Here is a 54,818-nt window from a genome sequence, read left to right as displayed (position 1 = left end):
CCGGAGCCCGGGCCCCCGGTGTCCCCGGAGGCACCGGCGGCGGCCGGCCCTCCGGTGCCGCAGCCGGCGACCAGCAGGGTCCCGGCCAGCAGCAGGGCGGCGCGACGAAGGGCACGGGCGGGGTGTGCGAGGGGCACGCGGAAATCCTCTGCGTCCACGGCTCATACGCGGAGCCTGTCGTACGGTTCTCCCCGGACGGCGTCGGTCGCGCGCCGGGGCCGCCAGCAGGTCTTCGGACTCGGGGTCACCCGGACGGGACGCCTTCCCGGGGCGCACGCCGGCGCTCCCGCCGCACGCGCCCCAGTGGCCGATGCCCCGCCCGTCACCCTCACCGCTGCGCGTCAGCTCCGGATTCGCACCGGATTCCCTGACCCGTGCGCGCGACGTCCGCTCACGCGGCGCCCGCACAGAGGTACGACTGGCCCGGGCAAACTACCACAGGCCGATCATGCTCCTGGGGGGGCGCCGGGGCCGGCGCGTGATCCTCTACGAGCGCCGGTCCGGGCCGCGCTGATCCGTGCCGGCGGGCCGCTGCCCGGCCGGCCGGAACATTCCGGTGACCGCTTCCGCCGTACGGCAGACGGGGCGGCCGGCGGCGCGCTACCGTGGTGGTGGGCCCGGCCTCGCACCTCCCCCGTGTGCGACGGCCGGGTCCGCCTTGCATGGTGCGGCGGTTCGGCCGGCCGCCGGGAGGACCGTCCGGGGAGGCGGCGGGAGCGGAGGGTGCGGTGTGACGGGAATGACGGTCGTGACGTTCGTCCTGGCGGGCCTGCTCCTGCTGATGGCCTGTGTCCCGGCGGACCGCGTCCGCGCCTGGCGCACCGCCCGCCACCCCGGTGCGCCCGAGGTCTCCGGCGCCGCCTTCGCCGTGGGCCGGCTGCTGCTCGTCACGATGGCGGTCCTGGGCATCGTCACCGGCTTCCGGGGCCTCTCCGTGCAGGACGACGCCGAGTGGAGCGACGAGGAGCTGACCTCGGCCGTCGAGGGCGCGACCGGCTCGCTCGACGGGAGCTCCGCGACCGGCCTCCCGGGCCAGGGGCCCGAGACCGCGGGGGACTTCGACGGGTTCGCCCTCCGCGTCGAGGAGGAGATCGCGGCGCACGGCGCCGGTGACGCCCCGCGGTTCGGCGTCGACGCCGAACCGGCGGACGACCCGACGGCGAACCGCGCGCGATACGCCATCTCCGCCCGCGGCGCCACGGTCTCCTTCTGCATGCACGTCACCCGCCGCCACTCCGGCTACACCGAGACCGTCGCCCCCGGCGGCCTCGGCGAGTCCTCCAAGGTGCGGCTGCCCACCTTCTCCTACGCGGTGCGCACCAGCCCCGGGACCTGCTAGGCCCTGTCCGGAAGGTTTCGCCTGGCTCGCGGTGTCTGGCACGCCGTCCCCCGTGGCCCTGCGGGCACGGGCGGTGCCCCCACGCCGTGTTGTCGTCGGTCGCCATGGCACGCCTCGTCTCCGCCCCCTCGGCCTGGCGGCCGGGGAGGTGCCCCCACCTCCGCCGTGCGGTCGCACGCACCGGACACCGCGAGCCCTGCCCGGCGGGCAGACGACGCCACTTTCCGGACAGGACCTGGCGCCGCTGTCGGTGGCGGGAGTTAGGGTCGCGGGCATGGTCGACGACGCCGCCCTCCGTGCCACCCGCGAGGCCTACGACACCGCCGCACCCCTGTACGCGGAGCTGTTCAGCGACTCGCTGCGCGACAGCCCGCTGGACCGGGCGATGCTGGGCGCCTTCGCCGAGGCCGTCCTCGGCACGGCGGCTCCCGGCGGCCCCGGCGGGCGGGTCGCGGACCTGGGGTGCGGGCCCGGTTACGTCACCGCGCATCTGGCCGCCTCGGGGCTCGACGCCTTCGGCGTGGACGCCTCGCCCGCGATGATCGGCCTGGCCCGGAAGGCCTTTCCCGGGCTGCGCTTCGAGGTGGGTGCGATGGAGGCCCTGGACCTCCCGGACGGCGCCCTGGCCGGCATCCTCTCCCGGTGGTCGCTCATCCACACCCCGCCGGCCGAAGTCCCGGCCGTCCTGGCGGAGTTCCACCGCGTCCTCGCACCGGGCGGCCACCTGCTGCTGGGCTTCTGGGCCACCGACGGCGCCAGCCCCGCCACGGAGGTCTTCGACCACGCGGTCGCCCCGGCCCACCGCTGGTGGCCCGACCGGCTCGCGGAGCTGCTCCGCGAGACCGGCATCACGGAGGTGGCCCGTCTGATCCGCGCCCCGCAGCCCACCGACCGCCGCCGGTTCCCGGAGGTCCACCTGCTGGCCCGCAGGGCGTAGCCCCTGGCGGTTCTAGGCCCCGGCATCGGCCCCGTCCGCAGCGCCACCCTCGGTGCCGTCCGCGAGGACCCATGCCTCGCCGGGGCGCCGGGGGCGGCGGTGGACCAGGCGGAGGCGCGGGACCGCCTGCTCGTCCTCCGCCTCGACGAGGACGTGGCCGTGCGCGTGCAGCCGGTGGGCGCGGGCCCGGACGGCGCTCTCGCCCGGGCCCAGCTCCGCGTCCAGGCGTACGTCGAGGCGCACGGCGGCCTCGGGGACCGCGCCGCCGTACACCGGGCCGAGACGGCGCACGCGCTCGAGCGATGCGGCGGCCACGCCGTCGAGGCCCACCGGGACCACGTCCGTGTCGAGTGGGGGGATGAACCAGGTCTCGTACGCCACACCCGGCGGGTCCAGCTCCTTCAGACGGTACTCCCGACCGCATCCGCCCGGTTCCTGACGCCCCATCGGCCCCTCGCTCTCCATGTCCTGGTGCCAAGGACAACCACGACGACGGCGCTCCTCTGCCCGCGAACGAGTCCCTGGTGGGGGCGCACGGGCGCACGGCGAGGCGCCCGCCGCCCGCACCGTGACCCCTCACTCCCCGTCACCACCCCCGACCGCCCTTGCCTCCGCCCCTTCCCATTGCAACGCGGTTGTTGCGTTTGGCGTCAGCGTCATTGCATCATTTTCCGCTCTCTGACCTGCCGTTAAGAGATTTGTAGCGTTGACGCATCTGTGAACGCAACGTAGCTTTCTCGATGTCCGAACACGTCATGTCGCGAGTTGAGGAACGGTCATGAGTGCACCCCAGCAGTCCCCTGAGTCCCCTCAGTCCCCTGCGTCCCCGCAGCCCCTCACGACGCCCACGACGCGTCGGCCCGGCTGCCCCTTCGACCCGCCGGCCGAGTTCACCGAGGCCCGCCGGCAGGGCCCCATCAGCCCCTTCACCCACATCGGCGGCAAGCCCGGCTGGCTGGTCACCGGTCACGACCTGGTGCGCTCGGTCCTCGCCGACCCGCGCTTCAGCTCCCGCAAGGACCTGCTGAACGTGGTCGACTTCGAGGTCCCGCCCGCCCCGCCCGGCGAGTTCCTGCTCATGGACGACCCGGACCACAGCCGCTACCGCAAGCCGCTCGTCAGCCGGTTCACCGCCCGCCGGATGCGGCTGCTCGGCGAGCGCATCGAGCAGATCACCGCCGACTGCCTGGACGCGATGGAGGCGGCCGGGCCGACCGCGGACCTGGTCACCGCGTTCGGCAAGCCCATCCCCACCATCGTCATCTGCGAGATCCTCGGCGTTCCCTACGCGGACCGCGCGTCCTTCCAGGAGCAGATCGACACCTTCATGAGCGGCGAGACCAGCGACGAGGACCTCGTCGCCGCCTACACGGCGACCCAGGAGTACCTCGCCGGGCTCGTCGCGGCGAAGCGCGCGCACCCCACCGACGACGTGCTCAGCGAGCTCACCGAGACCGACCTCACCGACGAGGAGCTCAAGGGCATCGCGCTGATCCTGCTCGCCGCGGGCTTCGACACCACCGCCAACATGCTCTCGCTCGGCACCTTCGCCCTGCTCCAGCACCCCGAGCAGCTCGCCGCGCTGCGCGCCGAACCCGCCCTGATCGACCAGGCGGTCGAGGAGCTGCTGCGCTACCTCAGCGTCGCCAAGTCCTTCATGCGGACGGCACTGGAGGACGTCGAGCTCGGCGGCGTGACCGTCACGGCCGGCACCACCGTGCTCCTCTCGTACAACACCGCCAACCGCGACCCCGAGCGCTTCGACGACCCGCACGTCCTCGACATCCGGCGCAAGCCCGTCCCCGGCGGCCACCTCGCCTTCGGCCACGGTGTCCACCTCTGCCTGGGCGCGCAGCTCGCCCGGATCGAGATGCGGGTCGCCCTCACCGCGCTGCTCGACCGCTTCCCGACGCTGCGCCTCGCCGTCCCGGCCGAGGAGGTCGCGCTGCGCCCGGAGACGGCCGACATCTACGGCGTGAAGAGCCTCCCCGTCACCTGGGACGCGTGACCGTACGGCACCGGGGTCAGGTCTCCTCGCGGGTGCCCCGGGCGGCACCCGCCGAGGCGGCCACCACGCACAGCACCGCGAGCCACTGCGTCCAGCGCAGCGCCTCCCCCAGCACGAGCAGCCCGATGAGGGCCGCCATCGCCGGTTCGAGGCTCATCAGGATGCCGAACACCCGGGGCGGCATCCGGCGCAGCGCCTCCAGGTCCAGCGAGTACGGCACCACCGAGGACAGCAGCGCCACCCCGAGCCCCGCGAGCAGCACCCACGGCTGCAGCAGCGCGGTGCCGCTGTCGGCCACCCCGACCGGCACCGCCACCAGGGCCGCCACGCCCATGCCGAGGGCGAGCCCGTCGCCCTCCGTCGTCCGCCGGCCGAGCGCCGCGCCGACCAGGATGTACAGCCCCCAGAACAGGCCCGCGCCGAGCGCGAACACCAGGCCGAGCACGTCCAGTTCGCCGTGTCCCTCGGTCAGCAGCACCACCCCGGCTCCGGCCAGCAGCGCCCAGAACGCGTCCAGCCACCGCCGCGACCCGGCGAGCGCCACCCCGAGCGGCCCGAGGAACTCCACCGTCACCGCGATGCCCAGCGGAATCCGGGACAGCGACAGATAGAAGCACAGGTTCATCAGACCGAGCGTCACCCCGTAGCCCAGCACCACGGCCCAGGTCCGGCGGTCCAGCCGCACCGAGGGACGCCACACCGCCAGCAGCACCGCCGCCGCGAAGACCAGCCGCAGCGCGACCGTCCCGAAGCTCCCGACGGCGTCGAAGAGCTGCTTCGCCACCGCCGATCCCAGCTGCACGCTGACGATCCCCAGCAGCACCAGCGCGGTCGGCGGCACCGCCCCCAGCGCCCGCCCCGCCGCACCGGGGGCCCGCGTGGTCGTCCTGCCGTCGTCGGTCGAGGTCATGCGCGGATTGTCGGCGACGCACCCCGGCCGGGCATCCGAATATCCGCCGCATGGTCCACATCCGGCCACGGCACGCGCGCGGGTCTCGCGGCACCCGCACCGCCGCCGTACGGCCCCGGTCCCGCCCGCCACTTCCGCCCCACCGCACCCGCCGCCGTGGCACAGTGGCCCCATGTGCGGCCGATACGCCTCCACCCGGAGCCCCCAGGACCTGACACGTCTCTTCGACGTGACCGAGTGGCGCCCCGAGGAGACCCTCGAACCCAGCTGGAACGTCGCGCCCACCGACCCCGTGTACGCCGTCCTCGAACGGCCCGCCCGCCACGGCCACGGCGCCCGCGGAGCGGACGCGGACGGGGACGGGGGAGAGGGCGAGGTGCGCCGCGAGCTGCGGGCGCTGCGCTGGGGACTCGTACCCTCCTGGGCGAAGGACGCCAAGGGCGGCGCGCGGATGATCAACGCGCGGGTCGAGACCGTCCACGAGAAGCCCGCCTACCGCAAGGCCTTCGCCAGGCGCCGCTGTCTGCTGCCCGCCGACGGCTTCTACGAGTGGGACCCGGTCACCGACGCCACCGGCAAGGTCCGCAAGCAGCCGTACTTCATCCACCCCGCCGACGACGGCGTGATGGCGCTCGCCGGGCTCTACGAGTACTGGCGCGACCCCGACGTCGCGGACCCCGACGACCCCGGCGCCTGGCTCATGACCTGCACCATCATCACCACCGAGGCCACCGACGCGGCCGGCCGGGTGCACCCCCGGATGCCGCTGGCCCTCACCCCCGAGCACTACGACACCTGGCTCGATCCGCACCACCAGGACACCCACGACCTGCGCGCCCTGCTCACCAGTCCCGCAGGCGGCCGGCTCGACGCCCGGGCGGTCTCGCCCGCCGTCAACAACGTGCGCAACAACGGCCCGCACCTGCTCGACCCGGCCGGCTGACCGTCGACCCCCGGCGGCGCCCCGGGGGCCCGACGGCCGCCGCCACCCGGGCGGCAGCCGGCCCGATGATCCATGTCACGGCCCGGAGACCTTCAGACCACGGTCCGCCACCCCGTAGCGTGACGCAGACGAACCGGCCGCTCGCCGAGTGCGACGCGGCCGGCGCCCACGGCCGCGAGGTGAAGGGATCAGAGATGTTCCGCAAGGTGCTGGTGGCCAACCGCGGGGAGATCGCGATTCGCGCGTTCCGCGCCGGCTACGAACTGGGGGCGCGCACCGTCGCCGTCTTCCCCCACGAGGACCGCAACTCGCTGCACCGGCTCAAGGCCGACGAGGCGTACGAGATCGGCGAGCCCGGCCATCCGGTCCGGGCCTACCTCTCCGTCGACGAGATCGTCCGGGCCGCCCGGCAGGCCGGCGCCGACGCCGTCTACCCCGGCTACGGCTTCCTCTCGGAGAACCCCGAACTCGCCCGCGCCTGCGAGGAGGCGGGCATCACCTTCGTCGGCCCGGACGCGCGGACCCTGGAACTCACCGGCAACAAGGCCCGCGCCGTCGCCGCCGCCCGCGAGGCCGGCGTCCCCGTGCTCGGCTCCTCCGCGCCGTCCACCGACGTCGACGAACTCGTCGCCGCCGCCGAGGAGATCGGCTTCCCCGTCTTCGTCAAGGCCGTCGCCGGCGGCGGCGGGCGCGGCATGCGCCGGGTCGAGGACCCCGCCACGCTGCGCGAGTCCATCGAGGCGGCCGCCCGCGAGGCCGAGTCCGCCTTCGGCGACGCCACCGTCTTCCTGGAGAAGGCCGTCGTCGACCCCCGCCACATCGAGGTGCAGATCCTCGCCGACGGCGAGGGCGACGTCATCCACCTCTACGAACGCGACTGCTCCGTCCAGCGCCGCCACCAGAAGGTCATCGAGCTCGCGCCCGCCCCGAACCTCGACCCGGCCGTCCGGCAGCGCATCTGCGAGGACGCCGTCCGCTTCGCCCGCACCATCGGCTACCGCAACGCCGGCACCGTCGAGTTCCTCCTCGACCGCGAGGGCAACCACGTCTTCATCGAGATGAACCCGCGCATCCAGGTCGAGCACACGGTGACCGAGGAGGTCACCGACATCGACCTCGTCCAGTCCCAGCTGCGCATCGCCGCCGGCGAGACCCTCGCCGACCTCGGCCTCACCCAGGACTCCGTCGTGCTGCGCGGCGCCGCCCTGCAGTGCCGGATCACCACCGAGGACCCCGCCAACGGCTTCCGCCCCGACACCGGCATGATCAGCGCCTACCGCTCGCCCGGCGGCTCCGGCATCCGCCTCGACGGCGGCACCACCCACGCCGGCACCGAGGTCAGCGCCCACTTCGACTCCATGCTGGTCAAGCTGACCTGCCGGGGCCGCGACTTCCGCGCCGCCGTCGGCCGCGCCCGGCGGGCCGTGGCCGAGTTCCGCATCCGCGGCGTCTCCACCAACATCCCCTTCCTCCAGGCGGTCCTCGACGACCCCGACTTCCAGGCCGGACGGGTCACCACCGCCTTCATCGAGGAGCGCCCCCACCTGCTCACCGCCCGGCACTCCGCCGACCGCGGCACCAAGCTCCTCACCTACCTCGCCGACGTCACCGTCAACAAGCCGCACGGCCCCCGGCCCGAACTGACCGCCCCCACCACCAAGCTGCCCCCGCTGCCCGCCGGCACCCGGCCCGGCAGCGCGCCGCCCGCCGGCTCCCGGCAGCGGCTCGCCGCCCTCGGACCCGAGGGCTTCGCCCGCGCCCTGCGCGACTCGCCCACCCTCGGCGTCACCGACACCACCTTCCGCGACGCCCACCAGTCGCTGCTCGCCACCCGGGTGCGCACCAAGGACCTGCTGGCCGTCGCCCCCACCGTCGCGCACACCCTGCCCCAGCTGCTCTCCCTCGAATGCTGGGGCGGCGCCACCTACGACGTCGCGCTCCGCTTCCTCGCCGAGGACCCCTGGGAACGCCTCGCCGCCCTCCGCGAGGCCGTACCGAACATCTGCCTCCAGATGCTGCTCCGCGGCCGCAACACCGTGGGCTACACCCCGTACCCCACCGAGGTGACCGACGCCTTCGTGCAGGAGGCCGCCGCCACCGGCATCGACATCTTCCGCATCTTCGACGCGCTCAACGACGTCGGGCAGATGCGGCCCGCCATCGACGCCGTGCGCGAGACCGGCACCGCCGTCGCCGAGGTCGCCCTCTGCTACACCGCCGACCTCTCCGACCCGGGGGAGCGGCTCTACACCCTCGACTACTACCTGCGGCTCGCCGAACGGATCGTCGAGGCCGGCGCCCACGTCCTCGCCGTCAAGGACATGGCCGGACTGCTGCGCGCCCCCGCCGCCGCCACCCTGGTGTCCGCGCTGCGGCGGGAGTTCGACCTGCCGGTGCACCTGCACACCCACGACACGGCCGGCGGCCAGCTCGCCACCTACCTCGCCGCCGTCCAGGCCGGGGCGGACGCCGTCGACGGCGCCGTGGCCTCCATGGCCGGCACCACCTCCCAGCCCTCGCTGTCCGCGATCGTCGCCGCCACCGACCACTCCGCGCGCCCCACCGGCCTCGACCTCCAGGCCGTCGGCGACCTGGAGCCGTACTGGGAGAGCGTCCGCCGGATCTACGCGCCCTTCGAGGCCGGCCTCGACGCGCCCACCGGCCGCGTCTACCACCACGAGATCCCCGGCGGCCAGCTCTCCAACCTGCGCACGCAGGCCGTCGCCCTCGGCCTCGGCGACCGCTTCGAGGACGTCGAGACCACCTACGCCGCCGCCGACCGGATGCTCGGCCGGCTCGTCAAGGTCACCCCGTCCTCCAAGGTCGTCGGCGACCTCGCCCTGCACCTCGTCGGCGCCGGCGTCGCCCCCGAGGACTTCGAGGCGGCCCCCGACCGCTACGACATCCCCGACTCCGTCGTCGGCTTCCTGCACGGCGAACTCGGCACCCCGCCCGGCGGATGGCCCGAACCCTTCCGCACCAAGGCGCTGCGCGGCCGCCCCGGACCCAAGCCGCCCCAGGACCTCACCCCGGAGGAGCGCGAGGGCCTCGCCAAGGACCGCCGCCGCACCCTCAACCGGCTGCTCTTCCCCGGCCCGACGAAGGCCTTCGAAGCCCACCGGCAGGCGTACGGCGACACGAGCGTCCTCGACAGCAAGGACTTCTTCTACGGGCTGCGCCCCGGCAAGGAGTACGCCGTCGACTTCGGCCCCGGCGTGCGCCTGCTCATCGAGCTGGAGGCGATCGGCGAGGCCGACGAACGCGGCATGCGCACCGTCATGTCCACCCTGAACGGGCAGCTCCGCCCGATCCAGGTCCGCGACCGGGCCGCCGCGGCCGACCTCCCGGTCACCGAGAAGGCCGACCGCGCCGACCCGGGCCACGTCGCCGCCCCGTTCGCCGGGGTCGTCACCCTGGCCGTCGCCGAGGGCGACGAGGTCGAGGCCGGTGCGACCGTGGCCACCATCGAGGCCATGAAGATGGAGGCCTCCATCACCGCCCCCAGGAGCGGCCGGGTGGCCCGCCTCGCCATCGGCCGCGTCCAGCAGGTGGAGGGCGGTGACCTGCTCGTCGAACTCGCCTGACGGGCGGACCCGGGCACCGTACGGGTGCGGTACGGCGTGCGGTCCGGGTTCGGGTACGGGTACGGGGACGGGCGCGGACCCGGGCGGTCAGCCGGCCGCGCGCAGCGACAGCACGTACGTCGCCGTCAGGGCCACGCCCGGGTCCGCGTCCCCTGCCAGTTCCGCCAGGGCCCGCGAGGTCGTCGCGCCGGGGACGCCCGCGAGCGCCTGGGTCAGCCGGCGGCGCGCCCCCGGGTCCCGGCCGTCGCCGTCCAGGCGTTCGACGAGCGCCGTCGCGATCCGGTCCGCCACGAGCGGATCGGCCGCCAGCGTGCTCAACGCGTCGGCGGCGTCCCCGTCGTTGCGCCCCTCGACGACCAGGTCCACCAGCGTCGGGACCGCCTCGGGCACACCGCGCGCGCCGAGCGCCAGGGCCGCGTACCCGCGCACCACGCCGTCCGCGTGGGAGAGCGCGTCCGCGAGCAGTTCGCCCGCCGCGGCGCCGGGCAGCTCCGCCAGGGAGCGCACGGCCCGCCGCCGCACCTCGCCGGACGGCGAGCCGAGGCCCCGCGCGAGCAGCTCCGCGCCCCGGTCCCCGCCCGACTGGGCCAGGGCCCAGCGCAGCGCCCCGGCCACGCTCGGGTCCGGCTCGCCGAGCACGGCCTCGACCAGCGCCTCCACCGGCACCGGAGCCTCGTCGACCGCCGAGAGCGCGGCCCGCTGCCGGGTCTCCGGACGGGCCGAGCCGAGCGCCTGCAACAGCGCCACCGTCTGCAGCACGTCCTCCCAGCCGGCCGGCTCCGCCGCGTCGATCCGTCGCAGCCGGGTGAGCAGCTCCGTCTCGGCGGCGATCCGCTCCCGGGTCCGCCGGGCCAGGTCCGCCACGAGCTCCGCCGGCGCGAAACCGGGATCGTCCAGGGCCCGCCCCACCTCGCGCAGCGACAGACCGAGCGACCGCAGGCTCTCGATGTGGAAGATCCGCCGGATGTTCTCGTCGGAGTACTCCCGGTAGCCCGTGCCGCTGCGGCCCGTCGGCCGCACCAGACCCAGCGACTCGTAGTGCCGCAGCATCCGCGCGCTGACCCCGGAACGCCGCGCCACCTCGCCGATCCGCACCGCCTACCGTCCTTCCCGGGCCGCCCCGCCGAGCGCCACGACCCGCTTCGCCTCCTCGACGGCGGACGCGAAGGCGGCGTCCGGGTCCCGCCACAGGCGCTCCGTCGCCAGCGCGTGCTCCCGCACCGGCGGGTCGCCGTGCGCCGCCGCCCGGCCCAGCACCGGAAGCATCACCTCGCCGAGCGCGATCAGCGCCCGGCTCAGACTCAGCCGCGTCTCCAGCGGGCCGCGCCCGAGCTGCCCCGCCAACCCTACGGCCAGGTCCCGCTCGCCACCCGCCGGCACGAGCACCACCGCCGCCCGCCAGGCGCTGCGCGCCACCTCGTCGTCGGCGTCGGCGAGCAGCGCCGGCGTGATCACCGGCCACGCCCGCCGGTCGCCGATCTTGGACAGCGTGTGCAGCGCCTGGCCGCGCGCCCGCGCACCGCCCGCGCGCACCTCGGCCATGAGCAGCGGCACGGTCACCGGGGCCGGGTGCCGGGTGAGCGCCCAGGTCAGCATCTCCCGCACCTGGAAGTCCGGTTCCACCGCGCACCGCTCGACGAGCGGACCGACCTGGGCCGGGTCCGGGGCCGAGCCGATCGTCAGCGCCGCCCGCAGGCGCACCGACGCGCCGGGGTGCTCCAGTGCCCGCAGCGCCGGGTTCGCGGGGCCGGGTTCGTTCGTGGTCATCGGGGCCACCTCCTGCCCCGCAGTCAAGAGCTTGTCACCGTGTCAAGGTCAAGCCGGACCGGGAACCGCCGGGGCCCGGACGGACTCTGATGTCGTAGACCCCGCGAGCACGCGGACGGGTGGGCGGGGCGGACGGCACGAGTGGGACGGGGGCGGGCGCGGTGAGCGGGGTGCGGTACGGCGAGCAGTCGTGGAATCCGCTGGCGCGGACGGTCGAACTGACCGAGGACGGGCTGCGCAGGGGCGGCCGCACCACGCCGCTGGCCGAGCTGAACCTCGCGGCCATGGCCGAGGCGTACCAGCGCGGCCACTGGCTCGGCGGCGGGGGCGCCGAACGGCCCCTGGACCGGCTGCCCCACGGCGCCGGCATCGTGCCGGTGACCCGGGTGACCGGCACCAGCACCCCGGTGAAGGTCCGCCGGGCGGCCGAGTTCGCCCGCGCGCTCGGCGAACTGGCCCTGTGGCACAGCGGCGGCCCGGAGGGCGTGGGCGCCCTGGCCGGCCGCGCCTGGGCCGAGGGCGTACCGCTGTGGATCGCCCGCCGGCGGACGGAGGGTCCGGCCGGTCCGATCACCGTCGCCGTGGACCGGCGCCTGGTCCGCGTCGACGTCTGGGGGCCGCGGGCGCCCGTCGTCCGTCTCCGGGCGCCGCACGGTTTCCACCGCGACGACACCGAACCGGCCCGCGGCCTGCGGCTCTCCGTCGGCGACCGCACCGCGGCCCTCGCCCTGCGCAAGAAGCTCCGCAAGTCCCGCAGTTCGGTGGAGGCCGTGCTGCCCGGCGGCCCGCACTGGACGCTGCGCCGCGCGACGCGAGCAGCTCGTGGCTGCTGCGCGGCGAGCGGCGCGTCGCCCTCCTCACCCGGCCCCCGCGCCGGCCCGCCCTCGCGCCGGGCACGGTGCTGCTGCCGCTCGCGCCCGTACGGTACGAGAGCGCCGACCCGCTGGACGCGGTGATCGCCCAGGTCTTCGCCGCCGCCTTCGGCCTCGGCGACACCACCGGCCTGGCCCGCTTCCCCTCCGTGCGGCGCAGCGTGGACGGCGGCGAGCCCCTCGCCACGGACGCCGACTGGGGCCGCTCCTGGTTCAGCAACCTGGGCAGCGGCAGCGACGACAACGAGCCCGGCGGCGGCGACGGCTGGGGCTCGGACGGCGGGGACGGCGGAGACGGCGGCGGGGGAGACGGTGGCGGCGACGGCGGGGGCGGCGACGGCGGGGGCGGCGGGGGCGGCGACTGAGACCCGGCACCACGCCCGCCGTCAGGCCAGGTGATCGGCGATCAGCGCCGCGAACTCCCGGGTCGTCGTCTTCGGCGCCGCGTCCGGCGACGCCGCCCTCACCACACCCACCACCTGGTCTTCGCACCCCGGTCCAGATCAGGGGCCTGCACACCGGCGCCCCGGCGACCCGCGCCCCGGACCGCTACCGCTCGGTGCCCTCGGCCCCTGGAGCCGGTTCGATTCGACCGGCTGGTCCCGGCCGGTCACGGGTGCGGCACCAGTGCCACCGGAGCCGGGCTGTGGTGGAGCAGGGCGTGGGCCGTGCTGCCGAGGTGGGCGGGGGTCAGCGGGGAGCGGTGGCTGCGGCGGCCGAGGACCGCCAGGGCGGCGCGGGAGGCGGCGTGGACGAGCTCGGGGCCCGGCGAGCCGGGGACCGCGCGGGCGGTGACCGGCACCTCCGGGTGACGGGCGCGCCACGGGACGAGGAGGTCGTCGAGGGCGCGCTGCGCCTCCGGGGGAGCGGCCGGGGCGTGCCGGCGGTGGGCGTACGTCACGTGCAGGGGGCTGCCGCGCCGGGTGGCCGCAGCGAAGGCGAAGGCCAGTACTTCGTCGGCCGGTTCCCGTACGTCCACCCCCACCGACACCGGCGCGTCGGGCGGCACCGGCGGGTCGGCCGCGCGGACCAGCACCACGGGCCGTTCCACCAGGCCCGCGACGGACAGGCCGACCGAGCCCAGGAAGTAGCCGGCCACGGCGCCCAGCGCGCGCGAGCCGAGGACCAGCAGCTCCGCGTCGTCGGCCGCGCCGACCAGGGCGGCCACCGGGGCGCCGGGCAGCAGCCGGGTGGTCACGGACAGGCCCGGCCGGCGCTCGCGCAGGGCCGCCGCCGTGCGGGCGAGCAGCTCCTCCGCCCAGGGCTCGACCGGCCGCCGCGCCACCATCGGCACCAGGACGTCCGGCGAGGGCACGAGCACGTGCACGAGGCGCACCGCGGTGCCGCCGCGCAGGACCGCCTCGTCCGCCGCCCACGCGGCGGCGGCCTCCGCCTGCTCCGTGCCGTCCAGACCGACCACGATGCCGGGTGCCATGCACGGTCACCTCCTGTGCGTCCGCAGTTCCGCGCCCGCTGCCCGCGTTCCCCCCGACACGTCCATCATTCGTGGCACCGCCGCTCCGGGCCACCGCGCCGTTGCGCCCCTCCGCCCCGCGGGTGCGAGGGTGGCAGAAAGAGGCACCGCACACCGGTCCCCCGCCCGTCTCCGGGGCGCACCGGGAAAGGAGCGCCATGAGCACCGAGGAGAGGGGCGTGGGCAGCGGGAACACGGCCCGGAGCGGGCGGCTCGGCCATGTCGTCGCCGGGGTCGACGGATCGCCGTCGGCCCGCACGGCGGCGCTCTGGGCCGCCGCCGAAGCCGCCCGGCGTGGGCGCGACCTGCACCTGGTGCACGCCGCCGACACCGACCGGCGCGCCCTCTTCACCGACGCCGAGACCGTGCAGGAGGTCCGCGAGGCGGGCCGTGACCTGCTGATCCGCACGGCCGACGCGGTGCGGGAGCGCTTTCCCGGCCTTGTCGTGACCCGGGAGCTGGGCCGTCAGGAACCGGTCGCCGCGCTGCTCGCCGCCGCCGGCCGGAAGGGCACGATCGTCGTCGGCCACCGCGGGCTCGGCGGGTTCGCCACCCTGATGCTCGGCTCCGTGGGCCTGGGCGTGGCGGGCCGCGCCGAGGTGCCGGTGATCGTCGTACGCGGGGACGACGAGCGCCCCACGGACCCCACGGGCCGCGACGGCCCCGCCCACGGTACGGTCGTCGCCGCCGTGCACGACGCCTCCGACCTGGGCTGGTTGCGGCTCGCCGCCGCGGAGGCCGAGGCCCGCGGGGCGGCCCTGCGCCTGGTGCGGGCCGGGAGCCCGTTCGCCCACCCCGGCGGCGCGCAGGCGCCGGACGATCTCGCCGCCCGGATCCGCGCGGCACACCCCGGGCTTGCGGTCACCGCTCACGCGGAGTCCGGCGCGGGCGCCGCGGGGATCCTGATCGAGGCGAGCCGGGGCGCCGACCTCCTGGTGGCGGGCCGGGGCCGCCGTACGCTCGCCCTGGGCCGCGCCCTGGGCCGGGTCGCGCACGCACTGATCCATCACGCCCACTGCCCGGTCGAGATCGTCCCGCACGCCTTCCCGGACACGGGCACGGACCCGGACAGGGCCACGGCCCCGGACACCGACATGGACCCGGACCCGGACACCGGCACGGGTGTCGCGGACGCCTCGGGTACGGACGGCTCGCGGGACGCCGGCTGAGCCGGGCGGGCCGGGTCCGGGCTCAGTCCGGCGCGTCGGCCCCCCGCCGGGCCGCCGCGCCCGTCCGCGCCTCGATCCGGTGCCGTACCACCGTCGTCAGGACCGTCAGCCGGGTCGACGCCGTGGGCACGGGCGGCACCGGGTCCGTGATGCGGCGGGCCTCCTCCGGGAGCGCGGCGAGGTCGGCCTCGCAGCGGGCCCGCGCGTCGGCGAGGGTGTCCGGCGGTCCGGTCCGCAGGCCCGCGCGCATCACCGTGCGCAGCAGCGGCTCGGTGCCCTCGGGCGGCTCCTCGTTCGCCAGGCCGATGACGTCGCGCAGCCCGGGGCCGCGGAAGACCTGCTTGGGGCCGGGCGCCGTGACCTTGCCCGCGGACAGCTTCATCACCGGCCGCCCGTCGTACTCGACGAGCTTGTACGCCGCGTCCAGGTAGGGCGCGTCGGCGGCCGTGCCGACCTTCGAGCCCACCGCGTACGCGTCGATCGGCGCCCCCTCGCGTACGAGCCGGTCCACGGCGTACTCGTCCAGGCCGCCGCTCGCGATGATCCGCACCTCGCCGAGGCCCGCCGCGTCGAGCGCGGCCCGCGCGCGGCGGGCCTGCGCCGCCAGGTCCCCGCTGTCGAGCCGGATCCCGCACCCGGCGCCGAGCCCCAGGTCGGTGAGGACCCGGGCGGCCGTTGCCACCCCGCGGTCCGTGTCGTACGTGTCGACGAGGAAGGTCACCGGCCCCGGGTGGGTGCGGGCGAAGGCCCGGAACGCCGCCTCCTCGGACGGGAAGGCCTGGACGTAGGAGTGGCCCATGGTGCCGGCGGCCGGGACGCCCCAGCGGTGCGCGGCGGCGACGTCACTGGTGCCCGCGAACCCGGCGAGCGCGCACAGCCGGGCCACCCGCAGACCGGCCTCGGGCCCGTGCGTGCGGCGCAGCGAGAAGTCGACCAGCGGTCGTCCGGCGCCGGCCAGCACGCACCGGGCGGCCTTGGACGCGATCGCCGTCTGGTGGGCCACCAGGGACAGCAGGTGCGTCTCGACCAGCTGGGCCTGCGGCAGCGGCGCGGTGACCTCCAGGAGCGGCTCGCCCGCGAACACCAGGCGCCCCTCGGGCACGGCGCGGACCTCCCCGTCGAAGGACAGGCCGCGCAGCGGCTCCAGGTCCGCGACGGGCCGCCGCAGCACCTCGGCGAACTCCTCGACGTCGGCCCGGCCCACCCGGTAGCGGGAGAGGTGGTCGAGGGCCGCGTCGAGTCCGGCGGCGACCAGGAAGCCCCGGCCGGGCGGCAGGTCGCGCACGAAGAGGCTGAACGTGGCCGGCGCCCGCATGTCCTCCCGCAGGTAGGACAGCGCCATGGTGACCTCGTACAGGTCGGTGGACGTCACCTCGGACATGCTTCGAGGATGCGCGGCCGGCCGGCGCCCCGCACGGCGACACCGGCGCCGTCAAGCGGAGGTGGGGGAGGGACCGGGGTCCGGGCTGGCGGCGCCGCGCTGTTCGGCGAGGAGCCAGGCCGCGTGCCCGCCGAGCAGGTCGGAGACGTCCGGGAAGCCGTGGTGGCGCAGCAGGCTGGCCGCGACGGAGGACCGGTGCCCGCCCGCGCAGTGCACGACCAGGGGGTGGTCGGCGGGCAGCTCCGCCGTGCGCCGGGGGAGTTCGCTCAGGGGGATGTGCACCGCGTCCGGGACGACGCCGTTCGCCTCCCGCTCCGCGCAGCTCCGCACGTCCACGACGAACGGGGGCGCGTCACCGGCCAGGGCGGTGCGGAGCCGGGCGGCGGTGATCCGCGAGGCGGGGACCACCTCGTCGGGGTGGGCGCGCAGGACGTCCTCGGCCGGGTCGCCCAGATGGCCGGCGACCCGGTCGAAGCCGACGCGGGCGAGGCGGGTGACGATCTCCTCCGCGCGGTGCTCCGGTGCCAGCACCAGGAGCTCGGCGTCCGGATCGAGCACGGTGCCAGCCTGCTCGGCGAAGCGCCCGTCGGCGGGCACGTTGAGGGCCCCGCGCAGGTGCCCGGCGGCGAACTCCCGCGGGTCGCGGGCGTCGACCACGACCGCCCCGGCCGCGCGCCGCGCGACGAACTCGGCGCCGGTCAGCGGCCGGGGCGCGCTCGTGGCGTCGTAGCGCGGGCGGTCCTTGCGGTTGAGCTCGGCGTCGTACGCGAAGTAGCCGGGCGCCGCGGTCTGGCCGGCGGTGACCAGGGCGACGAAGTCCTCCCGGCTCATGGGCGCGCAGGCGTAGTTGGTGGCGCGCTGCTCGCCGACGGTGGACTGCTTCTCCGTGGAGAGGTTCTTGCCGCAGGCCGAGCCGGCGCCGTGCGCGGGGAAGACGCGGACCTCGTCGGGCAGGCCCATCAGCTTGTTCTGGACGCTGTCGTGCAGCATCGCGCCGAGTTCCTCGGCGGTGACGCCCGCGGAGGCGAGCAGGTCGGGCCGGCCGACGTCGCCGATGAACAGGGCGTCGCCGGTCAGCACGCCGTACGGGACGGGGTCGGCGGCGTGCTCGTACACCAGCACGCTGATCGACTCCGGGGTGTGCCCGGGGGTCTCCATGATCTCCAGGACGACCTCGCCGAGCGCGATGCGCTCGCCCTCGGCGAGGGTCCGGATCGGGTACTCCGTCCGCGCGCGCCGGCCGTAGCCGATCCAGGCTCCGGACGCGTCCGCCAGCTCCAGGTGCCCCGCGACGAAGTCGGCGTGGAAGTGGGTGTTGACGACGCCGACGACGGTGAGGCCGTGCGCGCGGGCGTCGGCGAGGTACTCGGAGACGTCCCGGCGCGGGTCGACTACCACGGCCCGGCCGGTGGTCTCGTCGCCGACCATGTAGGAGGCCTGGGAGAGGCAGTCGAGGTAGTACTGGCGGAAGAACACGACGTTCCTTTCGGGCCACGCGAGCGGGTCGAATACCCCAGGGGGTATTCATGCGAACGACCGTAGGCGTGGCCCGTGCGGGCTGTCAAATACCCCACTGGGTATGCGGGCGCGGGGTGGCGGCCCGTGGCCGGAGCACCGCATCGGCTCGGTCGCGGTCAGAGGACCGCGCGGAAGTGCGTGGTGAGGCGCCCGTCCTCGTCCAGGACGTGGAAGGCGAGGGCCGGCGGCTGCTCGCGGTCGGCGGGCCGGTCGCCCTCCCACGGCATCCGCAGGGTCCAGGTGACGGCCGGTCCGACGATCAGCGGGCGGCCCGCGAAGGTGGACGCGGCGGCGGTGTGCGCGTGCCCGGTCAGCACCGCGACGACCCGCGGGTGGGCGTCGAGGAGGGCCGCGAGCCCGTCCGTCTCCTGGAGCGTGCCGGCGTCGGGCAGCGGGTGGTGGAGCGCGACCGGCGGCTGGTGGAAGGCGAGCAGGGCCGGGGTGGCCGGCGGCAGGCCGGCGAGGGTGGTGTCGATCCAGTCGAGGGTCCGCTGCTCCAGGAGCCCCTCGTCCCGGCCCGGGATGGTCGCGTCGCACATCAGCACCGCCGCCCCGTCGACCAGGTGGAGCCGGTTGACCGGCAGGTCGGAGGGGGTCTCGCCGAGCAGGGCCTTGCGGTAGGCCGCGCGCACGTCGTGGTTGCCGGGGCAGGTCAGGACGGGGAACGGCGCGGACAGCAGGCGGGCGGCCTCCTCGTACTCGCTCTCCGCGCCGTGGTCGGCGATGTCCCCGGTGACCAGGAGCGCGTCGACCGGGCGCGGCAGTCCGCGCAGATGGTTCATGACCCGCTCGGCCCGCTCCGTCGAGCGTGGGCTGCCGTCGAGGTGCAGATCGCTGATCTGGGCGAGCAGGACCGTCATCGACGTGTCTCCTTCGTTCGTGCTGCGGGGTTCGTGCCTGCCGAAAGGCCTTCGGGCGGCACGGACTCGTGGTGAGGTTTCACGGACTAATGATTAGACTTCACTTTGCCGTTAGTGAGCGACAGTAGGGCAGGGAGACGAACGTGATCAAGGGGTGGGGTGGCGGCGTGGAACACGGCCTGGCCATGGAGTTGGTCGGCACCGTCCGGCACGACGGCAACGGCGGCGTCGCCGACGACCTGGCCACCGCGGAGCAGACGGCCGCCTGGCTGACCGCGCTCGGCGCGGGGGAACCGGTCGCCGTGGACGAGCGGCTGCACGACGAGGTCATCGCCCTGCGCCGGGCCGCCCGGGCCCTGTTCGCCCGGGCCGTCAGCCCCGCCCCGCCGAGCCCGGCCGACGCGCACCGCCTCATGCCCGCCGGCGAGGCGCTCGCCCTGCTCAACCGCCTCGCCGCGGCCGAGCCGGTCGTCCCGCGGCTCGACTGGCCCGACGAGGGCGAGCCCACGGCCCGCCTGATCCCCTCCACCGGGGACGGCGCGACCGGCCGGGTCGCGGCGCTGGCCCGGGCCGTCGTCGACTTCCTGTCGGGCCCCGACCGGACCCGGCTCCGCGCCTGCGGGGCGCCCCGCTGCGTGCGCTACTTCCTCAAGTCCCACGGCCGGCAGGAGTGGTGCAAGCCCTCCTGCGGCAACCGCGCCCGGGTCGCCCGCCATTACGACCGCCGCCGGCGCGGCCCCGGCGACGGCCCGCAGGAGACCTCCCGCGACGCCTGACGCACGGGCGCCGGGGGCGGGCGGCCCTGCCCGGCCTCAGACGAGGGAGCGCAGCACGTCGACCTCACAGCCCGGCGCGAACGGGTCGAAGCCGTGCTCGACCAGCCAGCGAACCGCCAGCAGGCTGCGCAGCGACCACCAGGCGCGGATCACGTCGCGGTCGACGCCGGTGCCGTAGCCGGCGATGACGTCGTCGAGGTGCTGCTCGTGCCCGAGCGTGAAGGTGGCGAGGTCGTACAGGGCGTCACCCCGGCCCGCCTCGGACCAGTCGATGACGCCGGTCACCTTCTCGCCCTCGACGAAGACGTGGGCGACCTGCAGGTCGCCGTGGGTGAACGCCGGGGTCCAGGGCCGGAGCGCCGCTCCGGCGATCTCGCGGCTCCGGGTGACCAGGTCGGCGGGCAAGGTGCCGTTCGTCACGAGCAGCGCGCACTCGGCGTCGAGTTCCGCCGCCAGCGCGGCGGTGCTCCGCCCGGCCCGGCCCGGCCATGGAGGCGGCGGCGCCTCGTGCAGCTCCCGCAGGACGGCGCCCGCCGCGGCCCACGCCGCCGGCGTCCCGGCCGACGGCCCGCCGAGGCGCCCGAGCGTCGTCCCCCGGAGCGCGCCGATCGCGAGCACGGACGGCTTGCGCCACAGGACTTCCGGCGTCGGGACCGGTGCCAGGGACATCGCCCGGACCTCGACGTCGAGGCGCGCCGGATCGGTGTCCACCTTCAGGAAGACGTCGCCGACGCGCAGCGTCGCGCGCTCGGAGTGGGCGACGACGACGGTGACCTCATCCATGGACGACGAGTATCCCGGGGCTTCCGGCTGGTGTCGCCGGGTTTTCGCGTGCGAGGGGGACACACCCGCCTCCGAACCCCCGTACCCCGAGCGCCGAACCCGGCGTGCCGAACGGGCCCTCCCGGACGGGCGGTTGCGCCCGGCCGCCGCGCCGCGCCGTACCCGTACTCCGCCCGTCCCCGGACCCCACCCGCCATCGAACTCGCATGCGAATCCCGCTATGATCACCGCAGCAAGGCCGTAGCGCAGAGGTCGTCGCGCCCACGCATCGAGCTGGAGGACGTCGGTTCGAATCCGACCGGCCTTGCGTCTGTACGAGGTCGGCGCCGCGGACGGCGGCGCCGACGAGCTGAAGGTCGAAGCGGAACGCCGGTCCCCGGCGCCAGACCGGTGGAGTGGTGATGGCCCAGCCGACAACGCCCGTACGCTGCCCGGCGATCGAGCACCCCGACCTGCCCCCGGCCGACCCCGCGCGGCTCGCGCCGCTGCTCGACCGCCTCGCCGACGCCCGGGCGGTCACCGCCGACGAGACCTTCCCGCTCGGCACCCTGCGCGCGGACGGGCGCGTCGACCTGTGCAAGCAGGGCCTCGGCCCCGGCGGCGCCGCCCGCCTGGTGCCCGCGGCCCTCGCCTCCCCGCACGCCGCCCATCTCCTCCTCGGCACCAACTCCCTCGGCGACGAGGGCGTCCGCCCCCTGGCCGAGTCCCTCACCGAAGCCCGCCGCACCGCCGTCGGCGCCACCGGTGACACCGGCGCCGGGCACCGGGCGCACACCCTCTACCTCGGCTGCAACCGCATCGGCCCGACCGGAGTGGCCGCCCTCGCCGAAGCGCTCGCCGAGGACACCACGGTGCGCGCCCTGTGGCTCAAGCGGAACCCGGTCGGCCCGGCCGGTGCCCGCACCCTCGCCGGGCTGCTGCGCCGCAACACCGCGCTGCGCACCCTCGACCTGGTCAACTCCGGCATCGGAGCCGAGGGCGTACGGGCCCTGCTCGACGCCCTCCTGGACCGCCCCGCCCCGCTGGAGCGCCTCTTCCTCGGCGGCAACGGCCTGACCGCGGCCGACGCCCCGCTGCTCGCCGCGCTCGTCCGCGACGCCGGCGTGCGCGAGCTGTACGTGCCGGCCAACCACCTCGGCGACGCGGGCACCGCCGTCCTCGCCGCCGCGACCGACGCCGCGCGCCCCGTCCGGCTCGGCATCGGCGGCAACGGCATCGGCCCGGCCGGGGCCCGCGCCCTCGCGGACGCCCTCGCCGGCATCGACACCCTCGACCTCGGCCGCACCCTGTCCGAGCGCAGCCTCGGCGCCCCCGGCAACACCACCGGCGACGAGGGCGTCCACGCGCTCGCCGCCGCCCTGCCCGGCAGCCCGCTGCGCCGCCTCGAACTGCGCCACACCGGCCTCACCGGCCGCGGCGCGAAGACCCTCCTCGGCGCCCTCGACGACGGCCACCGCCTCGAGTACGTGGGCCTCGGCCCCGGCCTGCCCCGCCGCGTGAAGCGCTCCTTCGCCGAGCGGCTCCGCCCGGCCCGCCCCAGCCACCCCGACCTGCGCGCGATCGGCAGCCTCTACCGATGACCCCGTCCGCCTCCCCGCAGATCCGACCGCTGCCCGGAACCCTCTCGCGGGCCGACGCCGCCGCCTGGGCCCGCATCCGCCGCTTCGCCGTGCCCGCCTCGATGATCGAGCGCGCCACCGAGGCCCGCCTCGCGGGGGACTGGCGGGCCGCCTGCGCCGCGGCCGCCGTCGACGTCCCGGACGAGCTCGACCCCGAGCGCGTCGCCGAGCGCCACGGCCCCGCGACCGCCGCCCGACTCGCCGACGACCTGCGGCACTTCGCCCCCGACCTGATGCGCTGGCACCTGCCGCGCACCCTCGGCGGCCACACCACCCTCGCCGGCGGCCACCGGATCGTCCTCGCCTCCTACGGCCCCGGCGGGCCCGTCCTGTCCGTCCTCACCCTGCCCATGCTGGAAGGACCGCAGCGGCCGCGCCTCCACCTCGGCCCCGCCGTGCCCCCGGGAGCGCGCGACAAGCTCCACGGCGTCTGGTACGTCACGGAGGACTGGACCTGCGCCCGGCGTTTCTGGGACGCCCGCCGCACCGCCGAACTGCGCCTCAGTGTCGCTCCCGTCGCCACCGGCCGACTGCCCTTCCTGCACCCGGACGGCACCCCGCTCGACCCGGCCGAACTGCCCGACACGGACCCGGGACCGGACGCCGACCCGGCCACCCGCGCCGAGTGGATCGCCGTGCTGCGCTCCCGCGGCGCGCACGTCGAGGCCTACGCCGCCGCCGGACTCGACCTCGACCTCACGCCCCCGGAGTCCACGGACCGGAGCCGGTACGCCTCCCGGCGGGCCGTGGACGTCCACAACCTCGTCGCCAGTGACACCCTGGACCTCGCCCGGCTCGCCCCCGAGCTGCGGCTCCTCGCGAACGCGGGCCGCGGCAGCCGGTTCCGCGTGCCCGTGCACTGGACCGGCCTGCTCCGGGTCACCCTCGACGCCCCCGCCGACGGCGGCCCCGGCACCGACACGTCGGCCGTCCGGGTCGCGGGCATCGAGCGCCGGCAGGACGAGGACCTGCCCGTACTGCCGCGGTACGCCCGGCAGGTGCTGCCCGACGCCGCGCTGCTGCGCGCCGGACGGATCACACCCGAGCGCCTGCACCCGCTGGTCTCCGCCGCCCTGTTCCCGGACGCCCCGCCCGCCACCGGCCCGGAGGGCCCGCACGCGGCCGCCGAACCGGTACGGGTCCGCTGCGGCGCCGACTGGCACGAGACCGCCGTACGGAGCGGCGCCCTGGACATCCCGCACACCCGGCAGGAACAACAGCGCGAACAGGCGCTGCGGGCCTTCGGCGGCACCGTCGCCGGCTGCTTCGCCGCCCAGCTGGCCTGGACGACCGGCACCGGACGCCTGCCCCGGGCCCTGCGGGCGCAGCGCCGGCGCCTGTTCGAGTACGTCCAGCACGGCGACACCGCCGCGGTCACCGCGCTCCTGGACGCGGGCTGGGACCCGCACGTGCGCGACGCCCGCGGGCGCGGCCTGCTCCACCTCCTGCACCTCGTGGACCACCGGGAGCTGCTGCCGCGGCTGCTCGCCGCCGGGCTCGACCTGGAGGCGCGCGACAAGACGGGGATGACGCCCCTTCAGCTCGCCGTCGCGCAGCAGGGCCCGGTCGCGCTGGTGCGCGACCTGCTGGCCGCCGGGGCCCGCACCGACGTGGTGGACGAGATGGGGCTCTCCCTCGCCCAGGTGATCCGCCGCTACCAGCGCACCGACCTGCTGTTCCTGCGCCGCCGGCTGCTGGCCGAGCATCCGGAGCTCGGCGCCCGGTGGTTCGAGAACTACCTGGACGACCGCAACCGGCACGGCGGGTGGGACGAGGACCCGGGCTGGGACGCCGAACCGGAAGCGGACGAGGACCGGGAACCGGATCCGGGACCCGCACCTGACCCGGGTGCGGACCAGGAGCCCGACCCGGGACCCGGACCGGACCTCGCCCGAGACCGGCGACCCGAGCCGGACGCGGCCCGGAACGACGACCGGCACCAGAACGGGGACACCGCCGAATGACCACCGCCGCCACCCCGCCCCGCGCCGAGGGCGTCCCGGCCGCGCTCGCGGCCGCCGACGGCCTCAACGCCCGGCTGCGGGCCACCCGTACCGAGGCCGCCGGCAACCCGCAACTGGAGGCCCTCGCCCTCGCCGTGACGGCGAACCAGCCCGTCCTGCTGTGGGGCGAGCCCGGCATCGGCAAGTCCGCCGGCATGCAGCAGCTCGCGGACGCCCTCGGCGTGGCCCTGGAGACCGTCGTCGCCAGCGTCCACGAGCCCTCCGACTTCGCCGGCCTGCCGATCGTCGGCGACGACCCGGCCCGCACCGGCGTGCCGATGGCCCCGCCGGACTGGGCCGTCCGGCTCGCCCGCACCGGCCACGGCCTGCTGTTCTTCGACGAGTTGTCCTCGGCCCCGCCCGCCGTGCAGGCCGCCCTGCTCCGGGTCGTGCTCGAACGGCGCGTCGGCAGCCTCACCCTGCCCGAGCCGGTGCGGATCGTCGCCGCCGCCAACCCGCCCTCCAGCGCCGCCGACGGCTGGCACCTCAGCCCGCCGCTCGCCAACCGCTTCGTCCACCTCGACTGGACCCACGACCCGCGCACCGTCGCCCGCGGCATGGCCGGCACCTGGCCCGAGACCGCGCTGCCCCGGGTCGACCCCGGCCGGGTCCCCGGTGCCGTCGCCCGCGCCCGCGGTGTCGTCTCCGGCTTCCTCACCGCCCGCCCCGGCCTCGTCCACCAGCTGCCCAAGGAGGCCGAGGGCCGCGGCCGCGCCTGGCCGTCGCCGCGGTCCTGGGAGGCGGCGCTGCGGCTGCTCGCCACCGGTTACGCCTCGGGCGCCGGGCAGCAGGCCACCGCGGCCGCCGTCGTCGGCGCCGTGGGCGAGGCCGCCGGCCTCGAACTGCTCTCCTACCTGGAGAACCTCGACCTGCCCGACCCCGACAAGGTGCTCGCCGACCCGGCCGCCTTCGCCCTGCCCGAGCGCGGCGACCGCCAACTCGCCTTCCTGGTCGCCGTCGTCGCCGCCGTGCAGAGCGAACCCACCCGCCCGCGCTGGGAGGCCGGCTGGGAGGTCCTCGCCAAGGCCGTCGACGCCGGCGTCCCCGACGTCGCCGCCCGGGCCGCGCGCGACCTCGCCGTCCTGCGCGAGCCGGACTGGCCGATCCCGCCCGGCATCGACGCCTTCCTGGAACTCCTCCAGCTGGCCGGCGCCCTGCCCGGCGCCCGCTGACCGGCGCCGCCGCCATGTCCGCCGCACACACCCCGGACGCCCCGGACGCCTCGCACACCCCGGTCGACGACCCCGGGCGGGCCCTCGACCGGGCCAAGCTGCTCGCCGCGCGCTACACGGCCGCCGAGGCCCGCCCGTACCTCGCCTCCGCGCTCTACGCCCTGACCGTCGTGCCCACCCACCGGGTGCGCACGATGGCCGTCGACCGGCACTGGCGCTGCTACGTCGCCCCCGCCTTCGTCGACTCCACCGGCGTCGAGGAACTGGCCGGCGTGTGGATCCACGAGGCCGCCCACCTGCTGCGCGACCACCACGGGCGGGCCGAGCGGCTGCCCGCTGCCGACCAGCGCGACCCGCTGCGGATCAACATCGCCCAGGACTGCGAGATCAACGACGACCTGCTCGCCGACGGGCTGCGGCTGCCCGAAGGGCGCATGGAACCCCGGCTGTTCGGGCTGCCCACGGGCGGACTCTTCGAGCAGTACGTGCCCGGGGTCCCCGCCACCCCCGCGCTCGCGCTCGACTGCGGTTCCGGTGCGCACGGCGTCCCGGCCCCCTGGGACCTCGGCGCCGACAGTCCCCTCGCCGGCCGGCTCAGCCCGGTCGAGGCGGAGGCGCTGCGCCGGCAGACCGCCGAGGCGATCCGCGCCCACCAGCGCGCCCGCGGCTCCGTGCCGGGCGGCTGGCGCCGCTGGGCGGAGCGGACCCTCGAACCCGTCGTGGACTGGCGCAAGGCGCTGACCGGCGCGGTCCGGGAGGCCGTCGCGTGGGCGGGCGGCGCCGTCGACTACACGTACCGGCGTCCCTCGCGGCGCACCCCCGCGCTCAGCGGCCGGGTCGTGCTGCCCAGCCTGCGCCGTCCGCTGCCGCGGGTGGCCGTCGTCGTCGACACGTCCGGCTCCATGGGCGAGGACGACCTGGCCGCGGCGCTCGCCGAGATCACCGGCGTGCTGCGGGAGGTGGGCATCGGCGGAAACCGGGTCGCCGTGCTGGCCTGCGACGCCGACGTGCGGGCCGTCGCCCGGGTCAGCGCGGTCGACCAGGTCGAACTCGCCGGGGGCGGCGGCACCGACATGACCGTCGGCATCCGCGCGGCCCTCGACGCCCCCGAGACGCCGCAGATCGTCGTCGTCCTCACCGACGGCTACACGCCCTGGCCCGCCGAGCCCGTCACCTGCCGGCTGATCGCCGCCCTCATCGGGCCGGACGCGCCGGAGCCGCCCGCCTGGGCCGAGACCGTACGGATCGTCCCGGACGCCCGGGCCTGAGCGCCCGGGCCCGCCGGAACGGAACCCGGGGCGGGACCGGGGCCGGACCGGGGCTCAGTCGAGGCAGAACTCGTTGCCCTCGGGGTCCTGCATCACGATGCAGGACTCGTTCACACCGTCCGCGTACAGGACGTCGACGCACTTCCCGCCCAGCGCCTCCAGACGCTCGCGCTCCGCCTGGAGCACGGCCAGGCGCTCGTCGCCGACCAGCCCGGTGCCGGCGCGCACGTCGAGGTGCACCCGGTTCTTGACGACCTTGCCCTCCGGCACCCGCTGGAACAGCACCCGCGGACCCGCGCCGGTCGGGTCGGAGCAGGCGAAGTACCGGGTCTCGTCCTCGGACGGCCCCGACGCCTCGAACTCCTCCCAGGAGGCGAAGCCCTCCGGCGGGGCCGGCAGCACGTAGCCGAGGACCTCGCACCAGAAGGCGGCGAGCCGGCGCGGCTCCGCGCAGTCGATGGTGACCTGGATCTTCCTGAGTGTTGCCATGCGCGCACCGTAGCAGCGGGTCAGCCGGGGCTCGATCGTTTTTTCGGGTGCGGACGGGCCGGGCCGTGCCTGATCATGCCCGGATGGACGCCCGCTTCCTCGGCATCGCCGAGCTGACCGAAACCCCCTCGACGGCCGTCGTGGTCGACGTCATGCGCGCCTGCACGGTGGCCGCCTGGGCCTTCGCCCGGGGGGCCGAACGGATCGTGCTCGCCGAGTCCCTGGACGAGGCCCTGGCGCTCACGTCCCGCCACCCGGACTGGATCGCCCTCAAGGACGGCCCACCCGCGCCCGGGTTCGACGCCGTCAACTCCCCGGGCCGGCTGCGCACGCTCGACCTCGCCGGACGGACCGTCGTCCAGAAGACCACGGCGGGCACGGTCGGCGCCCTCGCGGTCAAGGACGCGGAACTGGTGCTGTGCGCCGGCTTCGTGGTCGCGGAGGCCACCGCGCGGCTGCTGCGCTCCCGCGCGCCCGGCGGCGTCACCTACGTCGTCACCGGCGAGGACGGCCGCGCCGAGGAGGACCTCGCCTGCGCCCAGTACATCGCCGCCCGCACCGGCGGCCCCGCCCCCGACCCGGCCCCCTTCCTGCGCCGCGCCGCCGGCTCGCGGGCCGCCGCCGAACTCACCGCAGGCCTGCGCGCCGGCACCCACCCCGACGACGTCGCCCTCTGCCTCGAACTCGACCGCTTCCCCTTCGCCATGGTGGCGACCCGGGAGGACTCCCTGATGGTCGTCCGCCCGCACGCCGTGCCCTCGGAGCCGGCGGCGTCCTGACCGGCCGCCCGGCCCCACGGACGACCACCCGCGGCGACCCCCGGCACCCCCCCGGCATCCGCCTCCCGCACGTTTTCCCTCCGGCGACCCGGGCAGCCGCCGGAGGGAAACACCCGTGACCGTGGACGCGCGTGCGCCGCTGGAGGTGTCATGACCGAGTACGGATACTTCCTCTCCTGTGAGGAATTCGGCCCCGACGAGCTGCTGGACCAGGCACGCATGGCCGAGGACGCGGGGTTCCGGTCCCTGTCGATCTCCGATCACTACCACCCGTGGAACGACGCACAGGGCCACAGCCCCTTCGTCTGGTCGGTGATCGGCGCGCTCTCGCAGGTCTGCCGGCTGCCGGTGGAGACCGCCGTGACCTGCCCGACCGTGCGGCTGCACCCGGCGCTGGTGGCGCAGGCCGCCGCGACCTCGCAGGTCATGCTCGACGGACGCTTCCGGCTCGGACTCGGCAGCGGCGAGGCGCTCAACGAGCACATCCTCGGCGACACCTGGCCGCCCGCCGACGTGCGGCTCGACATGCTGGAGGAGGCCGTCGAGGTGATCCGCGCGCTGTTCACCGGCGAACAGATCACCCACCGCGGCCGCCACTACACCGTCGAGAACGCCCGGCTCTACACCCTGCCCGAGACGCCGCCGCCCATCGACATCTCGGCCTTCGGCCCCAAGGCCGCCGCCCTCGCCGCCCGGATCGGCGACGGCTTCGTCACCACCCTGCCGGACCGCGAGCTGATCGGGACCTTCCGCGACGGCGACGGCGACACCGACGGCGACGGGAAGCGGCCGGACCGGCCGGTCCTCGCCGCCACCAAGGTGTGCTGGTCCCGCTCCCGCGACGAGGCCGTCGCCACGGCGCACCGGCTCTGGGCCAACGAGCACCTGCCCGGTGAGCTCAACCAGATCCTGCCCACGCCCCGCCACTTCGAGCAGGCCAACCAGCTGGTCACCGAGGAGACGGTGGCGGACGCCGTGCCCTGCGGGCCCGACCCCGAGGTGCACGTCCGCCGGCTGCGCGCCTACGCGGACGCCGGCGCCGACCGGGTCCACATCGGGCAGATCGGGCCCGAGCAGCGCGGCTTCTTCGACTTCTACCGCACCCAGGTGCTGCCCCTGCTCGACGACGACGGCGGCGGCGGCGCCCCCGCCCACTCCCAGCCCACCCACCAGCCCACCGGAGGCGAGCGGTCATGACCAAGGCCACCGTCGGCGACCACCTGCTCGACCGGCTCCGCGCCTGGGGCGTCAGCCATGTCTTCGGCTACCCCGGCGACGGCATCAGCGGTCTGCTCGCCGCCTGGTCACGCGCGGACGACGACCCCCGGTTCATCCAGGCCCGGCACGAGGAGATGGCGGCCTTCGAGGCCGTCGGCCACGCCAAGTTCTCCGGCCACGTCGGCGTCTGCGTCGCCACCTCGGGGCCCGGCGCCATCCACCTCCTCAACGGCCTGTACGACGCCAAGCTCGACCACGTCCCCGTCGTCGCCCTCGTCGGCCAGACCGACCGCAGCGCCATGGGCGGCTCCTACCAGCAGGAGGTCGACCTGCACAGCCTGTTCAAGGACGCCGCCGCCTCCTACCTGGAGACCGTCAACGTCCCCGAACAGCTCCCGAACGTGCTCGACCGGGCCGTGCGCACCGCCTACGCCCGGCGCGCCCCGACCGAGGTGATCATCCCCGCGGACGTCCAGGACCTGCCGTACAGCGCACCGGAACACGCCCACAAGATGGTGCCCTCCAGCCTCGACGTGAGCGGCTGGGCACCCGTGCCCGACGACGCCTCGCTGGCCCGCGCCGCCGAGGTCCTGAACGCCGGCCGGCGGGTCGCGATGCTGGTCGGGCAGGGAGCGGCCGGCGCCGCCCGGGAGGTCGAGGAGATCGCCGACCTGCTCGGCGCCGGCGTCGCGAAGGCCCTCCTCGGCAAGGACGCGCTCAGCGACGAACTGCCCTGGGTGACGGGCTCGATCGGCCTGCTCGGCACCCGCCCCTCGTACGAGCTGATGCGCGACTGCGACACCCTGCTCACCGTCGGCTCCAACTTCCCCTACTCCGAGTTCCTGCCGGCGTACGGGCAGGCGCGCGGCGTGCAGATCGACATCGACGCCCACATGGTGGGCCTGCGCTATCCCTACGAGGTCAACCTGGTCGGCGACGCCGCCGCCACCCTGCGCCGGCTGGTGCCGCTGCTCACCCGCAAGGAGGACCGCTCCTGGCAGCACACGGTGACCGAGGGCGTGCGCCGCTGGCGGACCGTGATGGAGCGCCGGGCCGCGCTGTCCGCCGACCCCGTCAACCCGGAGTACGTCGCCCACGTGCTCGACCGGATGCTCCCCGACGACGCCATGATCAGCGCCGACTCCGGCTCGGTCGCCAACTGGTACGCCCGCCACCTCACGCTGCGCCGCGGGATGCGGGCCTCCCTGTCCGGCACCCTCGCCACCATGGGCTCGGCGGTGCCGTACGCGATCGGTGCCAAGTTCGCCCACCCCGACCGGCCCGCGATCGCCCTCGTCGGCGACGGCGCCATGCAGATGAACGGGATGGCGGAGCTGATCACCGCGGCCAAGTACGCGGGCGAGTGGACCGACCCCCGGCTCGTGGTGGCCGTCTGGAACAACCAGGACCTCAACCAGGTCAGCTGGGAACTGCGCGCGATGGCCGGCACGGCGCCCTTCGAGGCCTCCCAGGCCCTGCCCGACGTGCCGTACGCCGCCTTCGCCCGCTCCCTCGGCATGGAGGGCATCCGTGTCGACGCCCCCGAGGACGTCGAGGACGCCTGGCGGCAGGCCCTCGGCGCGGACGGGCCGACCGTGCTCGACTTCCGGACCGACCCGGACGTGCCGCCCATCCCGCCGCACTCCACCTGGGACCAGATCGAGGCCACCCTGTCCTCGCTGGCCCGCGGCGACGGCGACCGCCGCCACCTGGTGGTGCAGGGCCTCAAGGCCAAGGCGCAGGAGCTGCTGCCGCGCCGCTCGGGCGGCGGGCGGTGAGGGCCGTGCGCGGTCCCGCCGAACGCCTCGCCCTGATCCGGGAGGGCCGCCTCCAGCGCGTGCTTTCGCTGGCCACCGGCCTCGGCTCGGCCGTCACCGGCGCCGAGATCTACCTGGAGCACGACCGGGCCTCCTTCGGGAACCGCGTCATGTGGTGGCCGGTCTGGCTCGGCCCGATCGGCCTCGCCGCGGGCGTCGCCGGCTGGGCCGACCGGCGGGCCGCCCGCACCGTGCTGCCCGCCGTGTCCGTCGCGCTCGTCGCCAACGGCCTCCAGGGCGCCTGGCTGCACGTGCGCGGCATCGCCGCCAAGCCGGGCGGCTGGCGGATGGCCCGCTACAACCTGGAGCTCGGGCCGCCGCTCTTCGCCCCGCTCATGGTCAGCGGCGTCGGCGCGCTCGGCCTGCTCGCCGCGGTGACCCGCAGGGAGCCCGGCGGGGCGCCGTCGCGGAGGGGGCGATGACCGGCCGCCCGCCCGAACGGCCCCGGATACTGCGCCAGGCCCGCGCCTGGGACCCGGCGACCAGGGCGGCGGTCCTGGCCCGGCTCGAACCGCCGCCGTGCCGCTTCCTCACCCCGGCCGAACGGGCCGTCGCCGCACCCCTGCTCGACCTGCTCACCGGCCAGGCCCACGGCCCCGGCCGGATCCCCCTCCTGCGCCTGCTCGACCGGCGCCTCGCCGAGGCCGAGCGGACCGGGGAGGGCGGGGGCGGCGAGGGCTGGCGGCACGCGGACCTGCCCGAGGACGGCACCGCCTGGCGCCGCTCGCTCGCGGCCCTCGACGCCGAGGCCCGGCTCCGCCACGCCGGCACCGGCTTCGCCGCGTTGACCGTGGGCGACCGGATCCGGCTGCTGCGGGTCCTCGGCCACCGGGCCGGGCTCCCCGCCGGCCGCTCCCGCCCCTGGCACGGCCTGCCGCTGGCGCACGTGTGGGAGCTGTGGCTGCGGCACGCCTGCGGCGCCTACTACTCCCACCCGGCCGCCTGGGACGAGACCGGCTTCGGCGGGCCCGCCTACCCGCGCGGCTACGTGCGCCTCGGGCGCGGGGTGCGCGAGGTCTGGGAGGACCCGCACCCGGCCCCCGCCCCGCACGCCGACGAACCCCCGCCACCCGCCGACCCGCACCCGCCCTCCACCGGCGAACACCGGGCCGCCGGCCCTGAACCCGGCGCCGCCCCCGGCCCCGGGGGCGCCCACGGACCGGTCACGAGCCCCACCGCGCCCGTCCCCGCCCACCGCCGCCCGCTGTGGCGGGCCGCCGCCGAGACCCTGCACGAGACGCTGCGCCCGCAGGGCGCCGTACGCGCCCGCAACGCCTCCGCCTGGCTGCCCGCCGCACACGAACTGCTGCCCGGGATGCGCCGGTTCGCCGACACCGACGAGGTGGACCTGGTCGTCGTCGGCTGCGGCGCCGGCGGCGCCGTGCTCACCCAGCGGCTCGCCCGGGCCGGCTGGCGGGTGGTGTGCCTGGAGGCCGGACCGTTCTGGAACCCGCGCCGCGACTGGGTCAGCGACGAGGAGGGCTCCCGCGGGCTGCACTGGAACGAGCCCCGGGTGATCGACGGCCCGGACCCGGTGCCGCTCGGCGCCAACAACTCCGGCCGCGGCGTGGGCGGTTCCATGGTCCACTTCGCCGGTTACGCGCCCCGCCTGCACCCCTCCGACCTGCGCACCCGCACCCTCGACGGGGTCGGCGCCGACTGGCCCCTCGACTACGCCGAACTCGCCGGCCCCTACGCCCGCATCGAGCGGGAACTCCCCGTCGCCGGCCAGTACTGGCCCTGGGGCGAACCCCACCCGTACCCGCACGCCCCGCACCCGGTCGGCGGCAACGGGCAGGTCATGCTGGAAGGCTGCGCCGCCCTCGGCATCGAGGCCCGGGTCGGCCCCGTCGCCATCGTCAACGGACGCTTCGGCGCCCGCCCGCACTGCGTCTACCGCGGCTTCTGCCTCCAGGGCTGCACCGTCGGCGCCAAGGCCAGCCCCCTCGTCACCCACGTCCCCGACGCCCTCGCGCACGGCGCCGAGATCCGCGCCGACGCCATGGCCGTCCGGGTCGTCACCGAACACGGCCGGGCCACCGGCGTGCGGTACCTGCGCGACGGCCGCGAACACCTCCAGCGGGCCCGGGCCGTCGCCCTCGCCTGCTACGCGATCGAGACCCCGCGGCTGCTCCTCAACTCCGGCCTGTGCAACGAACACGACCTGGTCGGCCGGTACGTGATGGTGCAGGGCGCGCCCCAGGTCGCGGGCCGCTTCGAGGACGAGATCCGGATGTACAAGGCGCCACCGCCCGAGGTGACCACCGAGGAGTTCTACGAGACCGACCCGGCCCGCCCGTACCGGCGCGGCTTCTCCGTGCAGACCGTCTCCCCGCTGCCCGTGGTCTTCGCCCGGCACCTCGCCGAGGCCGGCCACTGGGGCGCGGACCTGCGCGAGCGGATGCGCGGCTACCCGTACTGGGCCACCCTCGGCGCGCTCTGCGAATACCTGCCGCAGGCCGACAACCGCGTCACCCTCGACACCGAGACCGACGCCCACGGACTGCCCGTCGCCCGCTTCACCCACGGCCGCTGCGCCAACGACCGGCTCGTCACCGCGGCCGCCACCCGCACCATGTCCGACATCCTCACCGCCGCCGGCGCCCGCGAACTCGTCACCGTCAACCGCTACGCCCACCTCGTCGGCGGCTGCCGCATGGCGGCCCGCCCCGAGGACGGAGTCGTCGGCCCGGACCTGCGCACCTTCGCCGTACCCAACCTGCTCGTCACCGACGGCAGCGTCCTGCCCACCCAGGGGGCCGCCAACCCGGCCCTCACCATCATGGCCCTCGCCGACCGCGCCGCCGCCCTCCTGACGGCCCGGCAGCGGGCCGGCCTCCCGCTCGCCCGGAGCCCCCGATGACCGCCACGGACCCCACCCCCGCCCGGGTCCCCGCCGACACCCCGGTCACGGGCGTCGACGCCACCGCCTACACCGTGCCCACCGACCGGCCCGAGGCGGACGGCACCTTCGCCTGGGACGCCACCACCGCGGTCGTCGTCGAGGTCCGTGCCGAGCGTGCCACCGGCACCGGGTGGACCTACGCGCCCGCCGCCACCGCCGCCGTCGTCCGCGAACTGCTCGCCCCCGTCGTCTCCGGCGGCGACGCCCTCGCCGTCCCCGCCCTGCACCGCGCCATGGTCCGCGCCCTGCGCAACGCCGGCCGTCCCGGCATCGCCGCCTGCGCCCTGTCCGCCGTGGACATCGCCCTGTGGGACCTCAAGGCCCGGCTGCTCGGCCTGCCGCTCGTGACCCTCCTCGGCACCGTGCGCACCGACGTCCCGCTCTACGGCAGCGGCGGCTTCGTCACCGACTCCGACGCCCGGCTCACCGCCCGCCTCGACTCCTGGGTGCACGGCTGCCACATCCCCCGCGTCAAGATCAAGACCGGCCAGGACCGGGGCACCGCCACGGGCCGGGACCTCGCCCGGGTACGGCTCGCCCGCGAGGTCATCGGCCCCGACGCCGAGCTGTACGTGGACGCCAACGGCGCCTACACCCGCAAGCAGGCGGTCCGGATCGGCCGCGAGCTCGCCGCCCACGACGTCGTCTGGTTCGAGGAGCCCGTCTCCTCCGACGACCTCACCGGGCTCCGGCTGGTCCGCGACCGGCTCGACTGCGACGTCGCCGCCGGGGAGTACGGCTACGACCCGCCGTACTTCGCCCGCATGCTCACCGCCGGCGCGGTCGACTGCCTCCAGGCCGACGCCACCCGCTGCGGCGGGATCACCGGCTGGCTGCGGGCCGCCGCCCTCGCCGACGCGCACGGCCTCGGCCTCTCGGCGCACTGCGCCCCGCACGTCCACGCCCACCCGGCGGCGAGCGCGCCGGCGCTGCGGCACATCGAGTGGTTCGAGGACCACGCCCGGCTCGAACCCCTGCTGTTCGAGGGCGAGGGGCTGCTCGACCCGGCGGGCGGCACCGTCCGTCCCGCCGCCTCCGGCGCCCCCGGTCTCGGCCTCGCCCTGCGGAAGCAGGCCGCCGCGTCGTACCGCACCGCCTGAGCCCCTTCCGATGCGGTACGGGTCCGGCCCGGGCCGTCCGGTCAGCCCCACAGCGTGAACACGGCCGTCAGCGCCGCCAGTCCGGCCAGCAGCCAGGCCACGTAGTCGCCCACGTGCCCCGAGTGCTGCCGCCGCACCGCGAGCACCAGCGTGCGGTCCACCGCCTCCGTGCCGGCCCGCACCGCGCGCGCGAACCGGCCGCCCAGCACCGGCCCCCACAACGCGCCGGCCGCGCAGCAGGCCGCCACGAGCGTCGACAGGAGCCCGTAGCCGCCGCCCGACACCGTCCACGCCACCTCGGGCGGCGGCCCGGCCGCCGTGCCGCCCGGGCCGCCCGTCACCGCCGCGAGGTAGCCCGCCGGATCGTGGAACCGCGCGGCGGCCGCCGCCACGTACCGCCACAGCGCCGGTACCGTGCCCACCGCAAGGGCGACCGCGAGCAGCGCCGCCGGCACCACGAGCATCGGCCGCGGCACCTCCCGGCGCGGGCCCCGCACCTCCGGCTCCTCCCCGGCACCGGTCGTCTCGCTGCCCGAGTGCCGCTCCCGCGGCCGGGACCCCGCACCGGCGAACACCCGGGCGGCGGCCCGCAGCACCGCGCCCGCCGTGACCGCCGGCACCAGCACGAACAGCGCGAGCAGCCATGGCTCCTCGTGCGCCGCGTGCTCCACCACCGACTTGCCGAGCCCCGTGCCGAACGGCGGCAGCCCGGCCAGCGCGCAGCCGCCCACCGCGAACAGCACGCCCACCAGCGGCATGTCCCGCGCCCGCCCCCACAGGCCGTGCTCGTCGACCGAGGAGTGCCGGTCGAGCAGCACCCCGGTCAGACAGAACAGCGCGCCCTTCGCCCCCGCGTGCCCGGCCACGTACAGCGCCGTGCCGGCCGTCGCCTCCGCGTCGAGCAGCCCCGCGCCGCACAGGAACAGACCCATGTGCCCCACCGTGGAGAAGGCCAGCAGCCGCTTCAGGTGCCGCTGCTGCCAGCACAGCAGCGCACCGGTCAGGGCGGTGACCGCCCCCGTCGCGACCAGGGTGGCCCGCACGACCGTGTCCGGGACGCCGCCGGGCCCGGCGAAGACCGTCAGGTGGAGCCGCAAGAGCCCGTACAGGCCCAGCTCGACCATCACCCCGGACAGCAGCACGCAGACCGGGGTCGGTGCCTCCGCGTGCGCGTCCGGCAGCCAGAAGTGGAACGGGACCGCCGCCGCCTTGACGAGCATCGCGCAGACCAGCAGCGCCGCCGCCGTGGCGACCAGGGCGTCCGCCGGGCGCGCGGCGAGCTCCTGCCCGATCCGCGCGAACGCCAGCTCACCGGTGCGCGCGTACAGCAACCCGACCCCGACCAGGGCCAGATAGCCGGCCAGCGAACCGGTCACGGCGAAGGCGAGCGCGCCCTGCAAGGGGCGCGGCTCCTCCACCCGGTAGCCGGTCAGGGCATAGCCGGCGACGCCCATCAGCTCGAAGAAGACGAAGGCGTTGAACAGGTCGCCGGTCAGCGCGAACCCGGTGGTCCCGGCCTCGAAGAGCAGCAGCAGCGCAGGGAAGCCCCCGCCGTGCCCCCGGGCCCGCTCGGGCTCATCGAAATACCGCCAGGCGTAGCCGAGCGCGGCGAGCACGAGCAGCGCCACGAGCACCGCGAGGCCGAGCCCCAGCCCGTCGGCGACCAGCACGATGCCGACGCTCCGGCCCTCCACCGGGGTCCAGCCGCCCACCCAGCCGACCGTCCGGCCCGATCCGCCGGTCCGTGCGGCCAGCACGCAGACGAGGGCCAGCTGCCCGGTCGCCCACGCCGTGGCGAGCGCGTCGGTGCCGGACCGCGGCAGCCGGCGGCCGAGCAGGGCGAGCAGCACGGCGCCGGCCAGCGGCCAGGCGACGGCGAGCGGCAGCAGGTCGGAGGCGGTCACGCGGCTCCCGGACGGTCAGCCCCGCAGCCCGGTGAGGGCGTCGGGGTCGGTGGTCCCGTGCCGCTTGGCGGTCTGGAGCACCAGCGCGAGCAGCAGGGCGGTGAGGGCGGCGCCGACCACCACGTCGGTCAGGGTGAGCGCCTGGGCGACCGGGTCCACCACGGGGGTGCCGGGCGGCAGGTCCGTGACGTACGGGGCGGTGCCGCCGCGCCGGTAGCCCACGGCGAGCAGCAGCACGTACGTGCCGGACTGCACGACGGTCAGACAGCCCACCGCGTGCACCGCGTTCCGGCTGGTGACCAGGCCGTGCACGCCGACCAGGAGCATCCAGCCGGCGGCCAGGTACGGCAGCACGGCGAGCGGCGAGTCCGGCAGCGGCGGCGCGGGCAGGGCGGCGAGGGCGGCGGCGGGCGGCGGGGTCATGAGGACTCGATCTCCAGGGCCTGGTCGATGAAGCCGGCGAGCACGACCACCAGGGCCGCGGCGACCTCCAGGCCCACGGCGGCGTTGAGCAGCGGGACGAGACCGCCGGAGGTGAGCTCGCCGAGCGTCCCGAGCGGCAGCACGTTCTCCAGATAGGCGCCCGTCCCCAGCAGACCGGCCACACCGAGCAGCGCGAACGCCCCCGCGGCCACCGCCTCGGCGGCCTCCAGGGCGGCGCGCGGCCGCACCCGCCGCAGCACCCGGTAGTCCGCCGCGAGATACGCGAGGTGCAGCCCGGTGGCCAGGACCACCCCGCCCTGGAAGCCGCCGCCCGGGGTCAGCTGCCCGTGGGCGACCACGTACACGCCGGTCACGAGCGCCACCGGCAGCAGCACGGTGCCGGCCAGCCGCACGGTGGGCAGCACCCGGCCGGGGCGCGGCGTGCCGACCTGCTCGTCCCGGGTCCTGCGCAGCAGAAGGACCGCGCCGAGAGCGGCCGTGAACAGCACGAACTCCTCGCCCAGGGTGTCGAAGGCGCGCTGGTCGAAGTTGACCGACGCGACCGCGTTCGCCGTCCGCCGGGCCAGCGCCGCCGGAACCGCCCGCTCGGCGTACGGATGGAACGGGGAGCCCAGCGGCGGCAGTTCCAGACAGGCGACCGCGTACCCGGCGCCGAACAGCACCGCCGCCACCCGGTACAGCCACGCCCGCGCCCGCCGGCTCACCGCCCGCCCTCCCGCCCCGTGCCGTCCGGGCCCGCGTCCGTCCCGGTGTGCGGCCCGGAGGCCGCGTCCCGCTCCGCACGGCGCCGGATCGCCCGCACCGTCAGCAGGATCAGCAGCGGGGTGATCGCGGAGCCCACCGCCAGCTGGCTCAGCGCCACGTCGGGCGCCTGGAGCAGCAGGAAGAGCACCGCGAGCACCAGCCCGAGGGCGCTCAGCACCACCGCCTGCCGCACCGGGTCACGGGTCCGGGCCGCCGCCGTCGCCACCGCCGCCGCGAGCACCACGGCGACCGCGGCGAACAGCTCCGCCGGAGGGGGCACGGCCCCCGTCACGGCGGGTCCTTCCGCGCCACCCGCCCCTCGTGCTGCGCGGTGCACCGGCCGAGCGCCGGCGCCGTCAACGCGCCCCCGACCACCAGGAGCACCGCCACCACGAGCAGCCCGACCGCCCGCCGGCCCGGCCCCTCGGCCACCGCGACCGCGAGCACGACCAGCGGCGCCCCCAGCGAGGAGGCCGGGGCGAGCGCGTGCAGCCGGGCGTACGGGCCGGGCAGCACGTGCAGCGCCAGGACCGCGAGCAGCAGGACGGCCACCCCGGCCGTCAGCAGCACCGCGGCACACACCGGGCGCACCTCCACCTCAGCCCTCCTCCGCCGCGTCCGGCCGGGACCGTCCGGGGGCCGCCGCCCCGCCGAGGAAGCGGGCGAAGACCAGCACGCCGACCGGGCCGAGCACCGCGAGCACCAGGGCGAGGTCCCCGTACGCGGCACGGCCGAAGCCCCGCGAGGCGATCAGCAGCAGCACCGTGACCAGCGTGCCGCTCAGGCTCAGACCGGCCAGCCGGGCCGGGGGAGTGCCCCGGCAGGCCGCGAGCAGCGCCGGCGCGAGACCGCACACCAGGAGCACCCCGAAGGCGATCAGCCAGCCGTTCCACTCCCCGGCGGGCACCCCGGTCACGTGCGCTCCCCGGTGGTCAGCGCCGTCTCCAGGGCCCCGGCCCCGCCCGGCAGCGTGTGCGCGAGCGCCGACCGCCCGGGCCCCTGGTCCACCACGTACACCCCGGGCGTCGCCGAGAGCAGCCCGCCCGCCCAGGCACCGCCCGTGCCCGGCCGCCAGCGGATCGTGACGAAGCGCCCGACCACCCGGTGCCCGCCCAGGGTGCGGACCACCGCCCGGGCCAGCCGCCAGGTGTCGGTGACCAGTGCCGCCGGCCACAGCAGCAGGGCGTGCGCCCACCCGGCGGTGCCGCCGAGCCGGGTACCGGCCGCCACCCGCACCGCGCGCGCCGCGAGCGCGGCCACCAGCGCGCCGCCGGCCGCCACCGCGAGTTCGATGGGGCTCACCGAGCCGATCAGCAGGACCTGGAGCACCAGCAGCAGGGCCCACCAGGACAGCACCTCCGACCCTGCCCGTGCCATCGCGCCTCCCCGTCCACATCGCCACCGGGCCCGCCGCGCCCTCCCGGCGCCGCGAGCGCCCCGCGCCCCGCCCGGGAGCCGCCGGCCGTCGTGTCCGCTCGCCCCGGCCGACAGGTCTACCGCGCACGCCGCCCCCGGCGTCCGCCCCGCGCCGCCGCGCCCGCCCGGGTCACCGGTCCGGAGTAGCGGCGTACCCGCCGCCTTCCCGGGTACCCGCTCCGTCGAGGGCCGGCCCGGAGGTGATGACGTGAACCCGCAGCCGACCGAGCCCGCCGGCCCCGCGCACCGGCCGCGGCCGCTGTGCGAGTACGCCCTGCTCGCCGACGGCGAGCGCGGGGCGCTGCTCGGCCCCGACGGCTCGCTCGTGTGGCTGTGCGTCCCCGGCTGGGACGCGCCCGCCGTGCTCTGCGAACTCATCGGCGGCGCCGGCGCGTTCCAGGTGGCCCCCGAGGACGCGTGGCACGTGCCCGGCGGTTGCTACCGCGACGGTTCCCTGATCTGGACCACCCGCTGGACCCTCGCCCCCGGCGTCGTCGAGTGCCGGGACGCCCTCGCCGTGCCCGCCGACCCGCACCGCGCGGTCGTGCTGCGTCGCGTGCGCGCCGCGTCCGGGCCCGCCCGCGCGGTCGTGCGGCTGCGGGTCCGCGGCGACTACGGAAGCGGCCCGCCGCTCCGCCCGCGCCGCACCGGCCCCGACGTCTGGGAGGCCGCCCACGGCGGACTGCGGATGCGGCTCACCGGCGTCACCACCGCCGAGGTCACCGCCGACGGCGAACTCCGCGCCCGGCTCGCGCTGCCCGAGGGGGAGTCGCACGACCTGGTCCTGGAGCTCTCCGACCGCCCGCTCGGCGCCCCGCCCTCCGCCGCCCGGGCCTGGCGCCGCACCCTGCGGCACTGGGACCGCGCCGTCCCCGACTGCACGGCACTGCCCGCGGCCCGCGACGCCCGCACCGCCTACGCGGTGCTCACCGGACTCACCAGCCCGCGCACCGGCGCCATGGTCGCGGCCGCCACCACCTCCCTGCCCGAGCACGCCGGCGGCGCGCGCGACTACGACTACCGCTACGCCTGGCTCCGCGACCAGTGCTACGCGGGCCTCGCCGTCGCCGCGCACGGCCCCCACCCGCTCACCGACGCCGCCGTCCGGGTGGCCACCGAACGCGTCCTCGCCGACGGCCCGGCACTGCGGCCCGCCTACCGCACCGACGGCGGGCCCGTCCCCGACGAGCGCAGCCTGCCGCTGCGCGCCTACCCCGGCGCCGCCGACCGCGTCGGCAACCGGGCCGGCCGCCAGTTCCAGCTGGACACCTTCGGCGAGGTCCTCGAACTCCTCGCCGCGGCCGCCCGCCAGGACCGCCTCGACGGCGACGGGGTACGGGCGGCCGGGACCGCCGCCGACGCCCTCGCCGCCCACTGGCGGCGCCCCGACGCCGGACTGTGGGAGCTGACCCCCGCCTGGTGGACCCACTCCCGGCTGGCCGCCGTCTGCGGACTGCGGGCCGCCGCCGAGGACATCGAGGTCCCCGCCGCCGACGACTGGCGCCGGCTCGCCGACACGATCCTCGACGAGACCCGGCGGCGCTGCGTCCACCCCTCCGGGCGCTGGCAGCGCGCCGCCGACGACGCCCGCCCCGACGCCGCCCTGCTGCGGCCCCTGGCCTCGGCGTCCTGGCCGCGGCCGGACGGCGCCCCGATGCTCGGAGCCACCCGGCGCGCCGTCGAGCGCGAACTGACCGCCGACGGCTTCGTCCACCGCTTCCGGCGCCCCGGCCGCACCCTCGGCGACCTCGAAGGCGCCTTCCTGCTCTGCGGGTTCCTCATGGCGGCCGCCTGCCGGGTCGAGGGCCGTCCCGTCGCCGCGGCGCGCTGGTTCGAACGGACCCGCTCGGCCGCCGGACCGGCCGGCCTCTTCGCCGAGGAGTACGACGTCTTCCAGCGCCGGCTGCGCGGCAACCTGCCGCAGGCCTTCGTGCACGCCCTGCTCCTGGAGAACGCGGTGCGGCTGCCGCGGGACGCCGGCCCCGACGGCGAGGAGTGACCCGGCTCCGCCGGTACCGTCCCGCTCAGGACGCCGGGGCCGGGTCCCGGCCGGGGTCGGGCGCCGGCTGGTGCACCAGCCGCAACCGGTGCCGCAGGGTCACCAGTTCGCGCCCCGTGCCGTCGGTGAAACGGCTGGTCACCTCGTACTCGCCGCAGTGCGCCCGGCCCACCGGCAGCCGCTCCGCGGGCAGCCGCACCTCGTACGGGCCGCCGGTCCGGAAGCCGCCGAGCACCGTCCGCGCCGTCGACACCACCGTCCCGTCCCTGACCCGGGTCTCCTCCAGGGTCAGCCCGTCGATCTCCCGGCCCAGCCGGAAGGTGAGGCCGACGTTGATCACCGTGCCCTCCGGCAGCGTGACCGGGGCCGAGGCCGTCCCCTCCCGCAGCGGCACCCGGAACCGCCCCAGCTCCTCCGTGTGCAAGGACAGGTCCACCAGTTCGAAAGTGTTCACCGCGGTTCACCGCCTCGTCCCGCGCCACGGGCGCAGGGTCCGGGCCGCCAGCGCCGCCGCGCCCGCGGCCGCCGCTCCGGCGACGGCCGGATGCCGGGCGAGCGAGCTGTACGGCGAGTGCGCGGCGGCCTCGTCGTCGAAGTCCCCGTGGGCCCCGTGGTCCCGGCCGCCCGGCCCGTCCAGCGGCGCCCACAGGTTGTGCGGGTCCTCGCCCCGGGCCGGCTCGCCGGTCTGCTGCGAGTCGTACGCGGTCCGGGCGACGTACCGGTCCACGAGCCCCGGCACCAGGCGCCGCGCCAGCACCGCCACCGCCGTCGACGCGCCCACCCGGTACTCCTTGCGCCGCGGCCGCCGGGCCGCGTGCACCACCGCCCGGGCCGCCACCTCCGGCTGGTACACCGGCGCCACCGGCCGCGGCCGGTGCGGCAGCCGCGACAGCGCCCACGAGAACTGCGGGGTGTTCACCGCCGGCAGCTGCACCACGGTGACCGCCACCCGGCTGTGCCGGTGCAGGAGTTCCAGGCGTACGGAGGCGGTGAAGCCGTTCACCGCGTGCTTGGCGCCGCAGTACGCCGCCTGCAGCGGCACCGACGCCTCCCCGAGCGCCGAGCCGACCTGCACGACCGCGCCGCGGTCCCGCGGCAGCATGCGCCGCAGCGCCTCCCGGGTGCCGTTCACACAGCCGAGGTACGTCACGTCCGTGACGCGTTCGTACTCCTCCGGGGCCACCGACAGGAACGGCGCGAACACGGAGGTGAAGGCGACGTTCACCCACACGTCCACCGGCCCCAGCCGGGCCTCGACCCGGTCCGCGGCCTCCTCCACCATCCACGGCACCGCCATGTCCACCGGTACCACCAGGGCCTCGCCGCCCGCCCGGCGCACCTCCTCGGCCGCCGCCTCCAGACCCACCCGGCCCCGGGCCAGCAGTGCCACCCGGGCGCCGGCGGCCCCGAACGCGCGGGCGGTGGCCCGGCCGACCCCCGCGCTCGCCCCCGTCACCACCACGGTCCGGCCCTCGAACGGCCGCCGCACCCGGTGGGGCCGCCGGTGCTCGCGCCGCCGCCGGGGCTCCCGGGTCGCCCGCAGCACCACCAGGCTCTCCAGGAACGAGACGACATCGGACCTGCTCACCACCATGACCGCACACTCCTGATCTGTCCCCAGCGGCATCCGTCAGCCCGGCGACTGCCCAGGCCGGCCGGGAACACGCCCGCGCCCCCGGCGACGGGTGGAACCGGCCCGGCCGGGTACACGCGCCAGCGACACGAGGTGAAGGCCATGAAGATCCTGACGATGGGCGTCGAGGAGGAGTTCGTCCTCGTCGACCGGGCGACCCGCGCACCGGTCGGCCGGGCACCGAGGGTGATCGAGCTGTCCGCCGAGGTGCTCGGCGGACAGGTCCAGAAGGAGTTCTTCAACGCCCAGGTGGAGACCACCACGCAGCCCACCGCCTCCTGCCGCGACCTGCGCGACGAACTGGTCCGGCTGCGCTCCGTGATCACCGACGCGGCCCGTACGGAGAACTGCCTGCCGGTCGCCAGCGGCACCTCCGTCGTACCGCCGGAGAGCCCGCTGACCGTCACCGACACCGATCGCTACCGGCGCATGGCGCGCCGCTTCGCCACCCGTTTCAGCCCGGTCGACGGACTCCTGTGCGGCTGCCACATCCACGTCGGCACCCTCGACCGCGAACTCGCGCTCGCCCTGTCCCGGCGCATGGCCCCGTGGCTGCCCGCCCTCCAGGCACTGAGCACCAACTCGCCCTTCGCGCGCCGCCGCGACACCGGCTTCGACAGCTGGCGCTCCGTCGAGTACGCCCGCTGGCCCACCGTCGGGCCCGCCCCCGCCCTCGACGAGCCCGGGTACCTCGCCCACGTCGCCGAGCTGGTGCGCAGCGGCACCGTCATGGACCCGCACATGCTCTACTGGCACGCCCGGCCGTCCGACCACGTCCCGACCCTGGAGATCCGGGTCGCCGACGCCAACGCGGACGTCGAGACGGTCGTGATGCTCGCCGCGCTGGTCCGCGGCCTCGGCACCGTCCTGCTGCGCGAGGAGGCGGACCGCCGGCCCGCGCCCCGCGTACCGCTCCGGCGCCTGCTGCTCGCCCACGAGATGGCCGCCCGGCACGGCCTGTCCGGCTACGGCATCGACCCCTTCACCGGCCGTGAACGCCCGTCCGCCGAGCTCGTCGACCGCCTCGTCCACCGCGCCCTGCCCGCCCTCGACGACGCCGGCGACACCGCCCGGGTGCTCCGCCAGTGGCACCACGTGAGGACCCACGGCGCCGGCGCGGCCGTCCAGCGCGTCGCCTTCCGCCGGCACGGGCGGCTTGCGGACGTCGTGGACGCCCTGGCCCGCCTGACCGCCCGCGTCTGACGGGCACCCGCCGCGGCGCCGGACCGGGCCGCGCCGAACCCGGCCGCATGGCGCGGGCGAGGCCGGGCACTGGCCGGATGACGCCGGCGGAGGCGGGACGGCGGAGCCCCGGGACGGCCCGGACGGCGCGAACGGCGCGCACCGGGCCGTGGCGGCTCCGCCGTCCGCCCCGCCCCCACCCGCCCCCTGGGAGACCCGATGACCTCGCACGACGCACCCCGGCCCGGCGGCGTCGCCCTGTTCGACCTCGACGGGACCCTCGTCGACACCAACTACCTGCACACCCTGGCCTGGTGGCAGGCGCTGCGCCAGTACGACCACCACGTCCCGATGGTCCGGATCCACCGCGCCATCGGCATGGGCGCCGACCGGCTCCTCGACGCGGTGCTCGGCTCCGACCGCGGGCACGCGCAGGACGGCGCCATCGCCGACGCGCACGGCACCCTGTACGCCGAGTGGTACGCGACCCTGCGCCCCTTCGAGGGCGCGGCCGCCCTGCTGCGGGCGACGGCGGCCCGGGGCTGGCGGGTGGTGCTCGCGAGTTCCGCCGCGGAGGCGGAGGTCGCCGCCGTCCGCGAACGGCTCGGCGCCGACGACGTCATCGAGGCCGCCACGAGCGGCGGCGACGTGTCCGCGACCAAGCCCGCCCCGGACATCGTGGAAGCGGCCCTCGACACGGTGGGCGCCGAGGCGTCCGACGCCGTCTTCGTCGGCGACACGGTGTGGGACGTCGAGGCCGCCCGGCGGGCCGGCATGCCCTGCATCGGCCTGCTGACGGGCGGCATCCCGCGCGGCGACCTGGAGGCCGCGGGCGCCGTCCTGGTCTGCGAGGACGCCCTCACCCTGCTGCGCACCATCGACTCCACCCCGCTGTCCCGTCCCCCGGGCTGACCCGGCCGGGCGGCGTGCTGGTTGCCCGCGTCCCGACCGGGTAGTCGCGGGGGCGAGACGGAACGCGCGACCGAATCACGGCCGACGGCGCACCGTCGCAGAACCGATGCACGACGCAGAACGGACGAAGGAGGAGGAGCAGAATGACCACCCCCGACCGCGGCAGCAGCAAGTCCGGACCGCGACTCGACGACGCACGCAAGAAGGAGGTCGAGGGCCAGGTCCGCGCCGGGCACCCCACGCGGGCCGAGGACTGGCACGACCCCGAACCCCCGGCCGACCCGCCGCCCTACTCCGACGAGAGCAAGGGCGAGGAGGGCGCATGACCTCCCCCGAAGACCCGTCCACCACCACGGACGCGCGCGGCGACGACGTCTACCAGCCGACCGGCTCCGACGCGGCCAACCGCCCGAGCGGTCCGGTGGACCCGGAGAACGCGCTGGCGACCGAACCGACCGACCCGGCCGCCGCCCCCGAGGAACCCGGCTACTCCCCGCCGGACCGGCCGGTCGCGGTCACCCGCCACGGCACGACCGCCGGCGAACAGCGGGCCGGAGCGCCCCTTGACGAGCGCCTCGCGGAGGAACGGCCCGACGTGACGCCCGAGCAGGACGACGGCGTCGGTGACCTGCCCGGCGGGGACGGCGAGCCGCTGGACGCCGAGTCCGGCGCCGCCCGCGCCGGGCGCCTCGTCCCGGCCGACCCGCCGGTGCCGGGCGGCGTCGCCGCGCGCGACGTCGGCCCCGACGACGCGGCGGCCACCGCCGAGGAGGCGGCCATGCACCGGGACACCGCCGTCGACGGCGGAGACGCCGGACCCGACGCCGGACCCGGCGAGGGGACCGGGGAGCGCACCGACGACCGTACCGACGACTGAGACGACCGAACCGACAGCACGGCACTCGGCGTGCGAGGTGATGAGGGTGAAGCTCGACTTCTTGGCGCCCGTGGCCCACCAGGGACCCTGGGCATCCGTATACGCCACCACAGGACCGCCCGACGAGTCCTCGGCGGAGCGCCGCGAACTGGTCTGGCGCGAGCTGTGCCGCTCCCTGGAGGAACAGGGCGCGGACGAGGCGACCGTCGGCGCGGTGCGCGAGGAACTGGACCGCGCCGCCCCCGGGGCGGGACAGCACGGACTCGCGCTGTTCGCCTCGGAGGGCCGGGTCGCGCTCACCCGCCCCCTGGACCGGGAGCCCGGCGGGCCGTCCGCCGTGTGGGCGGACCTGCCCCGCGTCACGCCCCTGCTCGACCCCGCCCGGCAGGCGCCCGCCTGTCTGGTCGCCCGCGTCGACCGGAGCGGATGCGACTACTACGTCCACGGCGCCGGCGACGGCGCGCGGCAGGAGGGGGAGCCGGGGAAGGGCACCGTCGAGGGCCGGGACTGGCCGCTGCACCGGGCCGCCTCCGGCGACTGGTCCGCCTCGCACTTCGACGCCGCCGTGGAGAACACCTGGGAGGAGAACGCGGCCCTGACGGCCGACGAACTCGCCCGGGTCTGCCGGGAGTCCGGCGCCGAAGTGATCATGCTCGCGGGCGGGGCGCGCGAGTGCCACGCCGTGCGCGACCACCTGCCCGCGGAACTCCGCGAGGTCACCAGGATCAGCTCGCACGGCGGCCGGGCCGCCGGTTCCGACACGGACCTGCTGACGGCCGACGTCGAGGCGGCCCGCCTGGACATGGCCGCCCGGCACGCCGAGTCCGTGCTCGACCGCTTCCGGTCCGGTCGCGACGAGGGCGAGCCGCCCAGCTCCTCCGTCGAGGGCGTGCCCGCCGTGGCCGACGCCGCCCGACAGCACCGTCTCGACACCCTGCTGATCGGCGAGGCGGGCGCGGACCCCGGCCGGGAGGTCTGGGTCGGCGACCGTCCCGACCAGCTCGCGGTGCGCCGTACCGACGCCGAGGCACTCGGCGCCGCCCGGCCGCACCAGGCCCGGGCCGACGACGCCCTCGTGCTCTGCGCGGCCCTGTCCGGCGGCGAGGCGGTCATGGTGCCGGGCGACGGCTCCGACGGCACCCCCGCCGGCGGGATCGGCGCGATCCTGCGCTGGCCGCGCAGCGAACCGGAGCGGCAGGCCGACCGCTGAGGCCACCCCGGCCCACCGGCCGCGCAACCGACGAGGCCCGGCGCGAGCGCCGGGCCTCGGTCCGCGGGGCGGACGCGGCTCAGAGCGACCGCAACGTCTCCGCCGCCGTGCGCAGATCGGCGACCAGACCCTCGTACATCCGCTCCCGGTCCGCGTCCCGCGCCCGCAGCACGGCCGAGGGGTGCACGGTCGCGAGCACCTGGACGCCCTCGGGGAGGGCGGGTCCGCGGCCCTTGCCGCCGTCCTCACCCGGGTCCGGCGCCGGTCGCGGGACGCCCCGGTCGGCGCCGACCCGGAAGGACGGCCCGAGCAGGGCCCGGCCGGCCGTGGCGCCCAGGGTGACGACCAGGTCGGGGGAGACCAGCCGCAGTTCGGCCGCGAGCCACGGCCGGCAGGCCAGCGTCTCGCGCAGGCTGGGCGCCTTGTGGATGCGCCGTTTGCGGGTCTCGTCGCGGGTGAACTTGAAGTGCTTGACCGCGTTGGTGACGTAGACCTCCTCCTCGTCGATCCCCGCGTCCCGCAGCGCCCGGGTGAGGAGTTGGCCCGCCGGGCCGACGAAGGCGACCCCCTCGCGGTCCTCCCGGTCCCCCGGCTGTTCCCCCACCAGCATCAGGCGCGCGTCCGGGGCGCCGCGCCCGAAGACGGTTCCGGTCGCCTCCCGGTGCAGGGGGCAACCGCGGCAGTCGGCCGCCGCCCGCCGGTGGGCGGGCAGCCGGCCGCGCCTCGGCAGGAAGGGCGTGGCGTCGTACGGCTCGGCGCCCTCCTCAGGCCTGGTGCCGGGTGCCTGCTCCTGCTCCCGCGCCTGCTCCGGCTCGGGCGCCTGCTTCGGGTTCGGGTTCATCGGGGACCTCCAGGCGGAAGCCGTCACGGGGCCCGGTCGGGATGCGGGTCAGCGGGATGCGCAGGTCCTGCTCGGGCAGCGTGAAGTCCAGCCCGGCGAGTTCGCGGGCGAGCGCGGCCAGCACCGCGACGGTGATGTCCTCGCCGGGGCAGCGGTGGCCCTCGCGCGGGCCGCCGCCCTGCGGGATCAGCCCCTCGGGATGCGCGACCGCGCCGAGGAACCGGTCCGGCACGAACCGGAAGGGCTCGTCCCACAGTTCGGGGTCGTGGTTCTGCCCGTACACGTCGAGCAGCAGCATCGTGCCCTCCGGCACCGTCTCGCCGCCGAGGAGCAGCCCGTCGGGGGCCAGCGCGCCGACGAACGGCACGAAGGGGTAGAAGCGCCGCACCTCGTGCGCGAAGGAGACGGCGAGACCGGCGGGTTCGTCGGCCGCGAGCCGCCGCCGCAGCGCGGGATCGTCCCGCATGGCGTGGGCGGCGAAGGTGACGAACCAGGTGATGGCCACCGCCGGCCGCACGATGTTGAGGAGTTCGACCGCGGCGGTGTGGGGATCGAGCGGCGAACCGTCGGCCTCCCGGTGGGCCACGACCGCCTCGAACGCGGTACGGGGCGGCTCGGCCGGTCCCTCCTCGCGTGCCCGCACCACCGCCCGGCCCAGCAGCTCCTCCTGGCGGGCCCGCGCCCGCCGGGCACGCAGGTGCCGCGGCCCCGGCGTGGCGAAGCCGTCGACCATGGCCACGCAGTCACGGGCGAGCCGTTCGGTGTCCGGGACGCCGTCCTCGGGCAGCCCGGCCCAGTCCGTCACCGCCCGGGCGAGCACCAGCGCGCCCAGGTCGAACAGCGAGACCCGCTCCCCGCGCCGGCGCTCCCATTCCGCCCGGAACTCCGCGCACACCCGGGCCGTCAGCGCGCGCACCTCGGCCAGATCCGTGAGCCGCTCCAGGAACAGCTCCTTGCGCGCCCGGTGGGCCGCGCCGTCCAGGGTGTGCACGGCGCCGCGGCCGAAGAGCGTGTCGAGCACCGGCCCGGGCAGTGCCCCGGCGCGGTGCGCGTGGTCCTCGTTGTAGAAGAAGGCGACCGCCTCCGTGCCCCGGAGCACGCGCACCGGGTGTCCGAGGAGGCGGGTCCGCAGGGGCCCTCCGGCGTCGGCGGCGCCCCGGCGCCGCGCGACCCCGGGCAGCCAGGCGTAGCCCTTCAGCAGCAGGAGGAGGGTGTTGTCGGCCGGCATCAGGCGCTGTCCCGTCACCGGTCCCGTCCGGTCCGGCGGGTCTTGTCGGCGGCCTTCTCCATCTGCTCGCGGGCCTTGCCCGCCGTCTTCTGCGCCTTGCCCTTCATCTCCTGGCTCTTGTCGTCGGTGACCTTGCCCATGGCCTCCTTCATCCGGCCCTTCATCTTGTGCTCGGTGCCCTTCCGCATGGTCGCGCTCCTCTCGCACGCCGCCGGTGCCGGCGGCTTCCTGACGGGCCGGTGCCCCGGGGACGCGGAACCATGCCCGGGACGGCCGGAGCGAAGGGAGACGCATGCATGGCGGGGATACGGGCAGGAGCGCGAGGGACGACCGGCATTGCGGCGGACACGACGCGGGCCGGAACCCGAGGAGGTTTCGACATGATTCCGCTTCTGCTCGTACTACTCCTGATTCTGGTGCTCTTCGGAGCAGGCTTCGCCGTTGATGTCCTGTGGTACATCGCCCTGGCCGTACTGGTCATCTGGGTGCTGGGATTCTTCTTCCACGGCGCGCAGGGCCGCTGGTACCGCTGGTGACGGCAGGGCCCGCCCTCCTTCCGGACCGCATGGCGGCCCGGAAGGGGGGCATCCGCCGTTCGGACGAGGAGGTGCGCGATGACGCCCGACCAGGAGCGGACCGCACGGCCCGAGGACGAGTTCCAGGCGCCGCGGACGTTCGTCGTCTGGGTACGGGGTGACCTCGACATGGACCACGCGGACGAGCTGAGGCCCCTGCTCCTCGACGGCGTCGACCTGGCGCCGCACGGCACGGACATCGTGATCGACCTCCAGAACTCCTCGTTCTGCGACTCGACCGGTCTCAATCTGCTGCTCGCCGCCCGGGAACGGGCGCTCGCCGCCGGCAACCGCATCACCCTGGCCGCCCCCAGCCACCAGATGATCCGGCTCCTCGAGATCACCGGATCCGCAGACCTGTTCGACCTGGGCCCGGCCGCAGAGGGGAGGCCCCGGTGATCGCCCGGGGCGAGGGGGTCGGCGACCGGCAGGAGACCTGCGACGAACGCGCGGACCGGCTGTGGGGGGAGCTGCTCCACGAGGTGCGGGTCGCCTTCACCGGCGTCCAGCTGCTCTTCGCCTTCCTGCTGGCGGCCGCCTTCACCCCCGTCTTCGCCCGGCTCGGACAGACCGACCGGCTCCTCTACGTCGGCTGCGTGGTGCTCGGGGCCGCGGCGATCGGCACGCTGACCGCGCCCGTGTGCCTGCACCGGCTGGTCACCGGCCTCGGCGTGAAGCCGGAGGCCGTGGTCTGGGCGGCGCGGCTGACCTCCGCCGGTCTCGTGCTGTTCTTCGGCACCATCGCCCTCGCCCTGCTCGTCGTCCTGCGCATGGTGGTCGGCGCGCCCGTCGCGCTGGCCATCGACGCGGTGCTGCTGCTCTGGTTCGCCGCCTGCTGGCTGCTGCCGGCCCTGCTCCTGCGCCGTGCCGTCTCGGGCCGCGCCCCGGCACGGGTGCGTGACGGGGCACGTGACAGGACGCGGGGGCGGGTCCGGCCGGACGGCGTACGGCGCACGGACGGCGTACGGCGCGTTCACGCCGCCTCGTGGCCCGGGACCGGCAACTCGTAGAGCGCGAACGCCCGGTCGATGACCGGCTGGGCGACGTTGCGCACCCGGACCCCACCGGCCGTCATGCCGTGCTCGGTGCCCAGATGGGCATGCCCGTGGACGGCCAGGTCGGCGCCCACCGAGTCGATCGCCTCGGCCAGCAGGTAGCTGCCGAGGAACGGATAGATCTCCACCGGCTCGCCGGCCAGGGTGTCCGGGACGGGCGCGAAGTGCGTGAGCGCCACCCGGACCTCGCAGCCGTCGTCCGCCAGCTCCTGGAGCGCGGACGACAGGCGCTCGGCGGCGACGTGCGCCACCCTCACCCAGGCCCGCATCTCCGGCTCGCCGAACGCTCCCGCGCTCCGGCCCGCGAAGCCCCCGCAGAAGCCCTTCGCGCCGGCCACGCCGATCCGGTGGCCCCCGGCCGGGAACACGGCCGAGTCGCCCTCCAGGACGCTGACCCCGGCGTCGGTGAGCGTGCGCGTGACCTCCTCCGCCCGGTCCGAGTGGTAGTCGTGGTTGCCGAGCACGGCGACGACCGGGACGCCGACGTCCCGGACCTCCTCGGCCACCACCCGCGCCTCGTCGACGGTGCCGTGCCGGGTCAGGTCACCGGCCAGCAGCAGCACGTCCGCGCGCTCGGGAAGCGTCAGGAACGCGGGACGCAGCCGCCCCGCGCAGTCCGGGCCCAGATGGATGTCCCCGACCGCCGCCACCCTCACGGCGTGATCGGCGTGCCCGTCGGTCCTCGCTGATGCCGGCGTCATGGCAGGTGCTCCGTGTGGTCGGGGGCGTCGACGGACGGCGTGCCGAGATCCGTACGGATGACGAGCCCGGACAGCTCCTGCCGGGCGAGCCGCAGGATCTCCTCGCGCCGGCCGGCGGTGGGCAGCGTGCCGGACAACAGCACCGCGTCGCCGCGCAGTTCGATCCGCACGCCGAGTTCGGCGATGTCGTCACCGGCCAGCCGCTCGCGCAGCCGGGCGATCCGGTACTCGATCTCCTGGGGGTCGTGCGGGCTCATCGCTCCCGCCCCGCTTCCTGCCCGCCGGCGCCGCGGGGCACGACGTCGAGCAGTTCGAGCAGATACAGGAACGCGGCCGCCATCGGCTGCTCCCCGGTCTCCTCGCGGACCCGGTCCCAGTCGACCCGTTCCCGCAGGCCCCGTGCGACCGGCAGCAGCGCCCCGAAGTCGCAGTGGTGCTCCGAGAGCGCGGCAAGCCGGCCGACCATCAGGTCGGTCGGCTCGATCACCGGCATGTGCACCGAGTCGACCGGCAGGGTCACCGCCCGCCCCAGCAGCTCGTCGGTGACGGGGCGGCCGGCCAGGGCGAAGATCAGGTCGATCTGTTCGCCGTCCCTGCGCCCCTTGACCAGCCAGTCCTCGGGAGGGTCGACGATCTCCACGCCGTGCTCGTCCAGCAGGGCGGTCACCTGCTCGGCGTCCTCCCTGCGCACGGCGAAGTCCGCGTCGTGCTGGAGCCGCACCGGGATGCCGTAGGCGTACGCGGCCACACTGCCGACCAGCGCGAAGGGACAGCCCGAGGCCTTGAGGACGCCGGCGACCTCCTTGGTGACCTCCAGGATCGCCTGGGTGTGGTCCGGCGGGAGGTTCCGCGACCGGCGGCCGCCGGCCGACGCACGCGCCGCATGACCCGCGGAGGCCGCGGGGCCGCGGCCCACGGGGGCGCGGCCGGCGTTCACGGGGGTTTCTTCGACGAGGTTCATCTCGATTCCTCCTGCTGCCGGGCGCACCGCTGTCGGCCCGGATCTCCGGGGACCGGCCTCTACCCCGTCCGACCCGAAGAATGCGTCGGGGCCGCCCGCGGGGAGCCGCTGCGCCCCGAACGCGTTCAGGACGCCGTCAGGGCCTGGGCCGCCAGGTTCTTGATCATGGTCTCGGTCCAGCGGAGCTCGCGCTCGGCACGGGGCAGACCGCGTCCGGTGAGCTCGGTGAGCCGGGCGTCCCGGGAGGCCGCGGCGGCCTGGGCGAGCATCAGCCAGTACACGCGGTTGCCGGTGACGGCCAGGTGCAGGGCGCGCAGGTCCGCCAGGAGCCGCAGCCGGGTGCCGTCCGGCACGGAGCCGGTCTCGTCCGGACCGGCCGGGAGCGGGGTGCCGTCCGCGGGACCGTACTCCTCCAGGGCCTCCCGCAGCAGCCCCTCGTGCTCGGCCGACCAGCGCGCGAGCTCGGTCGCGACGTGCCGGACCTCGTGCTCCTCGGGGTGGAGCCGGACCATGGCCTGCAGCTCCGCCGTCAGCCGGCCCTCGCCCCGGCGCAGGGCGTCGAGGACCGCCGCGATCCCGTTCACGATCCCGCCTCCCTCGGGTACGGCTCCGATTCCGCGCCCGGCTCGCCCGCCGCGTCCGGCTCCGGCTCCCCGTACGACTCCTCGACGCGTGCCGTCCGGTCGCCCGCGGTTCCCGGGACCGCGTCCGGGCGAGCCGGGGCGGAGGCCGTGGTGGTGGGGGCGGGGGAGGGGGTGCCGTCGCCGCGGCCCAGCAGGATGAGACGGGCGGCGGAGGTCTTGAACAGCGGCTGCTTGGAGACCGGGTCCCAGTCCGTGACCGTGGCCTCGTTGGCCGCCCGCCCGGGCGTCCCTCCGTCGGGGCCCGAGCCGCCGGCCGTGTCCCAGTAGCCGTAGTGGAAGGGGACGAACAGCAGTCCGCGCCGGATCCCGGTGACCCGCAGCCGCCCGCGCAGCGAGCCGTGCCGTCCCGCGACCTCGACCAGGTCGCCCTCGTGGAGGTCCCGCTCGGCGGCGTCGGCCACCGAGATCTCCACCCACACCTCGGGCGCCGCCGCGGCCAGCTGTGGGGTCCGTCCCGTCTTGGTCCGGGTGTGGAAGTGATAGAGCGTGCGGCCGGTCGTCAGCTGGAACGGCAGTTCCGCCCCGGTGTCCTCGTGCGGCGGCAGGTACGCCGCCGCCCGGATCACCGCCCTGCCCTCCGGATTCAGCTCGCGGTACTCGGCGGCCTGCGCAGGGGCACCGGTGACCAGGTCCTTGCCGTACGACTCGCACACGTCCGGGTGGGCCCAGGAGACGCCGTCCGCGTACAGCCGGGGCGTCCCCTCCGGGGCCTCGGCCGTGCACGGCCACTGCACCCCGCTGCCGCCGCGCAGCAGCTCGTACGACAGACCGGTGTAGTCGCACGGGCGGCCCGCGCTGCACCGCTGCCAGGCCCGGAAGGCGGACTCCGGGTCGTACCAGCCGACCAGCGGGCCGCCGTCCTGGTCGCGGAAGTCCATGCGCCGGGCGTAGTCGAGGAAGATGTCCAGGTCGGGGCGCGCCTCCCCGGGCGGATCCACGGCCCGCTCGGACAGGTGCACGGTCCGGTCGGCGTTGGTGAAGGTGCCGGTCTTCTCCCCCCAGGTCGCGGCCGGCAGGACGACGTCGGCGAACCGGGCGGTCTCGGTGAGGAACAGGTCCTGCACCACGAGGAACAGCCCCTCGCGGCCCAGGATCTCGCGCACCCGGGAGAGCTCGGGGAGCGAGACGGCCGGGTTGGTGCCGCTGATCCACAGCATGCGCAGCGAGCCCTGCTCGGCGTAGCGGAACATCTGCAGGGCGTGCGTCGGCGGCGCGTGGTGCGGGATGCGCTCGGGCTCGACGTTCCACACCCGCGCCAGGTCGGCGACGTGCGCCTCGTCGGCCCAGTTGCGGAAGCCCGGCAGGTCGCCGTCGGCGCCGCACTCGCGGGTGTTCTGCGCGGTCGGCTGCCCGTTCATCTGGAGCACGCCCGCGCCGGGCCGGCCGAGCATGCCGCGGAGCAGGTGCAGGTTGTTCACCTGGACGGCCGCGGCGGTGGCCTGATGGGACTGGTAGAAGCCCTGCAGCACCGTCGACATCAGCCGGTCCGCGGTGCCGAGCAGTTCGGCCGCCTCCCGGATCCGGGCGGGCGGCACGTCGCAGCGGGCGGCGGCCCACTCGGGCGTGCAGGGCGCGACGGTCCGGGCCAGCTCCTCGTAGCCGACCGTGTGCCGCTCGACGTAGGCGTGGTCGACGTGCCCGGCCCGGACGATCTCGTGCAGGAGGGCGTTCATCAGGGCCACGTTGGTGCCGAGCCGCGGCGCCAGGTGCACGGTCGCCCGCCGGGCCACCGGGGTGGGCCGCGGGTCCACGCACACCAGGCGCGGCGGCTCGGGGCCGGCGAGCCGGTCGAGCACCCGCA

The 54,818-nt window shown here is 76.4% G+C and carries 56 protein-coding genes, 1 pseudogene and 1 riboswitch (2 of these 58 running past the window's edge); of the genes and pseudogenes, 29 read left to right on the top strand and 28 right to left on the bottom strand.

What is annotated here, in order from left to right:
- A protein-coding gene (locus ACIGW2_RS14555) for an ABC transporter substrate-binding protein (RefSeq protein WP_391655001.1) crosses the window boundary here: on the bottom strand, positions 1-137 show its 5' end (the start). 946 nt of this gene lie to the left of the window's left edge; only the first 137 of its 1,083 coding nucleotides appear in the window; it begins with the start codon at positions 135-137; its stop codon lies off the left edge, out of view.
- A gap of 89 nt (positions 138-226) precedes the next feature.
- Positions 227-369: riboswitch (cobalamin riboswitch) on the bottom strand.
- Between the two features lie 370 nt (positions 370-739).
- Between ACIGW2_RS14555 and ACIGW2_RS14550 the strand changes: the two genes are divergently transcribed.
- Together ACIGW2_RS14550 and ACIGW2_RS14545 are read left to right on the top strand one after the other, a co-directional pair.
- A complete protein-coding gene (locus ACIGW2_RS14550; RefSeq protein WP_391655002.1) occupies positions 740-1,339 on the top strand; it encodes a hypothetical protein in 600 nt (199 codons plus the stop codon).
- A 274-nt stretch (positions 1,340-1,613) separates the two neighbouring features.
- Entirely contained in the window at positions 1,614-2,276 is a 663-nt protein-coding gene (locus tag ACIGW2_RS14545) for a class I SAM-dependent methyltransferase (protein ID WP_399843769.1), read from the top strand.
- 12 nt (positions 2,277-2,288) lie between these two features.
- Here ACIGW2_RS14545 and ACIGW2_RS14540 read toward each other — a convergent pair whose 3' ends face one another.
- Positions 2,289-2,723, bottom strand: a complete 435-nt coding sequence (locus tag ACIGW2_RS14540; protein WP_391655004.1) for a hypothetical protein — start codon at positions 2,721-2,723, stop codon at positions 2,289-2,291.
- 331 nt (positions 2,724-3,054) lie between these two features.
- Between ACIGW2_RS14540 and ACIGW2_RS14535 the strand changes: the two genes are divergently transcribed.
- Positions 3,055-4,284 carry a cytochrome P450 gene (locus ACIGW2_RS14535; RefSeq protein ID WP_361582566.1) on the top strand — a complete coding sequence of 410 codons (1,230 nt, stop codon included), beginning with the start codon at positions 3,055-3,057 and terminating at the stop codon, positions 4,282-4,284.
- Between the two features lie 16 nt (positions 4,285-4,300).
- Here the strand turns inward: ACIGW2_RS14535 and ACIGW2_RS14530 are convergent, their stop codons facing one another.
- Entirely contained in the window at positions 4,301-5,194 is an 894-nt protein-coding gene (locus tag ACIGW2_RS14530) for a DMT family transporter (protein ID WP_391655006.1), read from the bottom strand.
- Positions 5,195-5,366: 172 nt separating this feature from the next.
- On the opposite strand from ACIGW2_RS14530, the gene ACIGW2_RS14525 reads away from it, so the two are divergent.
- Together ACIGW2_RS14525 and ACIGW2_RS14520 are read left to right on the top strand one after the other, a co-directional pair.
- The gene (locus tag ACIGW2_RS14525; RefSeq protein ID WP_391655007.1) at positions 5,367-6,137 is read left to right on the top strand and encodes an SOS response-associated peptidase; all 771 of its coding nucleotides are present in this window, start codon (positions 5,367-5,369) and stop codon (positions 6,135-6,137) included.
- 194 nt (positions 6,138-6,331) lie between these two features.
- A complete protein-coding gene (locus ACIGW2_RS14520) occupies positions 6,332-9,721 on the top strand; it encodes a pyruvate carboxylase (protein WP_399844128.1) in 3,390 nt (1,129 codons plus the stop codon).
- Between the two features lie 87 nt (positions 9,722-9,808).
- On the opposite strand, the gene ACIGW2_RS14515 is transcribed toward ACIGW2_RS14520, so the two are convergent.
- Positions 9,809-10,816, bottom strand: a complete 1,008-nt coding sequence (locus tag ACIGW2_RS14515) for a HEAT repeat domain-containing protein (RefSeq protein WP_391655008.1) — start codon at positions 10,814-10,816, stop codon at positions 9,809-9,811.
- 3 nt (positions 10,817-10,819) lie between these two features.
- A complete protein-coding gene (locus ACIGW2_RS14510; RefSeq protein WP_399843767.1) occupies positions 10,820-11,488 on the bottom strand; it encodes a HEAT repeat domain-containing protein in 669 nt (222 codons plus the stop codon).
- Between the two features lie 161 nt (positions 11,489-11,649).
- Here ACIGW2_RS14510 and ACIGW2_RS14505 point away from each other — a divergent pair, with 161 nt between their 5' ends.
- Both ACIGW2_RS14505 and ACIGW2_RS14500 read left to right on the top strand, forming a co-directional pair.
- Entirely contained in the window at positions 11,650-12,444 is a 795-nt protein-coding gene (locus ACIGW2_RS14505; RefSeq protein ID WP_399843766.1) for a hypothetical protein, read from the top strand.
- Complete coding sequence (locus ACIGW2_RS14500; RefSeq protein ID WP_399843764.1) at positions 12,387-12,725, top strand: hypothetical protein; 339 nt, start codon at positions 12,387-12,389, stop codon at positions 12,723-12,725. Before ACIGW2_RS14505 ends, ACIGW2_RS14500 begins: the two co-directional genes overlap by 58 nt.
- A 245-nt stretch (positions 12,726-12,970) precedes the next feature.
- Here ACIGW2_RS14500 and ACIGW2_RS14495 read toward each other — a convergent pair whose 3' ends face one another.
- Entirely contained in the window at positions 12,971-13,795 is an 825-nt protein-coding gene (locus tag ACIGW2_RS14495) for a universal stress protein (RefSeq protein ID WP_391655011.1), read from the bottom strand.
- Positions 13,796-13,992: 197 nt separating this feature from the next.
- On the opposite strand from ACIGW2_RS14495, the gene ACIGW2_RS14490 reads away from it, so the two are divergent.
- On the top strand, positions 13,993-15,003 hold the full coding sequence (locus tag ACIGW2_RS14490; RefSeq protein ID WP_399843761.1) for a universal stress protein: 1,011 nt from the start codon (positions 13,993-13,995) through the stop codon (positions 15,001-15,003).
- A 22-nt stretch (positions 15,004-15,025) separates the two neighbouring features.
- Here the strand turns inward: ACIGW2_RS14490 and ACIGW2_RS14485 are convergent, their stop codons facing one another.
- From ACIGW2_RS14485 to ACIGW2_RS14475, 3 genes are all read right to left on the bottom strand, one after another.
- Entirely contained in the window at positions 15,026-16,384 is a 1,359-nt protein-coding gene (locus tag ACIGW2_RS14485) for a nicotinate phosphoribosyltransferase (RefSeq protein WP_391655013.1), read from the bottom strand.
- Positions 16,385-16,435: 51 nt separating this feature from the next.
- On the bottom strand, positions 16,436-17,860 hold the full coding sequence (locus ACIGW2_RS14480; RefSeq protein ID WP_399843759.1) for a rhodanese-like domain-containing protein: 1,425 nt from the start codon (positions 17,858-17,860) through the stop codon (positions 16,436-16,438).
- A gap of 158 nt (positions 17,861-18,018) precedes the next feature.
- The gene (locus ACIGW2_RS14475) at positions 18,019-18,762 is read right to left on the bottom strand and encodes a metallophosphoesterase (RefSeq protein ID WP_399843757.1); all 744 of its coding nucleotides are present in this window, start codon (positions 18,760-18,762) and stop codon (positions 18,019-18,021) included.
- 185 nt (positions 18,763-18,947) lie between these two features.
- Between ACIGW2_RS14475 and ACIGW2_RS14470 the strand changes: the two genes are divergently transcribed.
- Positions 18,948-19,538: a CGNR zinc finger domain-containing protein gene (locus ACIGW2_RS14470; RefSeq protein WP_399844126.1), complete on the top strand. Its 591-nt coding sequence runs from the start codon at positions 18,948-18,950 to the stop codon at positions 19,536-19,538.
- 36 nt (positions 19,539-19,574) lie between these two features.
- Here the strand turns inward: ACIGW2_RS14470 and ACIGW2_RS14465 are convergent, their stop codons facing one another.
- Entirely contained in the window at positions 19,575-20,321 is a 747-nt protein-coding gene (locus tag ACIGW2_RS14465; protein ID WP_399843755.1) for a phosphotransferase family protein, read from the bottom strand.
- Between the two features lie 234 nt (positions 20,322-20,555).
- Here ACIGW2_RS14465 and ACIGW2_RS14460 point away from each other — a divergent pair.
- The 5 genes and pseudogenes from ACIGW2_RS14460 (at position 20,556) to ACIGW2_RS14440 (ending at position 26,383) form a co-directional block, all read left to right on the top strand.
- Positions 20,556-20,628: pseudogene (locus tag ACIGW2_RS14460) on the top strand.
- A gap of 94 nt (positions 20,629-20,722) precedes the next feature.
- The gene (locus tag ACIGW2_RS14455) at positions 20,723-21,901 is read left to right on the top strand and encodes a gala protein (protein WP_399843753.1); all 1,179 of its coding nucleotides are present in this window, start codon (positions 20,723-20,725) and stop codon (positions 21,899-21,901) included.
- A complete protein-coding gene (locus ACIGW2_RS14450; protein ID WP_399843751.1) occupies positions 21,898-23,904 on the top strand; it encodes an ankyrin repeat domain-containing protein in 2,007 nt (668 codons plus the stop codon). The genes ACIGW2_RS14455 and ACIGW2_RS14450 overlap by 4 nt, the downstream gene beginning before the upstream one ends.
- Positions 23,901-25,115, top strand: coding sequence for an AAA family ATPase (locus tag ACIGW2_RS14445; protein ID WP_399843750.1), 1,215 nt, complete (start codon positions 23,901-23,903; stop codon positions 25,113-25,115). The genes ACIGW2_RS14450 and ACIGW2_RS14445 overlap by 4 nt, the downstream gene beginning before the upstream one ends.
- A 14-nt stretch (positions 25,116-25,129) precedes the next feature.
- Positions 25,130-26,383 (top strand): VWA-like domain-containing protein, encoded by a 1,254-nt coding sequence (locus tag ACIGW2_RS14440; protein WP_399843748.1) that lies wholly within the window; start codon positions 25,130-25,132, stop codon positions 26,381-26,383.
- Positions 26,384-26,437: 54 nt separating this feature from the next.
- Here ACIGW2_RS14440 and ACIGW2_RS14435 read toward each other — a convergent pair whose 3' ends face one another.
- Complete coding sequence (locus ACIGW2_RS14435) at positions 26,438-26,872, bottom strand: VOC family protein (RefSeq protein ID WP_356075815.1); 435 nt, start codon at positions 26,870-26,872, stop codon at positions 26,438-26,440.
- Positions 26,873-26,955: 83 nt separating this feature from the next.
- Between ACIGW2_RS14435 and ACIGW2_RS14430 the strand changes: the two genes are divergently transcribed.
- The 6 genes from ACIGW2_RS14430 (at position 26,956) to ACIGW2_RS14405 (ending at position 34,691) form a co-directional block, all read left to right on the top strand.
- Positions 26,956-27,651, top strand: coding sequence for a 2-phosphosulfolactate phosphatase (locus ACIGW2_RS14430; protein ID WP_399843746.1), 696 nt, complete (start codon positions 26,956-26,958; stop codon positions 27,649-27,651).
- Between the two features lie 150 nt (positions 27,652-27,801).
- Positions 27,802-28,848: a TIGR03557 family F420-dependent LLM class oxidoreductase gene (locus ACIGW2_RS14425; protein WP_399843745.1), complete on the top strand. Its 1,047-nt coding sequence runs from the start codon at positions 27,802-27,804 to the stop codon at positions 28,846-28,848.
- On the top strand, positions 28,845-30,647 hold the full coding sequence (locus tag ACIGW2_RS14420; RefSeq protein WP_399843744.1) for a thiamine pyrophosphate-requiring protein: 1,803 nt from the start codon (positions 28,845-28,847) through the stop codon (positions 30,645-30,647). Before ACIGW2_RS14425 ends, ACIGW2_RS14420 begins: the two co-directional genes overlap by 4 nt.
- Positions 30,648-30,652: 5 nt before the next feature.
- On the top strand, positions 30,653-31,108 hold the full coding sequence (locus ACIGW2_RS14415) for a hypothetical protein (RefSeq protein WP_391655024.1): 456 nt from the start codon (positions 30,653-30,655) through the stop codon (positions 31,106-31,108).
- Complete coding sequence (locus ACIGW2_RS14410) at positions 31,105-33,549, top strand: GMC family oxidoreductase (protein WP_399843742.1); 2,445 nt, start codon at positions 31,105-31,107, stop codon at positions 33,547-33,549. Before ACIGW2_RS14415 ends, ACIGW2_RS14410 begins: the two co-directional genes overlap by 4 nt.
- The gene (locus ACIGW2_RS14405) at positions 33,546-34,691 is read left to right on the top strand and encodes an enolase C-terminal domain-like protein (RefSeq protein ID WP_399843740.1); all 1,146 of its coding nucleotides are present in this window, start codon (positions 33,546-33,548) and stop codon (positions 34,689-34,691) included. The genes ACIGW2_RS14410 and ACIGW2_RS14405 overlap by 4 nt, the downstream gene beginning before the upstream one ends.
- Positions 34,692-34,732: 41 nt before the next feature.
- Here the strand turns inward: ACIGW2_RS14405 and ACIGW2_RS14400 are convergent, their stop codons facing one another.
- Genes ACIGW2_RS14400 through ACIGW2_RS14370 form a run of 7 tightly spaced genes read right to left on the bottom strand, consistent with a single transcriptional unit; the run spans position 34,733 to position 39,160 of the window.
- A complete protein-coding gene (locus ACIGW2_RS14400) occupies positions 34,733-36,595 on the bottom strand; it encodes a complex I subunit 5 family protein (RefSeq protein ID WP_391655027.1) in 1,863 nt (620 codons plus the stop codon).
- Between the two features lie 15 nt (positions 36,596-36,610).
- Positions 36,611-37,018 (bottom strand): NADH-quinone oxidoreductase subunit K, encoded by a 408-nt coding sequence (locus ACIGW2_RS14395; RefSeq protein WP_399843738.1) that lies wholly within the window; start codon positions 37,016-37,018, stop codon positions 36,611-36,613.
- Positions 37,015-37,743, bottom strand: a complete 729-nt coding sequence (locus tag ACIGW2_RS14390; RefSeq protein WP_399843736.1) for an MnhB domain-containing protein — start codon at positions 37,741-37,743, stop codon at positions 37,015-37,017. Before ACIGW2_RS14390 ends, ACIGW2_RS14395 begins: the two co-directional genes overlap by 4 nt.
- Positions 37,740-38,075: a Na(+)/H(+) antiporter subunit B gene (locus tag ACIGW2_RS14385; protein ID WP_399843734.1), complete on the bottom strand. Its 336-nt coding sequence runs from the start codon at positions 38,073-38,075 to the stop codon at positions 37,740-37,742. Before ACIGW2_RS14385 ends, ACIGW2_RS14390 begins: the two co-directional genes overlap by 4 nt.
- Positions 38,072-38,380 carry a monovalent cation/H(+) antiporter subunit G gene (locus tag ACIGW2_RS14380; RefSeq protein ID WP_361582499.1) on the bottom strand — a complete coding sequence of 103 codons (309 nt, stop codon included), beginning with the start codon at positions 38,378-38,380 and terminating at the stop codon, positions 38,072-38,074. The genes ACIGW2_RS14385 and ACIGW2_RS14380 overlap by 4 nt, the downstream gene beginning before the upstream one ends.
- 1 nt (position 38,381) lies before the next feature.
- Positions 38,382-38,699: a monovalent cation/H+ antiporter complex subunit F gene (locus ACIGW2_RS14375; protein ID WP_399843732.1), complete on the bottom strand. Its 318-nt coding sequence runs from the start codon at positions 38,697-38,699 to the stop codon at positions 38,382-38,384.
- A complete protein-coding gene (locus ACIGW2_RS14370) occupies positions 38,696-39,160 on the bottom strand; it encodes a hypothetical protein (RefSeq protein WP_391655032.1) in 465 nt (154 codons plus the stop codon). The genes ACIGW2_RS14375 and ACIGW2_RS14370 overlap by 4 nt, the downstream gene beginning before the upstream one ends.
- Before the next feature lie 247 nt (positions 39,161-39,407).
- Between ACIGW2_RS14370 and ACIGW2_RS14365 the strand changes: the two genes are divergently transcribed.
- Positions 39,408-41,198, top strand: a complete 1,791-nt coding sequence (locus ACIGW2_RS14365) for a glycoside hydrolase family 15 protein (RefSeq protein WP_399843731.1) — start codon at positions 39,408-39,410, stop codon at positions 41,196-41,198.
- A 25-nt stretch (positions 41,199-41,223) separates the two neighbouring features.
- Here the strand turns inward: ACIGW2_RS14365 and ACIGW2_RS14360 are convergent, their stop codons facing one another.
- Both ACIGW2_RS14360 and ACIGW2_RS14355 read right to left on the bottom strand, forming a co-directional pair.
- Entirely contained in the window at positions 41,224-41,652 is a 429-nt protein-coding gene (locus ACIGW2_RS14360) for a hypothetical protein (protein ID WP_391655034.1), read from the bottom strand.
- Between the two features lie 6 nt (positions 41,653-41,658).
- On the bottom strand, positions 41,659-42,792 hold the full coding sequence (locus ACIGW2_RS14355; protein ID WP_399843729.1) for an SDR family oxidoreductase: 1,134 nt from the start codon (positions 42,790-42,792) through the stop codon (positions 41,659-41,661).
- A gap of 141 nt (positions 42,793-42,933) precedes the next feature.
- On the opposite strand from ACIGW2_RS14355, the gene ACIGW2_RS14350 reads away from it, so the two are divergent.
- The 5 genes from ACIGW2_RS14350 (at position 42,934) to ACIGW2_RS14330 (ending at position 47,012) form a co-directional block, all read left to right on the top strand.
- Positions 42,934-44,034 carry a glutamate--cysteine ligase gene (locus ACIGW2_RS14350; protein WP_391655036.1) on the top strand — a complete coding sequence of 367 codons (1,101 nt, stop codon included), beginning with the start codon at positions 42,934-42,936 and terminating at the stop codon, positions 44,032-44,034.
- A gap of 198 nt (positions 44,035-44,232) precedes the next feature.
- Positions 44,233-44,925 (top strand): HAD family hydrolase, encoded by a 693-nt coding sequence (locus ACIGW2_RS14345; RefSeq protein ID WP_361582478.1) that lies wholly within the window; start codon positions 44,233-44,235, stop codon positions 44,923-44,925.
- Between the two features lie 143 nt (positions 44,926-45,068).
- Positions 45,069-45,251, top strand: a complete 183-nt coding sequence (locus ACIGW2_RS14340) for a hypothetical protein (protein ID WP_399843726.1) — start codon at positions 45,069-45,071, stop codon at positions 45,249-45,251.
- Entirely contained in the window at positions 45,248-45,802 is a 555-nt protein-coding gene (locus ACIGW2_RS14335; RefSeq protein ID WP_391655038.1) for a DUF5709 domain-containing protein, read from the top strand. The genes ACIGW2_RS14340 and ACIGW2_RS14335 overlap by 4 nt, the downstream gene beginning before the upstream one ends.
- Before the next feature lie 46 nt (positions 45,803-45,848).
- Positions 45,849-47,012: a Vms1/Ankzf1 family peptidyl-tRNA hydrolase gene (locus tag ACIGW2_RS14330; RefSeq protein ID WP_391655039.1), complete on the top strand. Its 1,164-nt coding sequence runs from the start codon at positions 45,849-45,851 to the stop codon at positions 47,010-47,012.
- Between the two features lie 79 nt (positions 47,013-47,091).
- On the opposite strand, the gene ACIGW2_RS14325 is transcribed toward ACIGW2_RS14330, so the two are convergent.
- From ACIGW2_RS14325 to ACIGW2_RS14315, 3 genes are read right to left on the bottom strand one after another with little or no spacing between them, the layout of a single operon-like run.
- Positions 47,092-47,853 carry a UdgX family uracil-DNA binding protein gene (locus ACIGW2_RS14325; protein WP_391655040.1) on the bottom strand — a complete coding sequence of 254 codons (762 nt, stop codon included), beginning with the start codon at positions 47,851-47,853 and terminating at the stop codon, positions 47,092-47,094.
- Positions 47,777-49,081, bottom strand: coding sequence for a cytochrome P450 (locus ACIGW2_RS14320; RefSeq protein ID WP_399844125.1), 1,305 nt, complete (start codon positions 49,079-49,081; stop codon positions 47,777-47,779). The genes ACIGW2_RS14325 and ACIGW2_RS14320 overlap by 77 nt, the downstream gene beginning before the upstream one ends.
- 14 nt (positions 49,082-49,095) lie before the next feature.
- Positions 49,096-49,269, bottom strand: a complete 174-nt coding sequence (locus ACIGW2_RS14315) for a CsbD family protein (RefSeq protein WP_361582465.1) — start codon at positions 49,267-49,269, stop codon at positions 49,096-49,098.
- A 192-nt stretch (positions 49,270-49,461) separates the two neighbouring features.
- On the opposite strand from ACIGW2_RS14315, the gene ACIGW2_RS14310 reads away from it, so the two are divergent.
- The 3 genes from ACIGW2_RS14310 to ACIGW2_RS14300 all read left to right on the top strand — a co-directional run bounded on the left by ACIGW2_RS14310 (position 49,462) and on the right by ACIGW2_RS14300 (position 50,666).
- Entirely contained in the window at positions 49,462-49,617 is a 156-nt protein-coding gene (locus ACIGW2_RS14310; protein ID WP_361582462.1) for a hydrophobic protein, read from the top strand.
- Positions 49,618-49,695: 78 nt separating this feature from the next.
- Entirely contained in the window at positions 49,696-50,055 is a 360-nt protein-coding gene (locus tag ACIGW2_RS14305; protein WP_391655041.1) for an STAS domain-containing protein, read from the top strand.
- Positions 50,052-50,666, top strand: coding sequence for a DUF6328 family protein (locus ACIGW2_RS14300; RefSeq protein WP_399843720.1), 615 nt, complete (start codon positions 50,052-50,054; stop codon positions 50,664-50,666). Before ACIGW2_RS14305 ends, ACIGW2_RS14300 begins: the two co-directional genes overlap by 4 nt.
- On the opposite strand, the gene ACIGW2_RS14295 is transcribed toward ACIGW2_RS14300, so the two are convergent.
- From ACIGW2_RS14295 to ACIGW2_RS14275, 5 genes are all read right to left on the bottom strand, one after another.
- Positions 50,630-51,412, bottom strand: a complete 783-nt coding sequence (locus tag ACIGW2_RS14295; RefSeq protein WP_391655043.1) for a metallophosphoesterase — start codon at positions 51,410-51,412, stop codon at positions 50,630-50,632. The two genes, ACIGW2_RS14300 and ACIGW2_RS14295, sit on opposite strands and share 37 nt — an antisense overlap.
- The gene (locus ACIGW2_RS14290) at positions 51,409-51,669 is read right to left on the bottom strand and encodes a hypothetical protein (RefSeq protein ID WP_391655044.1); all 261 of its coding nucleotides are present in this window, start codon (positions 51,667-51,669) and stop codon (positions 51,409-51,411) included. Before ACIGW2_RS14290 ends, ACIGW2_RS14295 begins: the two co-directional genes overlap by 4 nt.
- The gene (locus tag ACIGW2_RS14285) at positions 51,666-52,373 is read right to left on the bottom strand and encodes a nucleotidyltransferase family protein (protein WP_391655045.1); all 708 of its coding nucleotides are present in this window, start codon (positions 52,371-52,373) and stop codon (positions 51,666-51,668) included. The genes ACIGW2_RS14290 and ACIGW2_RS14285 overlap by 4 nt, the downstream gene beginning before the upstream one ends.
- Positions 52,374-52,498: 125 nt before the next feature.
- Positions 52,499-52,957, bottom strand: a complete 459-nt coding sequence (locus tag ACIGW2_RS14280) for a hypothetical protein (RefSeq protein ID WP_391655046.1) — start codon at positions 52,955-52,957, stop codon at positions 52,499-52,501.
- Positions 52,954-54,818 carry the 3' portion of a molybdopterin oxidoreductase family protein gene (locus ACIGW2_RS14275; RefSeq protein WP_399843714.1) on the bottom strand. Its footprint extends 661 nt past the window's final position, so the window shows 1,865 of its 2,526 coding nt (coding positions 662-2,526); the start codon falls outside the window, past its right edge — the gene reads right to left on this strand; it ends in the stop codon at positions 52,954-52,956. The genes ACIGW2_RS14280 and ACIGW2_RS14275 overlap by 4 nt, the downstream gene beginning before the upstream one ends.

This window comes from Streptomyces sp. NPDC053541 (genome assembly GCF_044544705.1).
Lineage (GTDB): Bacteria > Actinomycetota > Actinomycetes > Streptomycetales > Streptomycetaceae > Streptomyces.
The sequence above is the reverse complement of the archived record's forward strand: the minus strand, read 5'-3'. Positions and strand labels throughout refer to the sequence as shown.

Bases quoted from the DNA above. Each gene is read 5' to 3' on its own strand.
- ACIGW2_RS14550 (WP_391655002.1), top strand. From the start codon at position 740: ATGACGGTCGTGACGTTCGTCCTGGCGGGCCTGCTCCTGCTGATGGCC.
- ACIGW2_RS14545 (WP_399843769.1), top strand. From the start codon at position 1,614: ATGGTCGACGACGCCGCCCTCCGTGCCACCCGCGAGGCCTACGACACC.
- ACIGW2_RS14540 (WP_391655004.1), bottom strand. From the start codon at position 2,723: ATGGGGCGTCAGGAACCGGGCGGATGCGGTCGGGAGTACCGTCTGAAG.
- ACIGW2_RS14535 (WP_361582566.1), top strand. From the start codon at position 3,055: ATGAGTGCACCCCAGCAGTCCCCTGAGTCCCCTCAGTCCCCTGCGTCC.
- ACIGW2_RS14530 (WP_391655006.1), bottom strand. From the start codon at position 5,194: ATGACCTCGACCGACGACGGCAGGACGACCACGCGGGCCCCCGGTGCG.
- ACIGW2_RS14525 (WP_391655007.1), top strand. From the start codon at position 5,367: ATGTGCGGCCGATACGCCTCCACCCGGAGCCCCCAGGACCTGACACGT.
- ACIGW2_RS14520 (WP_399844128.1), top strand. From the start codon at position 6,332: ATGTTCCGCAAGGTGCTGGTGGCCAACCGCGGGGAGATCGCGATTCGC.
- ACIGW2_RS14510 (WP_399843767.1), bottom strand. From the start codon at position 11,488: ATGACCACGAACGAACCCGGCCCCGCGAACCCGGCGCTGCGGGCACTG.
- ACIGW2_RS14495 (WP_391655011.1), bottom strand. From the start codon at position 13,795: ATGGCACCCGGCATCGTGGTCGGTCTGGACGGCACGGAGCAGGCGGAG.
- ACIGW2_RS14490 (WP_399843761.1), top strand. From the start codon at position 13,993: ATGAGCACCGAGGAGAGGGGCGTGGGCAGCGGGAACACGGCCCGGAGC.
- ACIGW2_RS14485 (WP_391655013.1), bottom strand. From the start codon at position 16,384: ATGTCCGAGGTGACGTCCACCGACCTGTACGAGGTCACCATGGCGCTG.
- ACIGW2_RS14475 (WP_399843757.1), bottom strand. From the start codon at position 18,762: ATGACGGTCCTGCTCGCCCAGATCAGCGATCTGCACCTCGACGGCAGC.
- ACIGW2_RS14470 (WP_399844126.1), top strand. From the start codon at position 18,948: ATGGAGTTGGTCGGCACCGTCCGGCACGACGGCAACGGCGGCGTCGCC.
- ACIGW2_RS14465 (WP_399843755.1), bottom strand. From the start codon at position 20,321: ATGGATGAGGTCACCGTCGTCGTCGCCCACTCCGAGCGCGCGACGCTG.
- ACIGW2_RS14455 (WP_399843753.1), top strand. From the start codon at position 20,723: ATGGCCCAGCCGACAACGCCCGTACGCTGCCCGGCGATCGAGCACCCC.
- ACIGW2_RS14450 (WP_399843751.1), top strand. From the start codon at position 21,898: ATGACCCCGTCCGCCTCCCCGCAGATCCGACCGCTGCCCGGAACCCTC.
- ACIGW2_RS14445 (WP_399843750.1), top strand. From the start codon at position 23,901: ATGACCACCGCCGCCACCCCGCCCCGCGCCGAGGGCGTCCCGGCCGCG.
- ACIGW2_RS14440 (WP_399843748.1), top strand. From the start codon at position 25,130: ATGTCCGCCGCACACACCCCGGACGCCCCGGACGCCTCGCACACCCCG.
- ACIGW2_RS14435 (WP_356075815.1), bottom strand. From the start codon at position 26,872: ATGGCAACACTCAGGAAGATCCAGGTCACCATCGACTGCGCGGAGCCG.
- ACIGW2_RS14430 (WP_399843746.1), top strand. From the start codon at position 26,956: ATGGACGCCCGCTTCCTCGGCATCGCCGAGCTGACCGAAACCCCCTCG.
- ACIGW2_RS14425 (WP_399843745.1), top strand. From the start codon at position 27,802: ATGACCGAGTACGGATACTTCCTCTCCTGTGAGGAATTCGGCCCCGAC.
- ACIGW2_RS14420 (WP_399843744.1), top strand. From the start codon at position 28,845: ATGACCAAGGCCACCGTCGGCGACCACCTGCTCGACCGGCTCCGCGCC.
- ACIGW2_RS14410 (WP_399843742.1), top strand. From the start codon at position 31,105: ATGACCGGCCGCCCGCCCGAACGGCCCCGGATACTGCGCCAGGCCCGC.
- ACIGW2_RS14405 (WP_399843740.1), top strand. From the start codon at position 33,546: ATGACCGCCACGGACCCCACCCCCGCCCGGGTCCCCGCCGACACCCCG.
- ACIGW2_RS14395 (WP_399843738.1), bottom strand. From the start codon at position 37,018: ATGACCCCGCCGCCCGCCGCCGCCCTCGCCGCCCTGCCCGCGCCGCCG.
- ACIGW2_RS14370 (WP_391655032.1), bottom strand. From the start codon at position 39,160: ATGGCACGGGCAGGGTCGGAGGTGCTGTCCTGGTGGGCCCTGCTGCTG.
- ACIGW2_RS14355 (WP_399843729.1), bottom strand. From the start codon at position 42,792: ATGGTGGTGAGCAGGTCCGATGTCGTCTCGTTCCTGGAGAGCCTGGTG.
- ACIGW2_RS14350 (WP_391655036.1), top strand. From the start codon at position 42,934: ATGAAGATCCTGACGATGGGCGTCGAGGAGGAGTTCGTCCTCGTCGAC.
- ACIGW2_RS14345 (WP_361582478.1), top strand. From the start codon at position 44,233: ATGACCTCGCACGACGCACCCCGGCCCGGCGGCGTCGCCCTGTTCGAC.
- ACIGW2_RS14340 (WP_399843726.1), top strand. From the start codon at position 45,069: ATGACCACCCCCGACCGCGGCAGCAGCAAGTCCGGACCGCGACTCGAC.
- ACIGW2_RS14335 (WP_391655038.1), top strand. From the start codon at position 45,248: ATGACCTCCCCCGAAGACCCGTCCACCACCACGGACGCGCGCGGCGAC.
- ACIGW2_RS14325 (WP_391655040.1), bottom strand. From the start codon at position 47,853: ATGAACCCGAACCCGAAGCAGGCGCCCGAGCCGGAGCAGGCGCGGGAG.
- ACIGW2_RS14320 (WP_399844125.1), bottom strand. From the start codon at position 49,081: ATGCCGGCCGACAACACCCTCCTCCTGCTGCTGAAGGGCTACGCCTGG.
- ACIGW2_RS14315 (WP_361582465.1), bottom strand. From the start codon at position 49,269: ATGCGGAAGGGCACCGAGCACAAGATGAAGGGCCGGATGAAGGAGGCC.
- ACIGW2_RS14310 (WP_361582462.1), top strand. From the start codon at position 49,462: ATGATTCCGCTTCTGCTCGTACTACTCCTGATTCTGGTGCTCTTCGGA.
- ACIGW2_RS14305 (WP_391655041.1), top strand. From the start codon at position 49,696: ATGACGCCCGACCAGGAGCGGACCGCACGGCCCGAGGACGAGTTCCAG.
- ACIGW2_RS14295 (WP_391655043.1), bottom strand. From the start codon at position 51,412: ATGACGCCGGCATCAGCGAGGACCGACGGGCACGCCGATCACGCCGTG.
- ACIGW2_RS14290 (WP_391655044.1), bottom strand. From the start codon at position 51,669: ATGAGCCCGCACGACCCCCAGGAGATCGAGTACCGGATCGCCCGGCTG.
- ACIGW2_RS14285 (WP_391655045.1), bottom strand. From the start codon at position 52,373: ATGAACCTCGTCGAAGAAACCCCCGTGAACGCCGGCCGCGCCCCCGTG.